This is a genomic window from Thalassococcus profundi (genome assembly GCF_003344785.1).
Taxonomy (GTDB): Bacteria; Pseudomonadota; Alphaproteobacteria; order Rhodobacterales; family Rhodobacteraceae; genus Puniceibacterium; species Puniceibacterium profundi.
Genome location: NZ_QPMK01000007.1, coordinates 115,344 through 170,833 on the forward strand (window position 1 = coordinate 115,344; position 55,490 = coordinate 170,833).

49 protein-coding genes (1 of these 49 only partly in view) are annotated in these 55,490 nt (G+C 66.7%); 30 read left to right on the forward strand and 19 right to left on the reverse strand.

Annotated elements, in window-relative coordinates:
* The 3 genes in view from DU478_RS11560 to DU478_RS11570 are tightly spaced (at most 29 nt apart) and all read left to right on the forward strand, a layout consistent with a single transcriptional unit that may run on beyond the window.
* Positions 1 to 10,891 carry the end of a tandem-95 repeat protein gene (locus DU478_RS11560; protein WP_114511123.1) on the forward strand. Its footprint begins 14,615 nt before the window's first position, so 10,891 of the gene's 25,506 nt are visible here — the last part of the coding sequence; its start codon lies off the left edge, out of view; it ends in the stop codon at positions 10,889 to 10,891.
* A 29-nt stretch (positions 10,892 to 10,920) separates the two neighbouring features.
* Positions 10,921 to 12,651 carry a type I secretion system permease/ATPase gene (locus DU478_RS11565; RefSeq protein ID WP_114511124.1) on the forward strand — a complete coding sequence of 577 codons (1,731 nt, stop codon included), beginning with the start codon at positions 10,921 to 10,923 and terminating at the stop codon, positions 12,649 to 12,651.
* A gap of 3 nt (positions 12,652 to 12,654) precedes the next feature.
* On the forward strand, positions 12,655 to 13,968 hold the full coding sequence (locus DU478_RS11570; protein ID WP_114511125.1) for an HlyD family type I secretion periplasmic adaptor subunit: 1,314 nt from the start codon (positions 12,655 to 12,657) through the stop codon (positions 13,966 to 13,968).
* 268 nt (positions 13,969 to 14,236) lie between these two features.
* Here the strand turns inward: DU478_RS11570 and DU478_RS11575 are convergent, their stop codons facing one another.
* The gene (locus DU478_RS11575) at positions 14,237 to 14,464 is read right to left on the reverse strand and encodes a DUF6356 family protein (protein ID WP_114511126.1); all 228 of its coding nucleotides are present in this window, start codon (positions 14,462 to 14,464) and stop codon (positions 14,237 to 14,239) included.
* A 100-nt stretch (positions 14,465 to 14,564) separates the two neighbouring features.
* On the opposite strand from DU478_RS11575, the gene DU478_RS11580 reads away from it, so the two are divergent.
* The 4 genes from DU478_RS11580 (at position 14,565) to DU478_RS11595 (ending at position 16,379) form a co-directional block, all read left to right on the forward strand.
* Positions 14,565 to 15,026, forward strand: coding sequence for an Lrp/AsnC family transcriptional regulator (locus tag DU478_RS11580; RefSeq protein WP_114511127.1), 462 nt, complete (start codon positions 14,565 to 14,567; stop codon positions 15,024 to 15,026).
* 10 nt (positions 15,027 to 15,036) lie between these two features.
* The gene (locus DU478_RS11585) at positions 15,037 to 15,492 is read left to right on the forward strand and encodes a DUF6173 family protein (RefSeq protein WP_114511128.1); all 456 of its coding nucleotides are present in this window, start codon (positions 15,037 to 15,039) and stop codon (positions 15,490 to 15,492) included.
* 99 nt (positions 15,493 to 15,591) lie between these two features.
* Positions 15,592 to 15,726 carry an aa3-type cytochrome c oxidase subunit IV gene (locus DU478_RS11590; RefSeq protein ID WP_114511129.1) on the forward strand — a complete coding sequence of 45 codons (135 nt, stop codon included), beginning with the start codon at positions 15,592 to 15,594 and terminating at the stop codon, positions 15,724 to 15,726.
* Between the two features lie 26 nt (positions 15,727 to 15,752).
* On the forward strand, positions 15,753 to 16,379 hold the full coding sequence (locus tag DU478_RS11595) for a hypothetical protein (protein ID WP_199488331.1): 627 nt from the start codon (positions 15,753 to 15,755) through the stop codon (positions 16,377 to 16,379).
* Positions 16,380 to 16,383: 4 nt separating this feature from the next.
* Here DU478_RS11595 and DU478_RS11600 read toward each other — a convergent pair whose 3' ends face one another.
* Together DU478_RS11600 and DU478_RS11605 are read right to left on the reverse strand one after the other, a co-directional pair.
* Positions 16,384 to 16,710: an AzlD domain-containing protein gene (locus tag DU478_RS11600; protein WP_114511130.1), complete on the reverse strand. Its 327-nt coding sequence runs from the start codon at positions 16,708 to 16,710 to the stop codon at positions 16,384 to 16,386.
* The gene (locus DU478_RS11605) at positions 16,707 to 17,402 is read right to left on the reverse strand and encodes an AzlC family ABC transporter permease (protein WP_233501207.1); all 696 of its coding nucleotides are present in this window, start codon (positions 17,400 to 17,402) and stop codon (positions 16,707 to 16,709) included. Before DU478_RS11605 ends, DU478_RS11600 begins: the two co-directional genes overlap by 4 nt.
* Before the next feature lie 66 nt (positions 17,403 to 17,468).
* On the opposite strand from DU478_RS11605, the gene DU478_RS11610 reads away from it, so the two are divergent.
* From DU478_RS11610 to DU478_RS11630, 5 genes are read left to right on the forward strand one after another with little or no spacing between them, the layout of a single operon-like run.
* A complete protein-coding gene (locus tag DU478_RS11610; protein ID WP_114511132.1) occupies positions 17,469 to 18,356 on the forward strand; it encodes a formate dehydrogenase accessory sulfurtransferase FdhD in 888 nt (295 codons plus the stop codon).
* Positions 18,353 to 18,769: a cytidine/deoxycytidylate deaminase family protein gene (locus DU478_RS11615; protein ID WP_114511133.1), complete on the forward strand. Its 417-nt coding sequence runs from the start codon at positions 18,353 to 18,355 to the stop codon at positions 18,767 to 18,769. Before DU478_RS11610 ends, DU478_RS11615 begins: the two co-directional genes overlap by 4 nt.
* A complete protein-coding gene (mobA, locus tag DU478_RS11620) occupies positions 18,766 to 19,398 on the forward strand; it encodes a molybdenum cofactor guanylyltransferase MobA (RefSeq protein ID WP_114511134.1) in 633 nt (210 codons plus the stop codon). Before DU478_RS11615 ends, mobA begins: the two co-directional genes overlap by 4 nt.
* On the forward strand, positions 19,395 to 19,886 hold the full coding sequence (mobB, locus tag DU478_RS11625) for a molybdopterin-guanine dinucleotide biosynthesis protein B (protein WP_114511135.1): 492 nt from the start codon (positions 19,395 to 19,397) through the stop codon (positions 19,884 to 19,886). The genes mobA and mobB overlap by 4 nt, the downstream gene beginning before the upstream one ends.
* Positions 19,883 to 22,042 (forward strand): molybdopterin-binding protein, encoded by a 2,160-nt coding sequence (locus DU478_RS11630; RefSeq protein WP_114511136.1) that lies wholly within the window; start codon positions 19,883 to 19,885, stop codon positions 22,040 to 22,042. The genes mobB and DU478_RS11630 overlap by 4 nt, the downstream gene beginning before the upstream one ends.
* A gap of 117 nt (positions 22,043 to 22,159) precedes the next feature.
* On the opposite strand, the gene DU478_RS11635 is transcribed toward DU478_RS11630, so the two are convergent.
* Together DU478_RS11635 and greA are read right to left on the reverse strand one after the other, a co-directional pair.
* Complete coding sequence (locus tag DU478_RS11635; protein ID WP_114511137.1) at positions 22,160 to 23,167, reverse strand: hypothetical protein; 1,008 nt, start codon at positions 23,165 to 23,167, stop codon at positions 22,160 to 22,162.
* A gap of 19 nt (positions 23,168 to 23,186) precedes the next feature.
* A complete protein-coding gene (gene greA / locus DU478_RS11640; protein WP_114511138.1) occupies positions 23,187 to 23,657 on the reverse strand; it encodes a transcription elongation factor GreA in 471 nt (156 codons plus the stop codon).
* 364 nt (positions 23,658 to 24,021) lie between these two features.
* Here greA and DU478_RS11645 point away from each other — a divergent pair, with 364 nt between their 5' ends.
* The 3 genes from DU478_RS11645 (at position 24,022) to DU478_RS11655 (ending at position 28,473) form a co-directional block, all read left to right on the forward strand.
* The gene (locus tag DU478_RS11645) at positions 24,022 to 25,671 is read left to right on the forward strand and encodes an electron transfer flavoprotein-ubiquinone oxidoreductase (protein ID WP_114511139.1); all 1,650 of its coding nucleotides are present in this window, start codon (positions 24,022 to 24,024) and stop codon (positions 25,669 to 25,671) included.
* A 266-nt stretch (positions 25,672 to 25,937) separates the two neighbouring features.
* Positions 25,938 to 27,659: a tetratricopeptide repeat protein gene (locus DU478_RS11650; protein ID WP_114511175.1), complete on the forward strand. Its 1,722-nt coding sequence runs from the start codon at positions 25,938 to 25,940 to the stop codon at positions 27,657 to 27,659.
* Positions 27,646 to 28,473 (forward strand): 4-(cytidine 5'-diphospho)-2-C-methyl-D-erythritol kinase, encoded by an 828-nt coding sequence (locus tag DU478_RS11655; RefSeq protein ID WP_114511140.1) that lies wholly within the window; start codon positions 27,646 to 27,648, stop codon positions 28,471 to 28,473. Before DU478_RS11650 ends, DU478_RS11655 begins: the two co-directional genes overlap by 14 nt.
* Here the strand turns inward: DU478_RS11655 and DU478_RS11660 are convergent.
* Entirely contained in the window at positions 28,466 to 29,467 is a 1,002-nt protein-coding gene (locus DU478_RS11660) for a polyprenyl synthetase family protein (protein WP_114511141.1), read from the reverse strand. The genes DU478_RS11655 and DU478_RS11660 overlap by 8 nt on opposite strands.
* A gap of 54 nt (positions 29,468 to 29,521) precedes the next feature.
* Between DU478_RS11660 and DU478_RS11665 the strand changes: the two genes are divergently transcribed.
* From DU478_RS11665 to DU478_RS11675, 3 genes are all read left to right on the forward strand, one after another.
* On the forward strand, positions 29,522 to 29,737 hold the full coding sequence (locus DU478_RS11665; RefSeq protein ID WP_114511142.1) for a putative signal transducing protein: 216 nt from the start codon (positions 29,522 to 29,524) through the stop codon (positions 29,735 to 29,737).
* The gene (locus DU478_RS11670) at positions 29,727 to 30,500 is read left to right on the forward strand and encodes a tRNA1(Val) (adenine(37)-N6)-methyltransferase (RefSeq protein ID WP_114511143.1); all 774 of its coding nucleotides are present in this window, start codon (positions 29,727 to 29,729) and stop codon (positions 30,498 to 30,500) included. Before DU478_RS11665 ends, DU478_RS11670 begins: the two co-directional genes overlap by 11 nt.
* Positions 30,501 to 30,616: 116 nt before the next feature.
* Complete coding sequence (locus tag DU478_RS11675) at positions 30,617 to 30,793, forward strand: YdcH family protein (protein WP_114511144.1); 177 nt, start codon at positions 30,617 to 30,619, stop codon at positions 30,791 to 30,793.
* Between the two features lie 48 nt (positions 30,794 to 30,841).
* On the opposite strand, the gene DU478_RS11680 is transcribed toward DU478_RS11675, so the two are convergent.
* The 6 genes from DU478_RS11680 to DU478_RS11705 all read right to left on the reverse strand — a co-directional run bounded on the left by DU478_RS11680 (position 30,842) and on the right by DU478_RS11705 (position 36,314).
* Positions 30,842 to 31,447: an alpha/beta hydrolase gene (locus tag DU478_RS11680; protein ID WP_114511145.1), complete on the reverse strand. Its 606-nt coding sequence runs from the start codon at positions 31,445 to 31,447 to the stop codon at positions 30,842 to 30,844.
* Entirely contained in the window at positions 31,440 to 32,372 is a 933-nt protein-coding gene (locus DU478_RS11685; protein ID WP_114511146.1) for a VOC family protein, read from the reverse strand. Before DU478_RS11685 ends, DU478_RS11680 begins: the two co-directional genes overlap by 8 nt.
* A 152-nt stretch (positions 32,373 to 32,524) precedes the next feature.
* Positions 32,525 to 33,247: an acetoacetyl-CoA reductase gene (gene phbB / locus DU478_RS11690; protein ID WP_114511147.1), complete on the reverse strand. Its 723-nt coding sequence runs from the start codon at positions 33,245 to 33,247 to the stop codon at positions 32,525 to 32,527.
* Positions 33,248 to 33,318: 71 nt separating this feature from the next.
* Positions 33,319 to 34,149, reverse strand: a complete 831-nt coding sequence (locus tag DU478_RS11695; RefSeq protein WP_114511148.1) for a patatin-like phospholipase family protein — start codon at positions 34,147 to 34,149, stop codon at positions 33,319 to 33,321.
* 43 nt (positions 34,150 to 34,192) lie between these two features.
* The gene (locus DU478_RS11700; protein WP_114511149.1) at positions 34,193 to 35,368 is read right to left on the reverse strand and encodes an acetyl-CoA C-acetyltransferase; all 1,176 of its coding nucleotides are present in this window, start codon (positions 35,366 to 35,368) and stop codon (positions 34,193 to 34,195) included.
* A 121-nt stretch (positions 35,369 to 35,489) separates the two neighbouring features.
* Positions 35,490 to 36,314 carry an EAL domain-containing protein gene (locus DU478_RS11705; protein ID WP_114511150.1) on the reverse strand — a complete coding sequence of 275 codons (825 nt, stop codon included), beginning with the start codon at positions 36,312 to 36,314 and terminating at the stop codon, positions 35,490 to 35,492.
* A 241-nt stretch (positions 36,315 to 36,555) separates the two neighbouring features.
* Between DU478_RS11705 and rpsD the strand changes: the two genes are divergently transcribed.
* Positions 36,556 to 37,176, forward strand: coding sequence for a 30S ribosomal protein S4 (gene rpsD, locus DU478_RS11710; RefSeq protein ID WP_114511151.1), 621 nt, complete (start codon positions 36,556 to 36,558; stop codon positions 37,174 to 37,176).
* Positions 37,177 to 37,367: 191 nt separating this feature from the next.
* On the opposite strand, the gene DU478_RS11715 is transcribed toward rpsD, so the two are convergent.
* Positions 37,368 to 37,619 (reverse strand): DUF1127 domain-containing protein, encoded by a 252-nt coding sequence (locus DU478_RS11715; RefSeq protein ID WP_233501208.1) that lies wholly within the window; start codon positions 37,617 to 37,619, stop codon positions 37,368 to 37,370.
* A gap of 211 nt (positions 37,620 to 37,830) precedes the next feature.
* Between DU478_RS11715 and DU478_RS11720 the strand changes: the two genes are divergently transcribed.
* From DU478_RS11720 to preA, 3 genes are read left to right on the forward strand one after another with little or no spacing between them, the layout of a single operon-like run.
* Positions 37,831 to 39,153, forward strand: coding sequence for an NAD(P)-dependent oxidoreductase (locus DU478_RS11720; protein WP_114511152.1), 1,323 nt, complete (start codon positions 37,831 to 37,833; stop codon positions 39,151 to 39,153).
* A complete protein-coding gene (locus DU478_RS11725; RefSeq protein WP_114511153.1) occupies positions 39,150 to 39,635 on the forward strand; it encodes a GFA family protein in 486 nt (161 codons plus the stop codon). Before DU478_RS11720 ends, DU478_RS11725 begins: the two co-directional genes overlap by 4 nt.
* A gap of 1 nt (position 39,636) precedes the next feature.
* Positions 39,637 to 40,944, forward strand: a complete 1,308-nt coding sequence (gene preA / locus DU478_RS11730) for an NAD-dependent dihydropyrimidine dehydrogenase subunit PreA (RefSeq protein WP_114511154.1) — start codon at positions 39,637 to 39,639, stop codon at positions 40,942 to 40,944.
* Positions 40,945 to 41,246: 302 nt separating this feature from the next.
* On the opposite strand, the gene DU478_RS11735 is transcribed toward preA, so the two are convergent.
* A complete protein-coding gene (locus tag DU478_RS11735) occupies positions 41,247 to 41,876 on the reverse strand; it encodes a TetR family transcriptional regulator C-terminal domain-containing protein (RefSeq protein WP_114511155.1) in 630 nt (209 codons plus the stop codon).
* Positions 41,877 to 42,076: 200 nt separating this feature from the next.
* Here DU478_RS11735 and DU478_RS11740 point away from each other — a divergent pair, with 200 nt between their 5' ends.
* The 8 genes from DU478_RS11740 (at position 42,077) to DU478_RS11770 (ending at position 49,276) form a co-directional block, all read left to right on the forward strand.
* Positions 42,077 to 43,327 (forward strand): Zn-dependent hydrolase, encoded by a 1,251-nt coding sequence (locus DU478_RS11740; protein ID WP_114511177.1) that lies wholly within the window; start codon positions 42,077 to 42,079, stop codon positions 43,325 to 43,327.
* On the forward strand, positions 43,324 to 43,560 hold the full coding sequence (locus DU478_RS11745) for a hypothetical protein (protein WP_147276337.1): 237 nt from the start codon (positions 43,324 to 43,326) through the stop codon (positions 43,558 to 43,560). Before DU478_RS11740 ends, DU478_RS11745 begins: the two co-directional genes overlap by 4 nt.
* 22 nt (positions 43,561 to 43,582) lie before the next feature.
* Complete coding sequence (gene hydA, locus DU478_RS11750) at positions 43,583 to 45,037, forward strand: dihydropyrimidinase (RefSeq protein ID WP_114511157.1); 1,455 nt, start codon at positions 43,583 to 43,585, stop codon at positions 45,035 to 45,037.
* On the forward strand, positions 45,037 to 45,723 hold the full coding sequence (locus tag DU478_RS22680; RefSeq protein ID WP_158545771.1) for a hypothetical protein: 687 nt from the start codon (positions 45,037 to 45,039) through the stop codon (positions 45,721 to 45,723). The genes hydA and DU478_RS22680 overlap by 1 nt, the downstream gene beginning before the upstream one ends.
* The gene (locus DU478_RS11755) at positions 45,719 to 46,495 is read left to right on the forward strand and encodes an ABC transporter ATP-binding protein (RefSeq protein WP_407703159.1); all 777 of its coding nucleotides are present in this window, start codon (positions 45,719 to 45,721) and stop codon (positions 46,493 to 46,495) included. The genes DU478_RS22680 and DU478_RS11755 overlap by 5 nt, the downstream gene beginning before the upstream one ends.
* A 66-nt stretch (positions 46,496 to 46,561) precedes the next feature.
* The gene (locus DU478_RS11760; RefSeq protein ID WP_114511159.1) at positions 46,562 to 47,425 is read left to right on the forward strand and encodes an ABC transporter permease; all 864 of its coding nucleotides are present in this window, start codon (positions 46,562 to 46,564) and stop codon (positions 47,423 to 47,425) included.
* Complete coding sequence (locus DU478_RS11765) at positions 47,422 to 48,258, forward strand: ABC transporter permease (RefSeq protein WP_114511160.1); 837 nt, start codon at positions 47,422 to 47,424, stop codon at positions 48,256 to 48,258. The genes DU478_RS11760 and DU478_RS11765 overlap by 4 nt, the downstream gene beginning before the upstream one ends.
* A gap of 37 nt (positions 48,259 to 48,295) precedes the next feature.
* The gene (locus DU478_RS11770) at positions 48,296 to 49,276 is read left to right on the forward strand and encodes an ABC transporter substrate-binding protein (protein ID WP_114511161.1); all 981 of its coding nucleotides are present in this window, start codon (positions 48,296 to 48,298) and stop codon (positions 49,274 to 49,276) included.
* Between the two features lie 176 nt (positions 49,277 to 49,452).
* On the opposite strand, the gene DU478_RS11775 is transcribed toward DU478_RS11770, so the two are convergent.
* The 5 genes from DU478_RS11775 to DU478_RS11795 all read right to left on the reverse strand — a co-directional run.
* A complete protein-coding gene (locus tag DU478_RS11775; protein ID WP_114511162.1) occupies positions 49,453 to 50,559 on the reverse strand; it encodes an amidohydrolase family protein in 1,107 nt (368 codons plus the stop codon).
* A gap of 84 nt (positions 50,560 to 50,643) precedes the next feature.
* Entirely contained in the window at positions 50,644 to 51,852 is a 1,209-nt protein-coding gene (locus tag DU478_RS11780) for a winged helix-turn-helix domain-containing protein (protein WP_114511163.1), read from the reverse strand.
* Positions 51,853 to 51,914: 62 nt separating this feature from the next.
* Positions 51,915 to 52,940 (reverse strand): LacI family DNA-binding transcriptional regulator, encoded by a 1,026-nt coding sequence (locus tag DU478_RS11785; RefSeq protein ID WP_233501209.1) that lies wholly within the window; start codon positions 52,938 to 52,940, stop codon positions 51,915 to 51,917.
* A gap of 91 nt (positions 52,941 to 53,031) precedes the next feature.
* Positions 53,032 to 53,556, reverse strand: coding sequence for a hypothetical protein (locus DU478_RS11790; protein WP_114511165.1), 525 nt, complete (start codon positions 53,554 to 53,556; stop codon positions 53,032 to 53,034).
* Positions 53,550 to 55,490: YadA-like family protein (locus tag DU478_RS11795; RefSeq protein ID WP_114511166.1), on the reverse strand; the 1,941-nt coding region annotated here is incomplete at its 5' end. The genes DU478_RS11795 and DU478_RS11790, both read right to left, overlap by 7 nt.

The following is a 55,490-nucleotide window of genomic DNA, read 5'->3' on the forward strand; positions in this document are numbered from 1 at the left end:
CGGCAGCGCCATCGGCACGGTCGACGTGGTCGTCAACCCGGTCAACGACCGGCCCGTGGCGCGCGACGACAGCTATCGCTCCGCGGCCTTCTCGACCGTGCTGCGCGGCACCGAGGACGTGGCGCTGGTGATCCCCATCGCCGAGCTGATGAAGAACGACAGCGACGTCGAAAGCCAGGCGCTGAGCTTCGAGAACGTGTCGAACCCCGGCGACGGGGTGATCGAGATCGTGGGCGGCAATGTCGTCTTCACCCCGGACCAGGATTTCTGGGGCGAGACGACCTTCAGCTACCTGGTGTCGGACCCGCAGGGGCTGGTCGACGATGCCACGGTCACGCTCTTCTTCGATAACGTGGGCGACGCGCCGCCGGTGGCCGTGCCCGACGAGATTCTGGTCTACGAGGACGTGCCGATCACCATTCCGGCCGCGCTTCTGCTGGCCAACGACACCGATATCGACCGCGATCCGCTGGAGATCTCGGGCTGGCGCCTGCCGGATTTCGCAGAGCAGTTCTTCGACCCCTTCACCGGCAGCCTCGAGCGCGACGAGAACGGCGATTTCGTCTATACTCCGGCGCTGAACGAGACGCGCGAGAACGGGTTCTATTACTACGTCACCGACAATGCCGACGGCACCACCGAAGGCTATGTCGACATCACCATCATCGCTGTGAACGACCAGCCGAGCGCGGTGCCGGATTCCGTCGCGAGCACGCCGCTCGACGTGCCGCTGGTGGTGCGCATCGCGGACATCCTCGCCAACGATTTCGACGTGGATGACGACCCGGACGGGCCGAAGTCCATTTCCTTTGTCGGTGTCGACTCCGCCTCCGTCGGCACCGCGACGGTGCGGGACGGGTTCATCGTTCTGGATGTGCCCGCGGGCTATTCCGGACCGGTGGAACTGGTCTACCGCATCACCGACACCGAAGGCGTCGAGGACACCACCACGATCACCGCCATCGTCGAGGGCAGCTATGCCCGGCTGCTGACCGGCACGCCGCAGGACGATCTGCTGATCGGCAACGCGCTCAATGAGACCGTCGAGGGCCTCGCGGGCGCCGACATCATCGAAAGCGGCGCCGGGTCCGACACGGTTCGGGGCGGCGCGGGCGAGGACACGATCCTTGCTGGCGACGGCGACGACCTGATCGACGGCGGTGACGACGCCGACAGCATCGAGGGCGGCGCCGGCTTCGACACCGTGACCTATGAAGGCTCGAACGTCGCGGTGCGCGTCGATCTGGCTGCGCGTATCGGGCAGGGCGGGTTCGCCCAGGGCGACCTCATCACCGGGGTCGAGGGTCTGATCGGCACCGACTGGAACGACACGCTGCAAGGCGGTCTGGCCGACAACCGGATCGTAGGTCGCGCCGGGCGCGACCTGATCGAAGGCCGCGATGGCGACGACACGCTGCTGGGCGAGACGGGCAACGACACGCTGGTGGGCGGCGCGGGTGCGGACAGCATCGACGGCGGCGACGGCGCGGATACCGCCGACTATCGCGGTTCGGCTGCGGGTGTGACCGTGTCGCTGGCCGACGGCACCGCGTCGGGCGGCGATGCAACGGGCGACGTGCTGAACGGCATCGAACACCTCTTCGGTTCGGACGAGGCCGACAGCTTGGCCGGCGACGCGGGCGACAACCGGCTCGACGGCGGGCGTGGCGACGACACGCTGACCGGCGGCGACGGCGACGACACGCTGTCGGGCGGACGCGGGGCCGACGCGATGATCGGCGGCGCGGGCATCGACGTGGCCGACTACACCCTGTCGGTCACCGGCGTGCGGATCGACATGGCCGACGGCAGCGCCGGCGGCGGCGATGCCACCGGCGACACCTTCGACGGCATCGAGATCATGCAGGGATCGTTCCACGACGACACCATCGCGGGCGACGCTGCCGACAACATCCTTCGCGGTGGTCGCGGCGCGGATGATATCGAAGGGCGCGGCGGTTACGACATCGTCGATTTCTCCATGGCCGACGAAGGCGTGGGCGTCGACCTCGCAACCGGCACCGGCACGGCAGGCGAAGCGCTGGGCGACAGCTATGCGGGGATCGAGGGCGTGCTGGGCTCGGTCTGGTCCGACACCATCACCGGCGGCGCGGGCGACGAGACCTTCGACGGCAACTGGGGCGACGACACGGTTTCCGGCGGCGCCGGGTCCGATGGCTATGTCTTCGGCTACGACAGCGGCACCGACCTGGTGATCGAGGCAGGCGCCGCCACCGACACCGACCGCGTGCTGCTCGAGGACGACATTGCACCCAAGGACCTGTCGGTCATCCGCGACGGCGACGACCTGCTGCTGGAACTCGAGCGCGACGAAGGTTTCCTTATCGACACGCTGCGCGTCACCGACCATTTCCTGTCGCCCGAGGCCGGGATCGAAGAGGTCGTCTTTGCCGACGGGACCGTCTGGGACCGCAGCCAGATCGAGGCGCTGCAACGGCTGGGCCGGTTCAACGCCGCCGACGACATCTACCGCCTCGCGATCGAGGACGAGGAAGCGCTGATCGACCCCGCGTTCCTGATCCAGAACGATGCCGACGAGGTGGACGGGATCCGCCTGATCGGAGTCGAGAATGCGGTGAACGGCACGGTGGCGATCACGCCCGAGGGGCTGATCTCCTTCACCGGAGACCAGGATTTCAACGGCGACGCCTTCTTCGATTACATCCTCGAAGACCGGTTCGGCCGCCAGAGCAGCGCCCGGGTCGAGGTCAACGTGGCCCCGGTCAACGACGCGCCGGTGGGCGCCGCGGATGGCGTCTATGCGGGCACCGAAGACACGGTGCTGCGGATTTCCTACGCGGACTTGCTGGGCAACGATTTCGACGTGGACGGCGATCCGCTCACCATCGTCGCGGTCACCCCGCTGCTGGCGGACGACGGGTCGGAACTCTATCCCGAAACGCCGAGCCTCAAAGACCTGCCCTATACCGAGGCCGCAACCCACGGCATCGTCTGGCTGGACGGGACGCATGTGAATTTCGACCCGCGCGCGGATCATTTCGGCTTTGCCGGGTTCCGCTACACGCTGGCCGATCCAGATGGCGCCACCGGGCAGGCGGATGTGGAGCTGTATCTGCTGCCGGTGAACGACGCCCCGCGCAGCGCCGACGACGAGTACACCATCCGGCTGGAACGGACGACCGACATCACCGTCGCGAGCCTCATGTCCAACGACTACGACGTCGAGGACGACGGGTTCACCTTCGAAGGCGTGCATTCCGAATTCGGCGGCGGCATGGTTTATGATGCCGAGAGCGGCGTCATTTCCTTCACCCCCGATGCGCTCGGGGCGGCCGGGTTCTCCTACGACCTCGTGGACGACCGCGGCGCCCGCAGCACCATCGACGTGCAGATCACCGTGATCCCGCTCAACGACCCGCCGGTCGCGCGGGACGACGGGCCGTTCGTCACCGACGAGGACACGGTGCTGGTGATCGACCCGGCTGACCTGCTGGCCAACGACACCGACGACACCGATCCGCTGGACGAGGTGCTGTTCATCTCGGGCCTCGACCGCTTTGCCGAGAACGGGCGCGTCGCCTGGACAGACGACGGCATGATCGCCTTCACCCCGCGCGCCGATTACAACGGGCAGGCCGGGTTCAAGTATGAAGTGGCCGATGGCAACGGCGGCTTCGACGTGGGCTACGTCAACGTCACAATCCTGCCCAGCAACGACGGCCCGGTGCCGCGCGACGACATTGCGCTGGCGCTGGAAGACGAGGTCAGCTGGATCATCCCCGGCGAGGTCTTCGGCAACGACCTTGACCCAGAAGGCGACGTGATCTTCTTCGAGAGCGTCAAGATCCTCGGCGTCATCGACGGCGATTACGAGACCCGCAGCCCCGTCGACGTGTCCTACGGTTTCGACCTCGCCCGGCTCGACCCCGGCGTGACCGCGACGGCGGCGCTGGCGGATGGCGGCGACCTGCCCGAGGGCCTGGTCTTCGACGCGGCGACGCTGACCTTCACCGGCGCGCTGCCGGACGGGCAAACCGATCCGCTGGACGTGACGGTGACCCTCACCAATCCGGCGGACGGCAGCACCCATGTGACGCCGGTCACCCTCGCCACCGATGCCGACCTGGCCGCGGGCGTGACGGTGCAGCCCCCGGTGGCGCTCTTCGACCTGGGGGCGGGCGACTGGAGCCTGCGGCCCGCGGGCAACCAGCCGCTGCCCGGCTGGCTGGAGTTCGACGCCGAGACGTTGCAACTGACCAAGGTCACAGACGCGCCGCTGGACGACACCGACCCGCTGCGCCTGCAACTGCGGTTCGAACCGGAGCCCGAGGTACTGCCCGACGGCACGCTGGCCTTCGGCCGCCGCGGCTTTGCCATCGAGGTGCTGATCGACCCGCAGGCCGAGATCCCGGCCGAGGTCAACGCGCTCTTCGCCAACGACCCGTTCTTTGCCGCGCAGGGGCTCTATGCCCTACCCATCCGAGCCGATGCGACGCTCGAGGCGCGCAACGAAAGCGGTGCGCCGCTGTCCGACTGGCTGAGCTTCGACGCCGCCGAGTTCAGCTTCGAGGGCACGCCGCCGCCGGTCTTCGTCGGCACCCCGCCGGTGCGGGTCGAGGTGGCGGACGCGGGCCTCAGCTACAGTGTGCTGACCGAATTGCCGGTCGATGCCACCTATGACCTGACGGTCGCGGACGGCTTCGGCACCAATCTGCAATCCGACCGGTTCCAGCTTCTGACGCCCGAGGATTTCTACGGCCAGGTGGTCGTGCAGTATCTTGCCGCCGACGAGAAGGGCGGCGTGTCCGAGGATCCGGCCGAGATCGTCGTCAACGTGCTCAACACGCCCGAGACGCCCGAAGCGGTGGACGATGCCTACGAGATCCTCGAAGACGGCTCCATCGCCATTCCCTTTGCCGAAATCCTCGCAAACGATTTCGACGAGGATGGCGACGCCATCCGCATCGTCGGGATGAACCCCGGCACCATGACGACGATCACCCGCGGGTCCCTGCGCCTGATCGACCCGTCCGAGATGGACGGCGGCAGCGGCGGTTCCGGCGGCACCAGTGGCGCCGATACGTCGGGCGCCATGGGGCTTGCCATGCTCGAGCTCGAGGCCAAGATCGCGGCCTTCGGCTTTGAAACCGACCAGGCTCCGCAGCCGCACGAGGCCGACATCCATTGCCCGTGCTGCGGCGCCACCTTCATTCTGGAGAACGGCGCGCCCACAGATGACGGGCTGGGCGGCGCGATTGCCCCGGCCACCGGCACCGATTTCGGCGATCTCGATGCGCTTACGGATTTCCTCACCGGCGGCTTCTGGACCGGCAGCGACCGCGCGCATAACCTGACCGATGCCGGCACCGATCCCAATGACGGCGTGATCCTTTACAACCTGACCGGCTACGACGAGGACGCCGACGGAATCACCGTCGAACGTGCGGAACTGGTGCGCGAGGCGTTCAAGCTGCTCGAGGCGACGCTGGGCATCGACTTCGAAGAGACCACCGAGACCGATCGCGCCGTCACCGACATCTTCTTCGGCGACAACCGCGACGGGGCCAACGCCCAGACGGTGCTGACCACCGGCGGGGTGGTGGATTACTCGCTCATCAACATCCAGCCGGACTGGTCCGGCGGCACCTCGACCTACAACGACTACACGCTGCAAACGATCTTCCACGAGATCGGCCATGCGCTGGGCCTGGGGCACCAGGGATTCTACAACCTGGTGGGCGACTTCGGCGCCGACCGCGAATTCGACAACGACAGCTGGCAGTCGTCGATGATGTCGTATTTCGCGCAGACCGAGAACTTCCACGTGGTGGCCGACCTCGCGCTGCTGCAATCGCCGATGGCGGTGGACTGGATGGCGCTGGACGACCTCTATGCGGGCCAGGGCTTCGGCGTCGCCAACGCCTTTACCGACGACACGGTCTGGGGCTTCAACACCACCGTCACCTCGGACGTCAGCGACATCTGGGCGACCTGGTCCGACTGGGCCAACGCCACCGCCTCGACGCTGGTGGACGGCGGCGGGATCGACACGCTGGACCTCTCGGGCTACGACGACAACACGCTGATCTCGCTGGTAGAAACCACGCGCGATGCATTGGTGCCGTCGTTCTCGAACATCGGCGGTCTGTTCGGCAACCTGACGCTGGCCGAAGGCACGGTGATCGAGAACGCCATCGGCGGCGCCGGGGCAGAGACCTTCTGGGGCAACGACGCCGACAACCGGCTGGTCGGCAACGGCGGGCAGGACACATTCCACGACAGCGACGGCGCCGACACCTATGTGGGCGGCAGCGGCACCGATCTGGTGCGCTTCGACGGCAACTTCGGCGACTACGCCTTCGACCTCTTCGAGGACACGATCGAGGTGATCGGCAACGCCGTCACCGACGTGGTCGACGCGACGGTGGATTTCCTGTCCTTCCTCGACCGCACGCTCAGCTGGCGCGCGCTGGCGGACGAGATCGCGCCGGGCGCCGCAGATGCCATTCCGGATGAAACGCCCGAGCCCGGCCCGGTCCGCCCCGGCATCACCGCCGATGGGCTGCCCACGCTCGCGGACGGGGTGTACCTGCTGTCGATGACCGACGGCAGCGACGTGCCCTTCTGGCTCTCCATCGACCGCGACACCGGCGTCATCAGCGGCGACGTGCCGTTCAACATCCGTGCCGACCTCATGCTCGACGTGACGCTGACCAACGGCACGGATACCTACGTGCAGACGATCACCGTTGCCGCCGATGGCAACGAGGGCGCATCGGTGGTCTTCACGCCGGACGAAGGCTGGAACGGCACCTACACGGTCGGCTACGTCATCACCGACGATGCCCAGGGCACCGGCGAGGGCCAGGTGGTGATCGAGGTGCTGCCGGTCAACGATCCGCCCGAGGCGGTCGCCGACCGGCTGACGGTCAACGAGGACACGGCGCTGGTCATCGACCCCGCGACGCTCACCGCGAACGACATCGACGTGGACGGAGATCCGCTCACCGTGCTGTCGGTCTCGAATCCGTCGAACGGAACCGTCACCTTCGAGAACGGTCAGATCACCTTCACGCCGACCGCGAATTACGACGGTCCCGCCGGGTTCGACTACGTGGTCAGCGACGGCGCGGATGGCGAGGATACCGGCCGGGTGGAGATCACCGTGGTGTCGACCAACCGCGCGCCCGATGCCGTCACCGACCGCTTCGCCGCGGTCGAGGACGAACCGCTCACCATTGCCATCGCCGACCTGCTGGCCAACGATATCGACCCCGACGGCGATCCCTTCACCTTCGTCGGCATCGACTCGACCGCACCGGGCGCCCGCAGTTTCCTGCTGCCCGGCGGCGAGATCCAGTTCGTGCCGGACGAGGATGTGAACGGAGAGATCGTCTTTACCTACCGCGTGACCGATGGCCGGGCCACCGGCACCGGGCAGGTCGTGCTTGACGTGGCGCCGGTCAACGACGGTCCGCGCCTGTCGGACGATCCGGTGATCGCGGGCACAGAAGACACGCTGATGACCGTGGACATGGCGCAGATCATCGCCAACGATACGGATATCGAGGGCGACACCTTCACCGTCACACGCGTGTACGACCCCGAGAACGGCAGCGTCACGCTCGACGGTACCATCGCCACCTTCACCCCGCGCGCCGACTACTTCGGCAATGCCGGGTTCCGCTACGTGGTCACAGACGCGCGGGGCGCGACGTCAGAGGGCTTCGTCAACATCACCCTCAGTCCGGAAAACGACCTGCCGCAGCCGGTGCTCGACCGCCTGGTCACTGACGAGGACCAGCCGCTCGAGATCAGCGCCGCCGACCTTCTGGCCAACGATGTCGACCCCGATGGTGACACGCTGACGCTGCTGTCGGTCAACGGCGCGACGCAGCTGGCGAACGGCAACTGGCTCTTCACGCCGCGGCCCGACAATTTCGAGGAGGAAACGCTCACCTACACCGTCACCGACGGTGGCGGGATGCCGGTGCTGGGGCAGATCATCATCGACCTGATCCCGGTCCCCGACGATCCGCGCGCATCCGACGACACGTTGTCGGGCACCGAGGACACGGTGCTGACCGTCTTCCCCGGCACACTGCTGGACAACGACGTGGAACCCGACCTGCAGGCGCTCACGATCACCGGCTTTGACAACATGCTGGGGCTCAGCGTCGAGATCGATGCGCTGGGGCAGGTGGTGATCACGCCCGATGCCAATCACAACGGCCTCGCGCGGTTCGACTATACGGTGGCGGACAGCACAGGCCGCAGCGACACGGCACGGGTGACGGTGACCTTCGCCGCGGTCAACGACGCGCCGGAGATCGCCGCCGTAACGCTCGCAGGCACCGAGGACACGGCCTTTGCCGCGACGCTCGACCCGGCGATCTTCTCGGACGTGGACGGCGATCCGCTGCAGGTCGGCCTGCGCGGCGCGGGTGCATCGGCACTGCCGGCCTGGCTGGCCTTCGATCTCTCGACCCTGACGCTCTCGGGCATGCCACCGAAGGATTTCAACGGGAATGTCGCGCTGGAGCTCTTCGCCTTCGACGGCATGGTCGAGACGGTGGAGTCCCTGACCCTGACCATCGCGCCGGTCAACGACGCGCCTGGGATCGCGCCGATCGCCCTGCAAGGCACGGAGGACGCGGCCCTGGCGATCACGCTCGACGCCGCGGCCTTCATCGATGTGGACGGCGACACCCTGACCATCGACCTGCGCGGCGCGGGCGGCGCGGCCTTGCCAGACTGGCTGGCCTTCGATCCCGCAACGCTGGCGCTCACCGGCACCCCGCCGGCAGATTTCAACGGCGACGTGGCGCTCGAAGTCGCGGCTTTCGACGGCACGGTCGAGACGGTGGCCCCGGTCACCCTTACCATCGCGCCTGCGCCGGATGCGCCGCGCGCGCAGAACGACTTCATCGATATCGGCACCGATCTTGTGGTGACGGTGAATGTCGCGGACCTTCTGGCCAACGACAGCGATCCGGATGGCGATGCTCTGGTGGTGACCTCGGTGACCGGTGGCGACGGGTTCGACGCGGTGCTGGAGGGCGAGACCGTCACCCTGACGCGCGATCCGCGGCTGGGCGGGCAGATCGCCATGGGCTACGAGGTCAGTGACGGCACGCTGACAGATCAGGCGGTGCTGCTGATCGACCTCGAGGTCGCCAACCGAGCGCCCGCCATCGCCGCCTTCGGTCCGCTGACCGGCGACGAGGACGCCGCCTTCGACCTTGCGATCCCGGTCGACGCAATCACCGATCCCGATGGCGATGCGCTGACCCTGACGGTGGCCCGGGCCGGCGGCACGGCATTGCCGGATTGGCTGAGCTTCGATGCCGACACGCTGCGCCTGACCGGCACGCCTCCGGCGCATTTCTTCGGCACCGTGGCTCTGCAGATCAGCGCCGGGGACGGCCAGCTGAGCGCGACGCGAAGCTTCGACCTGGTGATCGCGCCGGTCAACGACGCGCCCACGTTGTCGGCGCCGCTGTCCGACCGCTCCGCGACCGAGGACACGCCGTTCGCCGTCCAGCTTCAGCAGGGGCTTTATTCGGATATCGACGGCGACGCGCTGAGCTTTGCGTTGAAACAGGCGGATGGCCTGTCGTTGCCGGACTGGATTGCCTTCGACACGGAGACGCTGACGCTGACCGGCCAGGCACCGCAGGATTTCTTCGGCGATGTTGAGCTGCGGCTCGAAATCTCGGACGGGCAGGCGGTGATTTCCGACGATTTCACCCTCAGCGTCGCGGGCACCCCCGATGCGCCGGTCCTGGTCACGCCGCTGCCGGATATCGACACCGGCGACACTGGTCTGAAACTGAGCACCGGAACGCCATTCGTGGTCACGGCGCCGCTGGGCAACTTCGCCGATCCCGACGAAGAGCCGCTGCAATTCGCGGCGCGTCTTGCCGATGGCAGCGCGCTGCCGGGCTGGCTGAGCTTCGACGGCAGCAGCTTTGCCGGAACTGCGTCGCGCGACGGGGTCGGACCGGACGGGCGTATCGAGATCGAGCTGCTGGCCAGCGACGGGACCGATACGGTGTCGGACGTCTTTGCGCTGGATTTCGACCTGCGCAACAGCGCGCCGGTGGCCGCCGACGATGCCTTCGACATCACCGTTCCGAACATCCTGCAGATCGACCAGTCGGCACTGCTGGCCAATGACAGCGACGCGGATGCGGGCGACACGCTGCAGGTGATCGCGGTGGGAGAGGCCGATCACGGCACGGTCAGTTTCGAGGATGGCGTGGTGACCTATCTTGCCGATTTCGACCACAACGGCACCGACCGGTTCACCTACACGGTGAGCGACGGCGCCGACACCGCAGAGGCGACAGTCACGGTCACGGTCGACAACCCCTTCGACCGGGTCGAAACCGGCGGGGGCGGCAGCGATTTCCTGTTCGGGCGCGGCGGCGACGACCTGATCCTGGCGGGTGCCGGACGCGACTTCCTCTTTGCCTCGCGCGGCGACGATTACGTCGACGGCGGCCGGGGCAACGACCTTGTGTCGGGCGGGCAGGGCAACGACACGCTGCTGGGCGGCGCCGGGCGGGACACGATCTTTGCCGGATCGGGCGACGACGTGATCGCGGGCGGGCGCGGCAACGACCGGATCTTCGGCGGCTCGGGGCGCGACAGCTTCCGGTTCGAGACCGGGGACGGGTCGGACGTCATCTACGGCTTCGAGACGGCGCGCGCGCGGCGCAACTCGATCATCCCCGGCGACGAGCTGCGGCTGAGCGTCGAGGGCATCGACAGCTTCGCGGATCTGATGGCCAATGCCAGCCAGACCGGGGGCGGCGTGCTGCTCGACCTGGGCGGCGGCGACCAGATATTCCTCGCCGGCACCCGTCTTGCGGCACTGGATGAAGACCAGTTCACGTTCTACTAAGGACCGCACCAGTTCAGGAGCCGACCCGGATGGCCAGGAACACCGCATCCCGCGAGGGCGGAACGATCTACGCCCAGGCGCTGACGCGCCTGCGGCGCAGCTTTGTCGGCGTCGGGCTTTTCAGCGCGGCGGTCAACATCCTGATGCTGACCGGCCCGATCTTCATGCTGCAGGTCTACGACCGGGTGCTGTCCTCGGGGTCGGTTGCGACGCTGCAGGCGCTCTATGCCATCGTCGTCGTGCTGTTCGTCTTCCTCGGCATCTACGATTTCCTGCGCACGCGGCTGCTGTCGCGCGCGGCGTATCGGCTCGACCAGGACGTGGGCCCGGCCGCGCATGACCTCTGGGTGCGCTCGGCTCTGCAGGAGACGCCAACACTTGCCCGGCCCCTGAACGATCTGGCCGTGGTCCGCGGTTTCCTGCCCGGCCCGGCGATGCTGGGCCTGTTCGATCTGCCGTGGATCCCGCTCTACCTCGCCGTGGTCTTCGTGATCCATGTCTGGCTGGGCTGGCTGGCGCTGGCCGGTCTGGGCGTGGTCACCGTGCTGGCCCTGCTGAACCAGTGGATGACGCGCAAGCATCATGCCCAGTCGATGCGCATGGACGGCGCCGAAAGCTTTTTCGTCGACCAGAACCGCCGCAACGCCGAGGCCATCGTGCCGCTGGGCATGGCCGACCGCGTCACCGCGCGCTGGAGCGCCATGCACCGCGATGGGCTGGCCGTCGGCCAGCTGGGCGGCGACCGGTCCGAAGGCTTCGTCGCCACCTCCAAGTCGTTTCGCCTGCTGCTGCAATCCTCGCTGCTGGGGCTGGGCGGCTACCTTGCCCTGCAACAGGAGATCTCTCCGGGGATGATCGTCGCCGCGTCGATCATCGCGGGCCGGGCGCTGGCGCCGGTGGACGTGGTGCTGGGCCAATGGCGCAACGTCGTGCGCGTGCGCGAGGCACATGCCCGGCTGCACCAGGTCTTCGACGCGGCTCCCGAACCGCGGCCGGTGATCGACCTGCCCGCGCCGCAGGGGCACATGACCGTGGCCGCGATCACGAAGTTCGTCCCCGGCGCGCGCGCCGGGGAACGCCCGCCGATCCTCGACCAGGTGTCCTTCCGGCTCCAGCCCGGCGACGCGGTGGGCGTGATCGGCCCCTCGGCCTCCGGCAAGTCGACGCTGGCGCGCATCCTCGTGGGCGCGCTGCGGCCCGACCACGGAGAGGTGCGGCTCGACGGGGCCACCTTGTCGCAATGGTCCGACGCGGCGCTGGGACGGCACCTGGGCTACCTGCCGCAACGGCTGGAGCTCATCGCCGGCACGATCCGCGACAACATCGCCCGCTTCGATCCCGAAGCCGACGACGCCGCGGTGATCGACGCCGCCCGGATCGCCGGCGTGCACGAGATGATCCTGCAACTGCCCGACGGCTATGCCACGGCGCTGGGCCACGACAGCGCGCCGCTTTCGGGCGGGCAGTTGCAGCGTATCGGCCTGGCACGCGCGGTCTACGGCACGCCGCGATACGTGATCCTGGACGAGCCCAATTCCAACCTCGACGCCGCCGGGGACGACGCGCTGTCGCAGGCGATCCTGACCCTGCGCGAACAGGGCAGTACTGTCGTCGTCATGGCGCACCGGCCCTCGGCCATCGCCGCGGTCAACAAGGTGCTGGTACTGCACTCGGGTCGTGTCGCGGAATTCGGCCCGAAAGAGGACGTGTTGCAGAAATCCGTGCGCCCCCCGGCGGGCCGCCGAAAGGAAGAGGTCTGAGCCATGGGGACACAACCGAACCAGGGACCCGATCTGCGCACCGGCATGAAATGGCCCGGCATCCTCGGCATGCTCGCCACCGTGGCGCTCTTGGGCGGCGGCAGCTTCTGGGCCGCCACGACCGAGATCAGCGGCGCGGTGATCGCCATCGGCAGCGTCGAGGTCACGGGGCGTCCGAAGTCGGTGCAGCATCTCGATGGCGGTATTATCGACGATCTGCGCGTGAGCGACGGCGATTTCGTGGACCGCGGCGAAGTGCTCGTGCGGCTCGACGACACCACGCTGCTGGCGAACCTGTCGATCTACCGCACACGCCTGTCCGAAGCACTGGCGACCCGGGATCGGCTTGTCGCCGAGCAGCGCGAGGATGCCACCATCGCCTTTGCCGACCCGGACCCGCTGATCGGCGACGTCGATCACGCCCTGCACCAGTCCGGCCAGCGCGAGGTGTTCCTGGCGCGGCAGGAGCTCGAGGCGGGGCGCAAGGAGCAGCTGACCGAGAAGATCCGGCAGTTCGAGAACCAGACGACAGGCGTCAACGCGCTGATCGAGGCCAAGCGCCAGCAACTGACGCTCGTGGACGACGAACTGACGGCGCTGAAGACGCTCACCGAGAAAGGCCTGGCGCGAGCCAGCCAGCTTCTGGCGCTGCAACGGTCGCAGGCGGATCTGCTGGGCCAGATCGCCGAGCATCAGTCGGAACTGGCGCGCATCCAGAACTCGATCCGGGATACCGAGCTCGAGATGCTGCAGGGCCAGCGCCAGACCAAGGAAGAGGTCGTGACGCAGCTGCGCGAGATCACCACCACGATCCAGGAGTTGCGCCAGCAGATCCAGACCACGCAGAAACAGCTCGACCGCGTGGCGATCCGCGCGCCCAGCAGCGGGCGCATCCATGAATTGCAATACACCACCATCGGCGGTGTCATCCCGCCCGGCGGCACCATCCTCAGGGTCGTGCCGCTGGACGAAGGGTTCGGCCTGCGGACGCGCATCGACCCTGCCTCGATCGACCAGGTCTATCCCGGCCAGCCCGCCAAGGTTCGCTTTCCCGCCTTCAACCAGCGCAGCACGCCGGAACTCGCGGGCTCTGTGCGCGACGTGTCGGCGACGACCTCGGTGGACGAGGTGACGGGGCAGAGCTTCTACTGGGTGGACGTCGCCGTGTCCGAGATGGAACTGGCGCGGCTGGGCGATCTGGCGCTGGTGCCCGGCATGCCGGTGGAGGCCTACCTCACCACCACCGACCGCACCGTCCTGAGCTACCTCACCAAGCCGCTGACCGACCAGCTGAACCAGGCCTTCCGCGAAGATTGAGCTTAGGGTCAGGATCCATTGCTCCTGCACCGTCAGCGCCTCAAAATGCGCGATTTCAGATGTTTGGCACGCGCGGGGAGGGCTGGCTGCCTTGTCAAGCGGGCCGAGTGGCTGAAAGCGTGCATTTCGAGGCGTCCGAAGGATTTGGCGGTTTTTCCGTTCTGCTGCCTCTCAATGCATTAAAATAGAACCACTATTTCGGCAGCATTGCTCGTTGCAGGACAGAAAATCTGCCAAACTGACGGTGCAGGAATAATGGGTCCTGACCCTAATGCGCGTGGCGGCGGGCGATGCGGCCGTGCAGGCGGGACAGGATGCGGCTGGCCGTGGTCTGGCACAGGGCCGGGATCAGCGCGTGTACCAGCGCTGCACCCGCCGCCACCGTCAGCCAAAAGGCAAAGCCCAGGGCAAACTGCATGTGCTGTGCGTAGCTTTCATTTACCGAGGCGGGATGATCGTGGAACAGGCGTTTCAGCGGGGTCGACAGGGCGGTCATGGAATTCTCCTTTCGGGTTGGCGCCTTGTCGCAGGGATCACCCGGGCAGCGATCCCAAATCTCCCTACCCATTCGCAAAATATTGGGATAAAATCCCGACATGAACGAAAAGATGGATGAAATGGATCGCAAGATCCTCTCGCGCCTGCAAAAGGATGCCAGCCAGAGCGTCGACGAGGTTTCGACCGCCGTCGGTCTGTCTCGGAACGCCTGCTGGCGCCGCATCCGGATCATGGAAGAGGCGGGGATCATCACCCGCCGCGTTGCGCTGCTCGATGCGGCCAAGGTCGGCTGCCCGTTGCACGTCATCGTGCAGGTGCGCACCGGGTCCCATGACGCGGCGTGGATGGACCGGTTCCAGAAGGTCGTGCGCGCCATGCCCGAGGTCATGGCCGCCTATCGCATGACCGGCGACCTCGACTACCTGTTGCGCGTGCGGGTCGCGGACGTCCCCGCCTACGACGCGTTTTACAAGCGCGTGATCGCGCAGGTTCCGCTCTCGGACATCTCGGCCAGTTTCGTTATGGAAGAGATCAAGGACAGCACCGCGCTGCCACTCTGAAAGGACCGAAATGACCGACGAGATCGCCACCCTCGCCGAAGTGCATGAAGCCGACGCCCTGCCGCGCAAGATCGACGTGCATTGCGACAGCGACGCCGATTGCGCGCCCGAGACGCTGCCCGAGGCGGTGACCCGCAAGCCCGTCGCGTCGAAATCCGCCGCCGAATGGGCCTATGAACGCCTGGTGCTCTACATCCGCGATTTCGAATCGCAGCTCGATGCCGAACAGGAGATCGCCATGGGATTCACCGGCGGGCAGGCGGGCGTGCTGCGGATCGAGGGCATGGGCTATTTCGACCCGGATATCGTGACCTTCTACGGCGTCGACGAACAGGGGATCCGCACCCAGCTGATCCAGCACGTGACCCAGCTGGGCGTCACCTTGCGGGCGCTGCCGCGGATCGCCGACCGCGCCGAGCCGCGGCGCATCGGCTTTCGCCTCGCCGCCGGGCTGGGGAGCGCCTGACCCCGCGGGGCCGCGTCGAAATGCGGCTTTGTGACGTGGTGACAGGGCCGGAATTATACGCTATCCACCCCCGAAAAGCACATCCAAGGGAACCGGATCATGGCAGAACACAAGCACGGCGAGATGGATATCTCGGTCCAGGAAAAGACCTTCGCGGGCTTCATCAACTTCACCATCAAGACGGTGGCGGTCATCATCGTTGCGGTGCTGCTTCTGGCGATGTTCAACGCCTAAGACCGGTTGGGTCCGAAAGGAATTCCATGACGCGCCTGGCTTTCGGACTGGCGGCGGGCCTCGCGCTGAGCCTGCTTGCGGGCTGTGCTTCGGACACCAGCCCCAACGACGCGACGCCCGAGGAGGTGAGCCGCGCCGCCTATCGCCACGACGGCCCCCCGGCGCTGACGCTCTTCACGATGATCAACAATCGCTCCGGCGCGGGCGCGCACACCAGCCTGATGGTCAACGGCTCGCAGCGCGTGGTCTTCGACCCAGCGGGGTCGGTGCGCCATTCGGCGGTGCCCGAACGCGGCGACGTGCTTTACGGCATCACGCCGCGGATCGAGGACTTCTACGCCCGCGCCCACGCGCGCGAAACCTTCCACGTGGTGATCCAGCGTATCGAAGTGTCGCCCGAGGTGGCTGAAAAGGCCTTGCAACTCGTCACGACGAACGGTCCGGTGGCGCAATCGCGCTGCACCGCCAGTACCGCGGCGATCCTGCGCCAGCTGCCGGGGTTCGAGAGCATCTCGGGGACCTGGTTTCCGAAGAACCTGTCGGACCAGTTCGGACAGCTTCCGGGCGTGACGGAGACCAAGCTGTTCGAGACCGATTCCGACGACAAGCGGAAAGCGATCGAGGCGTTCGAGCCGGCAGCGTCGCGCGGCTGAGCGGTCAGGGCAGCGCGTAGCCCAGCCCGATCAGCGTCACCGCGCCGCAGACCATCGCCAGGATCACGTTCTTGCTGAAATACCCCACGCCGAAGGTCACCGCCGCCGCCGCCAGCCGCGTCGGATCCGGCTGCCCGTCCGTTGCGCCGGGCCATAGCACCAGCGGCGCCACCAGCGCCGGCAACACCGCGACGGCAGTATAGCGCAGGTGCCGCAGCAGCCAGTCGGGCAGAGGCTTGTTGCCGACCAGGCCGAGAAAGACGAAGCGCATCACGAAGCTGCCGACGCCGAGGCCGGCGATGACGATCCAGAGTGCCGTATCGTCGATCATGTCCGCGCCCTCCGCTCGAGCATCAACTCGGTCCGCGCGCCCGCCATCATGCCGCCGACCCCGCCGACGATCAGGCCCAGGTTGTAGGGCAGCCAGGCGAAAGCCAGCGCCAGCCCCACTGCCGTCGCCGCCGCCACCTTGTGCGCCGGGGTGCGCAGCATCGGCGCGATCATCGCGAGGAAGGCGATCGGCACGGCAAAGTCGAGCCCCAACTCGGTCGGTATGGCCGATCCCAGCACCGCGCCCAGCCAGGTGGCGAAATACCACGGCGGGCAGATCGGCGTGGCGAGGCCGAAGAAGTAGCCGACCTTTTCGGACAGGGTCATGCGCGGGCGGCGGTCGAATTCGAGGATCGACCCGGCATAGGTCTGGTCCACCAGGAAATACGAGATGAACACCCGCTGCCAGAGCGGCGCCGGCCCGAGGTGCGGCGTGAGCGACGCCGAATACATCGCCATCCGCATATTCACCGCCAGTGCCGAGGCCAGCGCCACCAGCGTCGGCGCGCCTTCGTTCAGGAGTTGCAGCGCCGTGAACTGCGCGGCCCCCGCGATGACCACCACGGAAAAGCTGACCGCTTCGCTGATGCTGAGACCCGATTCGGTTGCGACCACGCCGAAAAGCATGCCAAAGGGGAAGACCATGATCAGGAAGGGCAGCCCGTCGCGCAGACCCCGCCAGTAGCTTGACATTGCTTGGGTCCCCGCCATGACTGTCCCCTGTTCCGACCCGCACTGGCTACTCACTGGACGCAGAATATGCAATCGCCGCCGACCCCCGATCACGCCGGTTACCTCATCGCCCCGGACCCCGCCGCGCCGCGCTTGACGCGGGCCGTGACGGGCCGCGACCACACCGGCGCCGAGGTGTCGCTGTCGGTGGTCGAGGAACGGCCGCTGACGATCTTCCTCAACAGCCAGGAGGTCGTGACGGCCATGACCATCGGGGATTACCCCGAGTACCTGGCGCTCGGGTTCCTGCGCAACCAGGGCATGCTGCGCGACGGTGAAGAGATCACCGGCATCGACTATGACGAGGATCTCGAGGTGGTCGTGGTGCGCACCGCCAGCCAGACCACCTACGAAGAGAAGGTCCGCAAGAAGACCCGCACCAGCGGCTGCGCCGTGGGCACCGTCTTCGGTGACATGATGGAGGGGCTGGACAAGGTGCGCCTGCCGCAGACCGTGCTGCGCACCTCGTGGCTCTACGCGCTGGCCAGGACGATCAACACCACCCCGTCGCTCTATCTCGAGGCCGGGGCCATTCACGGCACGGTGCTCTGCCAGCAGGACCGCCCGCTCGTCTACATGGAGGACGTGGGCCGGCACAACGCCGTCGACAAGATCGCCGGATGGATGCTGCATCATGGCGTCGGGGCGGAGGACAAGATCCTTTACACTACCGGGCGGCTGACCTCCGAGATGGTCATCAAGACCGCGCTCATGGGCATCCCGGTTCTGGCCTCGCGCTCGGGTTTCACCGCCTGGGGGGTCGAGATCGCGCGCCAGGTGGGCCTGACCTGCATCGGCCGCATGCGCGGCAAGCGCTTCGTCTGCCTCTCGGGCGACGACCGGCTGGTGCGTGACATCGACCCCGACTCCGTCCCCGAAGAAGCGCGCAAGTCCGGCCGGAAAGGCGGCGCATGACCCTGCCGATGCGCCCCGACGCCCTGCAGGCCGAAGCCATCGCAGAGGCCCGCCGCTTCATCGCCGCGCGCATTCGCGGTGATTGGCATTCGGTCGCCTCCGTCGTGCTCACCGCAGCCGGGGCGCGCTACATCGGCATGAACCTCGACAGCACCCTGCCGCGCGCCAGCATCTGCGCCGAGCCGGTGGCCATCGGCATGGCCATGGCCGCCGATCCCGACGACCGCATCCTCTTCTGCGCCGCCGTCAACCGCCATGGCCGGGTGATCCCGCCCTGCGGGTCCTGCCGCGAGCTGATGCTGGACTATGCGCCGGACGCGCTGATCGCGATCCCGCACGGAGACGAGTTCCGCGCGGTGCCCATGCGCGAGCTGATGCCCGACGCATACAAGCACGACCGGAGGAAACCGTGACCCCGCTGCCGGGCGTCATCCTCGCCGGGGGGCTGGCCACCCGCATGGGCGGCGGCGACAAGGGTCTGATCGCCGTCGCTGGCAAACCGCTGCTGGCGCATGTGATCGACCGGCTGGCGCCGCAGGTGACCGCGATGGCGCTCAATGCCAACGGCGAGGCATCGCGGTTTGCGCCGCTGGACCTGCCGGTGCTGCCCGACAGTGTGGGCGGCTTCCCCGGTCCGCTGGCGGGGGTTCTGGCCGGGCTCGACTGGGCGGCGGGGCAGGGGGCGCGCTGCATCGTCACCGTCGCTGCCGACACGCCGTTCTTTCCCGCGGAGCTGGTGGCGCGGCTGCTGTCGGCCTCCGAGGGCCAGGCGCACCCGCTGGTGCTGGCCGCGACCGAAGGCGACGCGCAGACCAAGAGCAAATCGCGTTCGGGCCTCATCCGCCACCCGACCTTCGGCCTCTGGCCCGTGTGCCTGCGCGACGACCTGCGCGCGGCCCTGGGCGAGGGATTGAAAAAGGTCGTGCTCTGGACCGACCGCCACGGCGGACGCGAGGCGGTGTTTCCAAGCGACGGCTTTGATCCCTTCTTCAACGTCAACACGCCGGACGACCTGGCAGCAGCGGAGGCCCTGGCGCGATGAGGCTTTACGGCGTGACCGGCTGGAAGAACGCTGGCAAGACCGGCCTGATGGAGCGTCTGGTGACCGAGATCACCGGCCGCGGCCTGACCGTAAGCACCGTCAAGCACGCGCATCACAGCTTCGACGTCGATCACCCCGGCAAGGACAGCCACCGCCACCGCGTCGCGGGCGCGAGCCAGGTGCTGCTCAGCTCGCGCAACCGCACCGCGCTGATGACCGAGCTGCGCGGCGCCGAGGAACCGACGTTGGAGACGCTTCTGGCGCAGCTGGCACCCGTCGATCTGGTGCTGGTCGAAGGCTACAAGCGCGACCGTCACCCCAAGGTCGAAGCCTTCCGCGCCGAAACCGGCAACCCGCTGATCGCGCCCGGCGACCCGACCATCCGCGCCATCGCCGCCGACAGCCCCGTGGACAGCGACCGCCGCGTCTTCGACCTGAACGACACCGCAGCAATTGCCGATTTCATCCTGGAGGAGGTCGGGCTGTGACCGGCTTCGACACCTTCGTGATGGTCGATTGGTCGGCGGGCAAACGCGGCCCGGCGCGTCCCACGAAGGATTCGATCTGGATCGGCATCGCGCGCGGCGGCGTGTCCGACGATCCGCTCTACTGCCGGTCGCGGCAGGAGGCCGAGGCGCTTCTGGGTGACCTCATCGAGGCTGAGCGAACAGCGGGCCGCCGCACGCTGATCGGCTTCGACTTCCCCTTCGGCTACCCGAAAGGTTTCGCCCGCGCCGTGACCGGGCAGGACGACCCCTTTGCCCTCTGGGCCTGGCTCGCGGCGCGGATCGAGGATGCGCCTGACGGCGCCAACAACCGTTATGACGTGGCCGAGGCGATCAACGCCTGTTTCGACGGGCCGGGGCCGATGTGGGGCAAGCCGCACAGGGACCGCTGGCCGGGTGTGCCCTACCGCAAGGAAGGCATCCGCTACGAGACCGTGGCCGAACGCCGCCGCTGCGACCTCGTGGCCAAGGCGTCCTCCTCCTGCTTCCAACTGGCGTTTCCGCCGACGGTGGGCGGGCAGATCCTCATGGGCCTGCCCGTGTTGCACCGCCTGCGCCAGCGTTCGGGCGTCGCGGTCTGGCCCTTCGACGACTGGCAGGCGGCCCCCGTCGTCCTGGCCGAGATCTGGCCCGGTATCATCGAGGCCGCGGTGAAGCGGGCGCTCGCCGACGCGGAGGCCGGTACGATCCGCGACGCCATGCAGGTGCGCCTCCTGTCGCTGGCCCTCTCGCGCCTGCCCGTGGCAGAGCTCCAGGACATGATGACCGGCCTTCCCGCCGAGGCGTCGGAAGAGGCCTGGATTCTCGGCACGGGACAGGAGGCCCGGTTGAAGCAGCTTGCCGATCCCACGCGTGCCGCCGCGCAGACGCCGGATCCGGCGCCCCTCGCGCCACCGCCCCTGCGCAACGACTGTTTCGCCCTGCCCGCCGGGGTGGACTGGACCCCCGTCGACGCGGCGTTGGCGCTGCTGCGCGACCGGCTGTCGGTGGTCGTCGGCACCGAAACCGTGCCGCTGATGCAGGCGGGGGGACGCGTGCTGGCGGCGGATGTGGTGGCGCGCCGCGCCAACCCGCCGCACCCCAACACCGCAGTGGACGGCTACGGCTTCGCCCATGCCGCAATCGGCACAGGCGACGTGCGCCTGCCGCTCGCCGAGGGCCGTGCCGTCGCCGGGAAGCCCTACGGCGGCATCGTCCCCCTTGGCCATGCGCTGCGCGTCCTGACCGGGGCCGACCTGCCGGAAGGCGTGGACACGGTGGTGCTGGACGAGGATGTGACCCTCGGCACCGGTGAAATCGCCTTCCGCGGCGGGCTCAAACCCGGCGCCAACACCCGCAAGGCCGGGGAGGATGTGAAAACCGGCGACACCGCTCTGGCAGCAGGACGGATCCTGACCCCGGCGGACCTCGCGCTCGCCGCCGCCGTGGGGCATGGCGACCTGCCGGTCTACCGCCGCCTGCGCGTCGCGGTAATCTCCACCGGTGACGAGCTGGTCGAGCCGGGAGACACCGCGGGCGACGGCCGGATCTTCGACGCCAACCGCCCGATGCTGCTGCCGATGATCGCTCGCTGGGGCTACGCGCCCGTCGATCTGGGTCGCGTCCCCGACGATCGCGACCGGCTGCGCGCGGCTTTCGACGATGCGGCCGAAACAGCCGACGTGATCCTGACCTCGGGCGGCGCGTCGGCGGGAGACGAGGACCACGTCTCGGCCCTTCTACGGCAGGCTGGGGCCATGCAGGAATGGCGCATCGCCCTGAAACCGGGCCGTCCGCTAGCCCTCGGTCTCTGGCACGGCACCCCGGTCTTCGGCCTGCCGGGCAACCCGGTGGCGGCATTGGTCTGCACGCTGATCTTCGCGCGGCCCGCCATGGGCCTGCTGGCCGGCGCCGGCTGGACCGCGCCGCAGGGCTTCGACCTGCCCGCCGCCTTCGAGAAACGCAAGAAACCCGGCCGCCGCGAATACCTGCGCGCCCGCATCCGGCAGGGCCGCGCCGAGGTTTTCCGCTCCGAAGGGTCGGGGCGCATCTCCGGCCTCAGCTGGGCCGAGGGCCTCGTTGAGATCGGCGACGACGCCCGCCACATCCGCCCCGGCGATCCGGTCCGCTACATCCCCTTCGGCAGCTTCGGACTCTGATCCGCCTTCATCTTGCCGATAAACCTTCAGAGAGCACGAGAGCGCAGTCTTGACGCGCCATTGTGCAAGCCCAATGGACGGCGCCACTCGAATCCGCGCACCGCGCGGATGTCCGGTTCAGTCGAAGGTTCCGGCCACCCGCCCCAGCAGCATGAAGGCCCGCGATGTCCGCGTGTTGGCGAACTCCGACACCTCGGCATCGCTGGCCAGTGGCGCGAAGCGCGCGAAAGTCCGGTCGAAGAGCCGCAGGAAGTGATGCGCCGCGTCGCGGAAGATCGGATCCTGCTTCATCCGCGCCGCCGTCAGCGCCAGCGAGGACCTGTCGCGGATGCCGCCCAGCGGCGCGATGGCCCGGCCGCGGTCGCCCTCGGCGAAACGGCGCCAGACATCGGTGCGGGCGGCGTCGGGGCGCAAGTCGTCCATGTAGATGCCGTCCTGACTGAGCAGGGTCAGCACGTCCTGCGCCGCCTGAACCAGCTGCGCCGATGGGCGGTCGCGCAGTGCCCGGCGCAGTGCGGCGAACCCGGCCTCGTCCTGCGCGGTTTCAGGAAAGTTCAGCGCCCGGATCAGATCGGCGTTCGACAGCGGCGGATCGAGCGTGTCGGCGGGCGTTCCCAGCGCCAGCGCCGCCTGCCCCCCGGCGGCCCGGTCGCCGGGGCCTGCCGCGGCCACCGCGGGCGGCGTGTTGCGGGTCGAGACGAACATCGCCAGCGCGGTTTCGGTCTTCTTCTGCGCCGCCGCGATGTCGTCGAGCTTTTTCGAGATCGTCTGGTCCGGCCCAGCGGGTTTGCCCGACGCCGCCTGTGCCTGCGAGACGTAGGCGTGGCGGATGGCGTCGATGGCGGATTGCAGCCGCGCGCTTTCCTCGCGCATCACGCGGGTGGCGCGGGTCGCCGTCGCGGCGACCCAGATCATCGCCACCGGCAGGAACAGGGTCATCAGCGTCAGCAGGAAGCGAATGCCGTCGGTGCCTTCGCCGCCCGCGAACAGAAAGTACCCGCCCGCCAGCAGCAACCAGACGACGCTCAGCGCCGCGGCGGTGATCTCGATTCCGGACACCTGCGATCCGTCGCGGCGATCGTAAAGACCCAGCGGTGTTGAGCGCGATTCGGATTTTTCGGACATTGTCCCGTTCCCGTCTTACTCAGACATAGGCGATCTTGAGCACTTCGTAGGACTTGTCACCCCCGGGCGTGCGCACTTCGACGCTGTCGCCCTCTTCCTTGCCGATCAACGCCCGGGCGATCGGCGATTTTATGTTGAGCAGGCCCTTTTCGATGTTGGCCTCGTGCTCTCCGACGATCTGCCAGACCTTTTCCTCGTCGGTGTCCTCGTCGACCAACGTGACCGTGGCGCCGAACTTGATGGGGCCCTTCAGCGTCTTCGGGTCGATCACCTCGGCAAGGCCCAGCACGCCCTCGAGTTCCTTGATCCGGCCCTCGATGAATCCCTGCTTTTCGCGCGCCGAGTGGTACTCCGCGTTTTCCTTCAGATCGCCCAGTTCGCGCGCCTCCGCGATCGCCTGGATCACGGCCGGACGCTCGACGGATTTGAGCTGTTTCAACTCGGCCTGAAGCGCGTCGTTGCCCGCCCGGGTCATCAGGATCTTTTCCATGGGTCACCCAAAAAATTGAACCGCACATCCCTTTTCGGAATGGCGGTGTCGTTTGTCAGAACTCACGCTCAAGTGAGCATTGCCAGCGTCCGAATGCAAGCGGGAATCCGGGCGCGCGCGGCCCGCCGCCGCCTCCGTCGGCCGTCCATGACCGCCCGCCCGCGCGCCCCTGGGGCAAGGGTCCGCCGCGGTCCGCGCCGGACGCTTCGGACGCGGGCCGATCCGGCTGGCGACCCGGTGCAATCGTCGCGTTCGCGCGGTTTTACGTCGTGTTCCGATTGAATTGAGCGGGGGGCTGGTTTAGCTCCATTCGGTAAAGTTTTCGCCGGGGTCACGCCGGACAGCAACAGGGGAGCCGCCAGACATGGCCGATATCGAACGCGAAGCGATGGAATATGACGTGGTGATCGTCGGGGCGGGACCCGCGGGCCTGTCTGCCGCGATCCGCCTCAAGCAACTGGACGCCGATCTGAACGTGGTCGTGCTGGAAAAGGGCTCTGAGGTCGGCGCGCATATCCTGTCGGGCGCGGTTCTGGACCCGGTGGGCCTCGATGCGCTGATCCCCGACTGGAAGGAGAAAGGCGCGCCGCTGAACGTGCCGGTCCGCGAGGACAATTTCTACATGCTGGGCGAGGCGGGCAAGCTGCGCGTGCCGAACTTCCCGATGCCGCCGCTGATGTCGAACCACGGCAATTACATCGTGTCGATGGGCAATGTCTGCCGCTGGATGGCCGAGCAGGCTGAGGCACTGGGTGTCGAGATTTTTCCGGGCATGTCCTGTTCCGAACTGGTCTACGGCGACAATGGCGAGGTCAAGGGCGTCGTCGCAGGCGTCTTCGGGCTCGAACCCGATGGCAGCTACGGCCCCAACACCGAGCCGGGGATGGAGTTGCATGGCAAGTACGTCTTCCTGTCCGAAGGCGTGCGCGGCTCGCTTTCCAAGGAAGTCATCGCCAAGTACGACCTCGCCAAGGGCAAGGAGCCGCAGAAATACGGCCTTGGCATGAAGGAAATCTGGGAAATCGACCCCGAGAAGCACCGCGAAGGCACGGTCACCCACACCATGGGCTGGCCGCTGGGCAAGAACGCGGGCGGCGGGTCGTTCATCTATCACCTGGAGAACAACCAGGTCTACGTGGGCTTCGTGGTGCATCTCAACTACGAGAACCCGCACCTCTTTCCCTACATGGAATTCCAGCGGTTCAAGCATCACCCGATGGTCGCGGAGCTGCTGAAAGGCGGCAAGCGCGTCGCCTACGGCGCCCGTGCGATCTCCGAAGGCGGGTTCCAGTCGATGCCCAAGATGGTGGCCCCGGGCGTTGCGCTGCTGGGCTGTTCGGTGGGCATGGTCAACGTCCCGCGCATCAAGGGCAACCACAACGCCATGCTGTCGGGCAAGGCCGCCGCAGAGGCAGCGCATGCGGCGCTCAAGGCGGGTCGTGCGTCGGACGAGCTGTCGGATTACGAGACCGAAGTCCGCACCGGCGCCATCGGCAAGGATCTCTGGAAAGTGCGCAACGTAAAGCCGATGTGGTCCAAGCGCGGGCTTCTGGCATCGCTGACCCTGGGCGGCATGGACATGTGGGCGAACACCTTCGGCCTGTCGCCGCTTGGCACCATGGGTCACGGCAAGTCCGACGCCGAGGCGACGGGCGAGGCCAAGAAGTTCAAGGCCATCGACTACCCGAAACCCGACGGCAAGCTGAGCTTTGACCGGCTGACCAACGTGGCCTTCAGCTTTACCAACCACGAGGAAAGCCAGCCCGCGCATCTCAAGCTCAAGGACGACAGCGTCCCGGTGAGCGTGAACCTGCCGAAATACGCCGGCCCCTCGGCGCGCTACTGCCCGGCGGGGGTCTATGAATTCGTGCAGGAAGAGGGCAAGGATGCGAAGTTCGTGATCAACTTCCAGAACTGCGTGCATTGCAAGACCTGCGACATCAAGGACCCGAGCCAGAACATCAACTGGACGGTGCCGCAGGGCGGCGACGGGCCGAATTACCCCAACATGTAAGGCAAGCGGGGCGGGACCGGTCCGGCACGAAGAGGAGCCGATAGATCGGCCGACGGCTGGAACGGTCCGCCCGTCCGGCGCTCCGGGCCCGTTTTCGGACAGGGTACCCCGCGACTTTGACGTGATCACCCGCCCCGAACGCCCGCGCTTTCGGCGCTCACAGAATCGTTTCTACACCCGGCAAGCCTTCGCTTGCGCCATGGATTGCACCCTTACCGTGCAAAGGATACGCTCTGCCAATCGTGATCAGGCAGGAGGCACGGGAATTGGGCGATTGGGCAAAGACACTGTTGCGCGGTACCGCTTTGGCGCTGGTTCTGGGCGGTCCGGCCTTGGCACAGGCTCCGGGACTTGCGGGCGACTACCTGGCCGCGCGCCACGCCAGCATGACCGGCGATTTCAAGGCGGCGGCCGAGCATTACGGCCGCGCCATCATCTATGATCCGGAAAACGCCGAACTGCTCGAACTGGGCATCCTGTCCAACCTGGCGCTGGGCGACATGGAGCGCGCCATCGCCCTGGCCGAAAAGCTGGCCGAAAAGGGCCAGCGCAGCCAGGCCGGTCAGATGGTCCGCGTGGCCGAGTTGGGCGCCAAGGAAGACTATACCGGCATCCTGAGCCAGCTTTCCGAGGACCGCGGCGCGGGGCCGCTCGTGGACGGGCTGACCAAGGCCTGGGCCGAACTGGGCCGCGGTGATATGAGCGCCGCCATCGTGCAGTTCGACGAGATGGCGCAATCCGATGGGCTGGGGCCCTTCGCCAGCTATCACAAGGCTCTCGCGCTCGCTTCGGTCGGCGATTTCGAGGGTGCCGAGGCGCTCTTTGCCGCGCAGGTGGCGGGCGGTATGCAACTGACCCGCCGTGGTGTCATGGCGCGGGCCGAGATCCTCAGCCAGCTGGAGCGCAACGAGGAAGCCGTGGCCTTGATCGACGACGCCTTCGGCGCCGATACCGATCCGGGTCTTTCGCAGATGCGCGCCGATCTCGCAGCCGGGGAACGGCTGTCCTTCACCCATATCCGCAGCGCGCGCGACGGCCTGGCCGAGGTCTTCTATACCCTCGCCGGCGCGCTCAGCAACGAAGGCAACGACGACTTTACCCTGCTCTATGCCCGCGTCGCGCAATACCTGCGGCCTGATCATACCGACGCGATCCTGCTGACGGCGGAACTGCTGGAGCAGCTTGGTCAGCACGACCTGGCCGTGCAGACCTACAAGACCGTGAGCCGCGACGACCCGTCCTTTCACGCCGCCGAACTGGGGCGCGCCGGGGCCCTGCGGGCCGATGAGAAGACCGATGCCGCGATCGAGGTGCTGGAACAGCTGACCCGCACCCACGGCGACCTGCCTGTCGTGCAGTCGACGCTGGGCGACACCCTGCGCCAGCAGGATCGGTTCCAGGATGCGATCGAGGCCTATACCCGCGCGCTCGACACCTTTTCCGAGCCCGCGCCGTCGCAGTGGTTCCTCTACTATGCACGCGGCATCTGTCACGAACGGCTCGGCAACTGGGAAGAGTCCGAGGCGGATTTCCGCGCGGCGCTGGAGCTCAACCCGGATCAGCCGCAGGTGCTGAACTACCTTGGCTATTCGCTGGTCGAACGGCAGGAGCAGCTGGACGAGGCGCTGGAGATGATCGAACGCGCCGCCGCCGCGCGCCCCGACAGCGGCTATATCGTCGACAGCCTGGGCTGGGTGCTCTACCGTCTGGGCCGCTACGACGAGGCGGTCGGCCACATGGAACGGGCGGCCGAGCTGATGCCGGTGGACCCGGTGGTCAACGATCACCTCGGCGACGTCTACTGGGCCGTTGGACGCAAGCTCGAGGCGGAATTCCAGTGGCGCCGGGCGCTGTCCTTCGTCGATCTCGAGGACGTGTCGGAAGACGCCGACCCGGAGCGCATCCGGCGCAAGCTCGAGGTCGGGCTGGATACTGTGCTGAAAGACGAAGGCGCGCCGCCCCTCGCCGTGGCCAATGGCAGCAACTGAGGCCTTCGCCCCGGCCAAGCTGAACCTGACCCTGCACGTCACCGGCCAGCGTGCCGACGGCTATCATCTGCTCGATTCCCTCGTGGTCTTTGCCGATGTCGGCGACCGCCTGACCCTGACGCCAGGTCCTGCGATGCGGATCGACCTCTCTGGTCCGTTCGCCACCGGCGTTCCCACCGATGCGCGCAACCTGGTCTGGCGCGCGGCAGAGGCGGCGGCGTGGTGCGGGCATATCGCTTTGGAGAAAAACCTGCCGCATGGCGCGGGGATCGGCGGCGGATCGTCTGACGCGGCGGCGGTCCTGCGCGCGATTGCGGGCAGGGGGGCAGGGGCCGATGTCGCGCTGTCGCTTGGCGCCGACGTGCCCGTCTGCCTGTCGGGCGCGCCGCAACGGATGCAAGGGGTCGGAGAGCGCCTGTCCCCCGTCCCGGACGTTCCGGCGCTGGACCTCGTGCTCGTCAATCCCGGTGCGCATGTGGCGACGCCGGACGTCTTCCGCGCCATGGACCGCCGCGACAATCCGGCGATGGACGTCTGCGGCGCATGGCCCGACCGCGGCGCTTTCCTGCGCTGGCTTCTGGATCAGCGCAACGATCTGCAAGAGCCCGCCTGCGGCATCGCGCCCGCGATCCGCGACGCGTTGGCGGCACTGAAAGATGCAGAGCTGTCGCGTATGAGCGGTTCTGGCGCCACATGTTTCGGCATCTATCCGGACGAAGTGGCGGCGAAAACCGCGGCGCAGGAAATCGCCGCCCGGCATCCCGGCTGGTGGGTTGTCGCCACCCGCACCAGCGCCAGCCCCAAGGTCAGTTGATTCGCGCCACCACGTAATCCGACAGGTCCGCCAGCATGTCGCGCAGGTCGCTTTCGGGTAGGGTCAGGATCGCGGCCTTGGCCTTTTCGGCCCAGGTCAGCGCCTCTGTCCGCGTGGCGTCGAGCGTTCCGTGCCGGTGCAAGAGGTCCAGCGCATGGTCGAGGTCGCCATCGCGCTGGTCGCCCTTTTCGATGGTCCGCGACCAGAAGGCGCGTTCCTCGGCATCGGCCATCGCCACCGCCTTGATCACCGGCAGGGTCAGCTTTCGCTCGCGGAAATCGTCGCCGACGTTCTTGCCCGTGGCCTTGGCGTCGCCCTGGTAGTCCAGCAGGTCGTCGACGATCTGGAAAGCAATCCCCAGCGCGTCGCCATAATCGAAAAGCGCCTGCACCTGCGCATCGTCCGCGCCCGCGATGACGCCGCCCACCTCGGTCGCCGCCGAAAACAGCGCCGCCGTCTTGCCCCGCACCACCTGCAGGTAGATCGCCTCGGTCGTGGCCAGGTTCTGCGCGGCTGTCAGTTGCAGCACCTCGCCCTCTGCAATCGTGGCGGCGGCGTCGGAGAGGATGTTCAGCACCCGCAAATTGCCGGTCTCGGTCATCAGCTGGAACGCGCGGGCAAAGAGGTAGTCGCCCACCAGCACGCTCGACTTGTTGTCCCACAGAAGGTTCGCCGTGGGCCGCCCGCGCCGCTGCGCGCTTTCGTCGACCACGTCGTCGTGCAGCAGCGTCGCGGTGTGGATGAATTCCACCGTCGCGGCCAGGTGCACATGGTACGGCCCGCCATAGCCGCACATCCGGGCGGCGGCCAGCGTCAGCATCGGGCGCAGGCGCTTGCCGCCCGCATCGACCAGATGCGCCGTGACCTCGGGGATGCGCGGCGCGTGTTTCGAAGCCATGCGCGCGCGGATCAGCGCGTTCACCTCTGCAAGGTCCGCGTCCAGCGTGGCGGCGAGCCGGTCATGCGGCTTTGCGACGGGGGTGTCCAAGCTCATCATTCTCCCTCGGCGCGGCTCGACAGCGGCGCGCGGCGTCCTTATCTATCCGTCATGGAAGAGCTTTTGCGCACCAATGACATCACACTGATCCCGCTCGCCCGCACCATTCTTGAGGACGAGGGTATACCCACCTTTGAATTGGACGTAAACATGAGCGTCCTCGAAGGCAGCATCGGCATTTTGCCGCGGCGGCTGATGGTGCGCAGCGCCGATCTGGACGACGCCAAACGCATCCTGCGCATGAACGGGGTGCGGTTTGAGGACTGAGCCCTTTTCCGGGGATGCGCTCAGTTGCGACGATTTCCTCGGCGGTCGTCTCAAGCTCTGGCAGCCCCGCGACGGCTACCGCGCCGGGGTCGATCCGATCCTTCTGGCCGCCGCCGTTCCCGCCAGCACGGGCGACAGCGTGCTCGAATTGGGCTGCGGCGCGGGACCGGCGATGCTGGCGCTGGCGGTGCGAGTGCCGGGCGTGCAGGTCTGCGGTGTCGAGGTTCAGCCGGGCTATGCCGATCTTGCCCGACGCAACGCGGCGCTGAACGACATCGCGGCAGACGTCACCTGCGCCGACCTGAGCGATCTGCCCTCCGACCTGCGGCAACGGCAGTTTATGCACGTGCTGGCAAATCCGCCCTATTTCAGCGCCGGGTCGCGGGTGGCCGCCGGGGATGCGGGCCGCGAGACCGGGCTTGCCACCGACCGCCCCATGGCCGACTGGGTGGCGGTCGCCGCGCGCCGCACTGATCCGCGCGGCACCGTGACGATGATCCAGCGCGCCGAGCGTCTGCCGGAGCTTCTGACCGCATTCCAGGCGCACCTGCACTCGGTCCGCGTTCTGCCTTTGGCGCCACGCGCGGATCGCGACCCGAAACTGGTCATTGTGCAGGCGCGCCGCCAGGGAAACGCTGCGTTTCGGCTCCATGCCCCCTTGGTCCTGCACGAAGGCGCCGCACATAAGGGGGATTTCGAAGCTTACAACCCTGATATTAAGGTAATTCTGCGCGATGGCGCAGCATTGGCGATGCCTCGCTGACCCTGCCCGTTCAACAGGCAAGGTAACGCTTTGGTAACGGTATGATGCGACTGCAGCGTGACAGAATGAGAATTCTATGCTGCACTGAAATCCCAACCCATCCATAGGAGGTCCACATGAGCTTGAGTTCGCACCTGCAGGAACTGAAGAGAAAGCATCAATCCCTTTCGACCGAGGTCGAACAGGCGCAGCGCGCGCCGGGAGTGGACGATCTGCACGTCGCCGAACTGAAGAAGCAAAAGCTGCGCATCAAGGAAGAGATCACGCGCCTGTCGGCGCAGACGATGCACTGATGCGACCCGGCCCGGCGCCTTTCCGGCCCGGGCCAAACAGGCGCAGTTTCAGGACATTTCCGACAGGAAATCCCTGAGGGCGTCGATCTCTGCGGGCGCGATATCGTGCCCGCCCGGATGCCAGACATCCTGCACATCCGCCCCCTGCGCTTTCAGATAGTCCACGAAATCCTGCGTCAGCTGCGGCGGGCAGATCGGATCGCGCCGGCCTGCGGTGATCAGCACACGGGCCGACGACAAGCCCGGCTGCGGTTCGGGCCGCCAGGGAATCAGCGGATGCAGCAGGGCGAGATCGGTGAAAAGCTCCGGGCGCACCAGCGCCACCGAGGCGGAGATATTGGCGCCGTTGGAATAGCCGAGCGCAATCACCCGCGCCGCCCCCGTCCGCGCCTTCGCCTCGGCGACGAACGCCGCCATGGCCGCCGTGCGGCGGGCAAGGTCCTCCATGTCGTAGACGCCCTCGCCGGTGCGGCGGAAATACCGGTTCATGCCGTTCTCGGACACGTCCCCGCGCGGAGAGATCACATGCGCGCCTGGCACCAGGCTCGACGCCGCGTCATGGAACTGCCGCTCGTCGCCGCCGGTGCCGTGGAAGGTCAGCACCAGGGGCGCGCCCTCGGCGCCCCTGGTCTCGGCCGTGACGTAGTCAGTCATGGATCGGCTCCAGCCCGCCGTTTTCCAGACGCGGTCGCAGGTGTTCGTGCTGGCTCGGCAGTTTCAGCGCCTCGCCCAGATGCGCGGTGTCCTCGTCCCGGTCGAAGCCGGGCTCGTTGGTCGCGACCTCGAAGAGCACGCCGCCGGGGCTGCGGAAATAGATCGCCCAGAAATAGTCCCGGTCGATCACGGGCGTGACTTGGTAGCCCGTGTCGGTCAGCGCCTTCCGCACCGCCAGCTGCTTTTCCCGGTTGTCGACGGAAAAGGCGATGTGGTGCACCGACCCCGCGCCCTGGTCAGACCGGGGTGCCTCGACCTGCACGAGGTCGATTACGTTAGCCTCGTTGCCGTCCGGCACATGAAACCGGGTCACACCCTCTGCGCGGTCCAGTTCCTCGTAGCCCATGAAGCGCAGCAGCTCGGCGCTACCGCCGGTGTCGCGCAGCCGCATGTCGGCGGAGTGGAAGCCGCGGATCGCCTGGTCCGCGCCGACACCGTTGCCGGTCCAGGGGGCGCGGCCGTCGTCCCCGGTCTCAACCAGGGCAAAGCCGTCGCCGTCCGGCCCGGCAAAGCGCAGGCGTTTCTCGCCGAACCGCGTCTCGGTCTCGAGCCCGGTGACGCCGTGCTTGCCCAAGCGCTCCTGCCAGAAGGTCAGGCTGCCCTTCGGCACCGAAAAGGCGGTGGTGCCGACTTCTCCGGTGCCCTTGCGGCCCGGCGCGGCATTGGGAAAGGGAAAGTAGGTCATGACGGTGCCGGGGGTGCCGACCTCGTCGCCGTAATAGAGGTGATACACATCCGGCGCGTCGAAATTTACGGTCTTCTTGACCCGGCGCAAACCCAGCGTCTTGGTGAAGAAATCGTTGTTGCTTTGCGCACCGCTCGCCAGAGACGTGACATGGTGCAGCCCGTTGATGTCCTTGATCATGGTGTCCTCCTGTTCATTGCACCGAATATAGTCGCGCGGATTTGCAAGGAAACTGTCAGCGCCGCGCCGATATTGTGCAGCCGCGCACGAAAACGCCCCGGGTGGACCGGGGCGTTTGTAAGCGAGGACGCCCGCAAGGGCGGAAGAGCCGGTCAGACGAAGAACTGCGCGCCGTTGGCCGAGATGGTCGAGCCGTTGATGAACCCGGCGTCGTCCGAGGCCAGGAACGCCACGCAGCGCGCGATCTCATCCGGTTCGCCCAGGCGGCCTGCGGGGATCTGGCCGATGATCGACTCGCGCACCTTTTCCGGCACGGCCATCACCATCTCGGTGGCGATGTAGCCCGGGCAGACCGCGTTGGCGGTGATCCCGGCGCGCGCGCCTTCCTGGGCCAGCGATTTCACGATGCCGAGGTCGCCCGCCTTCGTCGCCGCGTAATTGACCTGCGCGAACTGCCCCTTCTGACCGTTGATCGAGCTGATCACGATGATCCGACCGAACTTGCGTTCGCGCATGCCGGGCCAGACCGGGTGCACGGTGTTGAAGACGCCGGTCAGGTTGGTGTCGATCACCTCTTTCCACTGCTCGGGCGTCATTTTATGGAACGGCGCGTCGCGGGTAATGCCGGCATTGGCCACCACCACGTCGATGGGGCCTAGATCCGCCTCGACCTTGGCGATGCCCTCCTTGCTCGACTCGTAGTCGGCGACGTTCCACTTGTAGGTCTTGATGCCCGTGGCCTCGGTGAACTTGGCCGCGGCCTCGTCGTTGCCGGCGTAGGTGGCGGCGACCTCGTAACCCTCCGCTTTCAGCGCTTTCGAAATGGCTTCGCCGATTCCGCGGCTCCCCCCGGTGACGAGTGCAACTCTTGCCATGATATCCTCCGTTTTCAGGCGTCTTGGGTAAATTCGTTATCTTTTCGAGAGTTGATGCGCAACAATATTACTCAACCATTGCGCAAATATCTTTCCGCATCGCGGGCCCCCAGGTCCCAGGTGTCGCGCAGTTTCTGCGGATCGGTAAAGTCGATCTTGTCCGCAGGCGTTTCCTTGCCGGGCGAGACGTAGATGCGGCCCGGTGTGTCCGGGATCCGCTTGTACTCCCGCGTGAGCAGGATCACCGTCTGGCCCTCGTCGGGGTCGGGCATCGGCGCCTGGTCGGCCATGCCGCCGTCCACCACGCGGCGCCCGTTCCAGAGCGGCGGTTCGAACACCGGCGGTATGACGGCGGCCGCGTTGATGAGATCCACCAGCTGCCCCTCGCGCGCCGCCTGGTTGGCGTCTACCAGATGCGCGGTCAGACCCATCTTTTCGGCCCATCCGAAATGCGGCGCGTTCATCACATTGAGCTCTGCCTCGTAGGCCGCGGCCAGCGCGGTGCCGGTCAGGGTCGGCGCACCGGTGTCGGGCGGATGCGCGATCAGGATCTGGAACTGCGGGCCGTCGGCGACCCTCGCCGTCGCGGCCTCGTCCATCACCGTCGCCACCACGTCGCAATAGATGCGCTGATGCGGCGTGATACCATCCTCGTCGGCGTCGAAGAGGTCCATATTGGTGTCGCGTTTCTCGAACCGGCTGCACATCTCGTCCAGCAGCGCCTGTCCCTTGCCGGCCAGCCACGCGGCCCCGGCCAGCGCACCGCCGCTGACGCCGGTGACGCGCTTCGGGCGCCAGGTCCGGTCCTGGCCCAGCCGGGTCAGGAAGCCGCCCTGCCAGAAGCAGCGCAGGCCGCCGCCGGAAAAGACGATCTGGTCGGGATTCTGAGGAAGTCGGGTCATGGGATGGGGAAACGGGCCCCGAAGGGCCCGTTCCGATCCGCTTTTACGTGCGTTCGACGCACATGGCGACGCCCATGCCGCCGCCGATGCAAAGGGTTGCGAGGCCCTTCTTGGCGTCGCGGCGCTTCATCTCGAAGAGCAGCGTGTTCAGAACCCGCGCGCCCGATGCGCCGATCGGGTGGCCGATGGCGATGGCGCCGCCGTTGACGTTCACGATGGCCGGATCCCAGCCCATGTCCTGGTTCACGGCGCAGGCCTGCGCGGCAAAGGCTTCGTTGGCTTCGACAAGGTCAAGGTCCTCGGGCTTCCACCCGGCCTTTTCCAGCGCCTTGCGGCTCGCGTGGATCGGGCCGACGCCCATGATGGCCGGATCGAGGCCCGCGGTGGCGTAGGAGACGATGCGCGCCAGCGGCTCGATGCCGCGCTTCTCGGCATTCTCGGCGCTCATCAGCAGGACGCCCGCGGCGCCGTCGTTGAGCCCGCTCGCGTTGGCGGCGGTCACCGATCCGTCCTTGGTGAAGGCGGGGCGCAGCTTCTGCATGCCTTCGAGCGTCGCGCCGTGGCGGATGTATTCGTCCTTGTCGACGACGATGTCGCCCTTGCGGGTCTTGACGGTGAAGGGGATGACCTCGTCATCGAACTTGCCGGCCTTCTGCGCGGCCTCGGCCTTGTTCTGGCTGGCGACGGCGAACTCGTCCTGCATCTCGCGGCTGATCTGCCACTTTTCGGCGACGTTCTCGGCGGTCTGGCCCATGTGATAGCCGTTGAAGGCGTCCCAGAGACCGTCGCGGATCATCGTGTCGATATACTTCATGTCGCCCATCTTGTGCCCGGCGCGCAGGTGCGCGGCATGGGGCGACAGCGTCATGTTCTCCTGACCGCCGGCGCAGATGATGTCGGCATCGCCCAGCTGGATGTGCTGCGCGCCAAGCGCCACGGCGCGCAGGCCCGAGCCGCAGACCTGGTTGATGCCCCAGGCGGCGGATTCCTGCGGCAGACCAGCGTTGATATGCGCCTGCCGCGCCGGGTTCTGGCCCTGGGCGGCGGTCAGGACCTGACCCAGGATCGTCTCGTTCACCTCGGATTTCTCGATCCCGGCGCGGGCCACGAGCGCTTCGAGCACGGCGGCGCCGAGGTCATGCGCGGGGGTGTTGGCGAATGAGCCGCTAAAGCTGCCAACGGCCGTGCGGGCGGCGGATGCGATTACAACATTGGTCATTATGGTCCTCCAGACTATGCCTTTATCCCGAGCATGATCGCCGCTGACGCGACTCACAACCCCCGGGGGTTGCCTGGCAGTGATAAAGGATGAAACGGCCCGCGGCTACCGGGCGCGCGGGTCAGGCGCTGCGCGCGTCGCCGGCGCTGTCCTGCCAGGGCGGCTGTACTGTCGGCGCGCCGAAATAGTAGCCCTGCATGCAGTCCACCCCAAGGCCGGCCAGGTAGGCGGCATCGGAGGCGTTTTCGACGAATTCCGCGACGGTGAACATGTCGAACTGTTGTGCGATGGACAGCAGCGCGGCGGTGATCACCTGGTTGTCGGGATCGCATGCGATGCCGCGGATGAACTGACCGTCGATCTTGAGGATGTCGAAGTGAAAGTCCTTGAAATGGCGGAAGGCCGTGTAGCCGGCGCCGAAGTCGTCCAGCGCGAAGGACACGCCGCGCGCCTGCACATCCTGCATGAAGCTTGCCACGAGGTCCGGCACCAGCATGGCGGAGCTTTCGGTGATTTCCAGGATCAGCCGTTCCGCCACGGTCGGATCGCGGTCGAGCCCGCGTGACAGGATGCGCCGCCACTTGCGGTATCCGATTGAGCGCGCCGACATGTTGACCGAAAGCCGCAGCCAGGGCACGCGGGCAAGGGCGCCCAGCCCCTTGTCGAGCGCGATGCAGTCCAGCAGGCGGCCGGTTTCGGTCTCTTCGACCGTGGCGATGAATTCCTTGGCGGGGATGATCCGCCCGGTGTCGTCCATGACGCGAATCAGCGCCTCGTGAAAGGCGACCCGGTCCGGCCGCGCCGACTGGACCACGGGCTGGTAGGCCATCAACACCTGCCGATGGCGGATCGCCTCCGTGACCATGGCGATCGTGTTGCGGTCGCGCGTGTCCACCGCTGCGGACAGTGCATCGGCCGGCCCGATCTGGACTCTGCGGTCTGTCATGAGTCTGTGTCCTTCGCCATCCCGGCGCCACAATCGCCCACAGGGCTTAAGGGCGGGTTTACGCGGGCCCGTCTGCAGCGTCGCGCGCGCAGGCGAACAGAGGCCGTTGACACCGGCGCCGACCTGCCGTATCCGGCGCGCTCATTGGTGTTGGTGGCCCCCGCAAGGGGATGCCTGTCGACCTGGCGACATCCAGGGAGAGGACAACGCCCTTCGAAACCTGAACGAAGGAGATCAGACGGTGACCAAACGCACCTCTGCCAAGTACAAACTCGACCGCCGGATGGGCGAAAACATCTGGGGTCGTCCGAAATCCCCGGTCAACCGCCGCGAATACGGCCCCGGCCAGCACGGCCAGCGCCGGAAGGGCAAGCTGTCGGACTTCGGTCTGCAGCTGCGTGCCAAGCAGAAGCTCAAGGGCCATTACGGCGACCTGACCGAAAAGCAGTTTCGCCGCATCTTTGCCGAGGCCGAGCGTCTGCGCGGCGACACCGGCGAGCTTCTCATCGGCCTGCTCGAGCGCCGCCTCGACGCCGTGGTCTACCGCGCGAAATTCGTGCCGACCGTCTTTGCCGCGCGCCAGTTCGTCAACCACGGCCACGTCCTGGTCAACGGCAAGCGCGTCAACATCCCGTCCTACCGTGTGAAGGAAGGCGACGTGATCGAGGTCCGCGAGAAGTCCAAGCAACTGGTGTCGGTGCTCGAAGCCGTGCAACTGCCCGAGCGCGACGTGCCCGATTACCTCGAGGTCGACCACTCCAAGATGACCGCGACCTTCGTGCGCATGCCGGGTCTGTCGGACGTGCCCTTCGCGGTGCAGATGGAACCGAACCTCGTCATCGAATTCTACGCCCAGAACTAAGGTTCGGGCAGCCCACCAAGAACGACAAAGGCCGCGTCTCGAGGGACGCGGCCTTTTTTGTCAGTGCCAGCCCGGACCATTCTTCCCGCACTCTCTTCGGAGCGGACCCTGGGGCCGGACAGCTAACCGCCCTCGTCGCACGGAGGCGAGAGGGCGGTCTGATTTCTGTGTGTATGGCGACCGGCGTGGTCTCAGACGTAGAACAGGTCTCGGAAGACGTGACGCGCGATGTCTTCGCGCTTTTTGATGCCGCGCTCGGCGAGTTGCGCGTCGCTCAAGGTGTTCAGGTGTTCGATCGCTTTCACCCGGCTGTTGGTCTCGGCCAGCAGGACGAAGAAGCGGCCGACAGAGCGCAGCGCCGCCATCGGAGCGGAGATGATCGTCTGGGTCCAGCCGCGTGCCGGAGCATCGGAATATGCCGTGTGTGTGCTGATATCTGCCATCGTTTCAATCCTTTGATCTTCGGGGCTCATGTCTGCCCTCCCTTGCCGATCAAGGTATGCTGCACCTGCAGCATAGACCGCCGACAGCTCGGAATAGCCGGGCTTCGCCACATGCATGGCTGACCGTTTGCAAACCACCTAAATTTTACCAGTTGATAAAAAAATTATCCTGTGACAGCTTTTCCGTGACAACAGAGACGGGAGTTGCCGGATGGATGCAAAAGCCTTGGCCGAGGGCGTGATCGCGGGACGGCTCAATGCCGACGAGCTGGCGGCCGGATTCACCGACCTGCACGCGCCCCTGACGGACCACGAGGCGGTGGTGGCGGCGGATCGCTGCTATTTCTGCCATGACGCGCCCTGCATCACCGCCTGTCCAACTGACATCGACATTCCGCTCTTCATCCGGCAGATCGCCACCGGCACGCCGGATGCTGCGGCCAAGACGATCCTGAGCCAGAACATCCTGGGCGGGATGTGCGCGCGGGTCTGCCCGACGGAGACGCTCTGCGAAGAGTCCTGCGTGCGCGAGATGGCCGAGGGCAAGCCGGTCGAGATCGGGCGCCTGCAGCGCTATGCCACCGACGGGCTGATGGCCAAGGGCGTGCATCCGTTCCGCCGCGCAGATCCGACGGGCCGCAAGATCGCCGTGGTGGGGGCGGGGCCAGCGGGCCTGGCCTGTGCGCACCGGCTGGCGATGAAGGGTCACGACGTGGTGGTCTTCGATGCCCGCGAAAAACCTGGCGGCCTCAACGAATACGGCATCGCCGCCTACAAATCGACCGAGGATTTCGCGGCGCGCGAGGTCGACTGGCTGATGCAGATCGGTGGCATCCAGATGCAGACCGGCAAGGCCGTGGGTCGCGACATCACGCTGGAGGAGTTGCGCGCCGACCATGACGCGGTGTTCCTCGGCATCGGCCTGGGCGGCGTGAACGCGCTTTCGGCGCCGGGGGCGGAGAAGGACGGCGTGCTGGACGCGGTGGGCTTCATCGCCGACCTGCGCCAGACGCCGGACCTGAGTGCCCTGCCGGTGGGCCGTGACGTGGTGGTGATCGGCGGCGGCATGACGGCGGTGGACGCGGCGGTGCAGTCGAAGCTGCTGGGTGCGCTCAACGTCACCATCGTCTACCGCCGCGGCCGCGCCCGGATGAACGCCAGCCGCTACGAACAGGAGCTGGCCGCGTCGAAGGGCGTGCGGATCATCTGCAACGCCTCGCCGGTGGCGGTGCATGGCAACGGATCGGTGCGCGAGATCGAGTTCGAATACACCGACGACGCGCTTCAACCCACCGGCCAGACCTTTCGGCTGGCCGCCGACCAGGTCTTCAAGGCCATCGGTCAGAGCCTGACCGGCGCCGACCTGCCTGACCTTGCCGGCGGCAAGATCGCGGTGACGGGGGCCGGGCGCACCTCGCTCGACGGGGTCTGGGCCGGGGGCGACTGTGCGGCGGGCGGCGAAGACCTGACCGTGACCGCCGTGGCCCAAGGGCGCGACGCGGCGGAGGACATACACGCAGCGCTGGCCACATGAGCGAGGCCGTGTACCCGCGCCATGCTCTGTCCGCAGAGGGCGGCTGCCGCTGCGGCGGGTTGCGGTTCCGCATCACGGGCCAGCCGATGATGACCTCGGCCTGCCATTGCGCGGGCTGCAAGCGGATGACCGGTGCGCCCTTTTCCACAACGCTGATCGTGCCCGCCGACGGCTTCGAGGTGACGAAAGGACAGACGCAGCTGGGCGGCTTGCGCGGGCCGGACCTGCATCACCATCACTGCCCGGACTGCCTGAGCTGGGTTTTCACCCGTGTCGCGGGCGTCGACGCCATCGTGAATGTCCGCGCGGTTCTGCTGGACGACGCCCGCGGCTTCGTGCCCTTCATCGAAACCTGCACATCCGAGAAACTGCCCTGGGTCGCGACCCCGGCAGAGCACAGCTTTGAGACCATGCCGCCGGTCGAGGTTTACCAGGACCTGCTGGCGGACTATGCGGCACATCTGTCGCCCGAGGAGGATTGAAATGGCCGATCTGACCACCGACTTTGTGGGCATCAAGAGCCCCAACCCGTTCTGGCTGGCCTCGGCGCCGCCCACGGACAAGGAATACAACGTCCGCCGCGCCTTTGAGGCAGGGTGGGGCGGCGTGGTCTGGAAGACCCTCGGCGAGGCCGGCCCGCCCATCGTCAACGTCAACGGCCCGCGCTACGGCGCGATCTGGGGCGCCGACCGCCGCCTGCTGGGGCTCAACAACATCGAACTGATCACCGACCGCCCGCTCGAGGTGAACCTGCGCGAGATCAAGGCGGTCAAGCGCGACTATCCCGACCGTGCCATGGTGGTGTCGCTGATGGTGCCCTGCGAGGAAGAGGCGTGGAAGGCGATCCTGCCGCTGGTCGAGGAAACCGGCGCCGACGGGGTCGAGCTCAACTTCGGCTGCCCGCACGGAATGTCCGAACGCGGCATGGGGTCGGCGGTGGGGCAAGTGCCCGAGTACATCGAGATGGTGACGCGCTGGGTGAAGCAAAACACCCGGATGCCCTGCATCGTGAAGCTTACGCCCAACATCACCGACATCAAGAAACCCGCCGCGGCGGCGTTGGCCGGTGGTGCCGATGCGGTGTCGCTGATCAACACGATCAACTCGATCACGAGCGTGGATCTGGACCTCTTCGCACCCGAGCCGACCATCGACGGCAAGGGTGCGCATGGCGGCTATTGCGGCCCGGCGGTGAAGCCCATCGCGCTCAACATGGTGGCCGAGATCGCCCGAACGCCCGAATTGGCGCATCTGCCGATCAGCGGCATCGGCGGCGTCACCACCTGGCGCGACGCGGCGGAGTTCATGGCGCTGGGCGCGGGCAACGTGCAGGTCTGCACCGCGGCGATGACCTACGGCTTCAAGATCGTGCAGGAGATGATTTCGGGCCTGTCGGACTACATGGACAAGAAGGGCATGGCCGCGACATCCGAACTGGTGGGCCGCGCCGTGCCGAATCTGAGCGACTGGCAGCATCTGAACCTCAACTACGTGGCCAAGGCGCGGATCAACCAGGACCTCTGCATTTCCTGCGGCCGCTGTTTCGCCGCCTGCGAGGACACCTCGCACCAGGCGATCTCGATGTCGCCGGAGCGGGTGTTCGAGGTCAAGGACGACGAATGTGTGGCCTGCAACCTGTGCGTCAACGTCTGCCCGGTCGAGGACTGCATCACCATGGAGCAGATGCCCGCCGGGGCGGTGGACCCGCGCACCGGGCGCAAGGTCGCGGCGGAGTATGCCAACTGGACGACGCATCCGAACAATCCCGGTGCGGTGAAGGCGGCGGAGTAGGGGGGACCCGGCCCGCTTGCTGCCGGGCGATGTCAGGTCTGTTTCACCGCCCGGAGTCAAGGCCGCTCGCGGCCGCCGGGCAGCGGCAGCCAGCCCGTCGCATCGAAGGTGCGCCACCCAACAACTGCTCGCCTCTGGCAAGACGGGCTGCCGCTTTGGCTGGGTCTGGTGTTGAGCATCGTGGTCGTCCGGATGGTGCAAGTAAAAAGCGCAGAGCGGAGAGGTCGGAGCGGCATCCCGCTGGCTGCCGGGCGACCTCGGGCCAGGTGCCTGGTTCCGAGATACGGCCGCTCGTTTGAGGCTCAGGGCGTGAGAACCTTTCGGAACATCTGTTCCACATGCCGCGTCGCGCCGTCCCTGGCGCGGGCCTCGTCCGGCATCAGCACGCAGACCTGCGCGTCGAAATCGGCGTAGTGCTGGGTCATCGCCCAGATCGAGAATATCAGGTGCCCGGGGTCCATCGGCGCCAGCCGGCCCGCGTCCATCCAGCCCTGGATCAGCGCGCATTTCTCGTCGAACAGGGGTTTCAGCCCGGCACTCAGGTGTGGCCCCATGCGCGGCGCGCCCTGGATGATCTCTCCGGCAAACAAACGGCTTTCGCGCGGATAGGCCTGGCTCATCTCCATCTTGCGGCGGATGTAGCCCAGCAACTCCTCCAGCGGATCGCCGTCCGGGTCGAGATCGGTCAGCGGCGCCAGCCATTCGGCCATCAGCGCGTTCAGAAGCTCCACATGGATCGCTTCCTTGCCGTCGAAGTAATAAAGGATGTTGGGCTTGGACAGGCCCGACGCCTCGGCGATCTGGTCCAGCGTGGCACCGCGGAATCCGTGCTGCGAAAAGACGTCCAGCGCCGCGTCGAGGATGATGCGGCGATTGCGCAGTTGTATGCGGCTGGGCTTTTTCGGTATCGTTTCGGAAGCGGGTTGCGGCATCGGCCTCTCCGGTCTTGATGCCGCGGCGGGCAGGAAATGAGCGGCACCTTGCGATTGCATACTTGGCCCAATGTCAAACCTTGACAGTCTCGGGAGGCGTTGCAATCGTGCCTTGACCAAATGGTAAAAAACAAGCGCCGCGGGCGCAACAGATAACACCGCGACCGCGACTTCTGCAGGGGGATGGCATGGCAGCACGGGTGGCAGCACAGGGCGAAAACCTGCGCATCGACGGCGACCGGCTGTGGGACAGCCTGATGGAGATGGCCAGGATCGGCCCAGGCGTCGCGGGCGGCAACAACCGCCAGACCCTGACCGATGCCGATGCCGAGGGCCGCGCACTGTTCCAGGGCTGGTGCGAGGCGGCGGGCTGCACCATGGGGCTCGACACCATGGGCAACATGTTCGCGACCCGTCCCGGCACCGACCCCGAGGCGCACCCGGTCTACGTGGGCAGCCATCTCGACACCCAGCCAACGGGCGGCAAGTACGACGGCGTGCTGGGCGTGCTGGGCGGGCTCGAGATCATCCGCACTCTCAATGACCTGGGGATCGAGACCAAACACCCGATCGTGGTCACCAACTGGACCAACGAGGAGGGCACGCGGTTCGCCCCCGCGATGCTGTCGTCGGGGGTTTTTGCTGGTGTTCACCAGCAGGACTGGGCCGAGGACCGCACCGATGCCAAGGGCCTGCGCTTCGGTGACGAGCTGGACCGCATCGGCTGGCGCGGCGAGGAACCGGTGGGCGCGCGGAAGATGCACGCGTTTTTCGAACTGCACATCGAACAGGGCCCGATCCTAGAAGCCGAAGGCAAGCAGATCGGCGTCGTCACCCACGGCCAAGGTCTGAGCTGGACGCAGGTGACGATCATCGGCAAGGACAGTCACACCGGGTCCACTCCGATGCCGATGCGCCGCAATGCGGGTCTGGGCATGGCACGGGTGCTGGAAAAGGTCGACGAGATCGCCTGGTCGCACAAACCCCACGCGGTGGGCGCGGCGGGTCATATCGACGTCTACCCGAATTCGCGCAACGTGATCCCGGGAAAGGTCGTCTTCACCGTCGATTTCCGTTCGCCCGATCTGAGCGTGATCCAGGATATGGAGGCGCGTCTGCGCAGCGACGGCCAGAAGATCGCCGACGACATGGGGCTCGAGATCGCCTTTGAAAAGGTCGGCGGTTTCGATCCCGTGGCCTTCGACGAAGGCTGCGTCGCCGCCGTGCGCGCGGCGGCAGAACGGCTGGGCTACAGCCACATGGACATCATCTCGGGCGCCGGGCACGATGCCTGCTGGATCAACCAGGTGGCGCCCACGGCCATGGTCATGTGCCCCTGCGTCGACGGTCTCAGCCACAACGAGGCCGAGGAGATTTCACGGGAATGGGCCACGGCAGGGGCGGATGTGCTGCTGCATGCGGTGGTCGAGACGGCGGAGATCGCCTCGTGAGGATCGCTTTGGCGCTGGTCCTGCTGCTGGCGGGGTGCGGCGGGTTCAATCTCGGGCGCGGCGGCGGCAATTCCGACGGTTTGCAGCCCGACGGGTCGATGGTGGTGACCGATGCCGTGGGTGCCAAGCTGGTGGTCGATGCCAACGGCTGCCAGTCCGTGGTGCCCGCCAGCGGCGGCCCGGCGGAACCGGTGCTGAGCGCCGATGGCGCGCCGGTTTGCCTGGCGCAATAAAACGAACGACAGGGAGACAGCCATGACCAAAGTCATCAAGAACGGCACCATCGTCACCGCCGACCTGACCTACAAAGCCGACGTGCTGATCGACGGCGGCAAGATCGTCGAGATCGGGCCGGACCTCACGGGCGACGAGGTGCTGGACGCCACCGGCTGCTACGTCATGCCGGGCGGGATCGACCCGCATGTGCATCTCGAGATGCCGTTCATGGGCACCTATTCCAGCGATGATTTCGAAAGCGGCACGCGCGCCGCACTGGCTGGCGGGACCACGATGGTGGTGGACTTCTGCCTGCCCAGCCCCGGTCAGGGTCTGCTCGACGGACTGCAGATGTGGGACAACAAATCGACCCGCGCCGCCTGCGACTATTCCTTTCACATGGCGATCACCTGGTGGAGCGAGCAGGTCTTCAACGAGATGGAACAGGTCGTCAAGGAACGCGGCATCAACACCTTCAAGCATTTCCTCGCCTACAAGGGCGCGCTGATGGTGAACGACGACGAGCTCTTCGCCTCGTTCAACCGCTGCGCCGAACTGGGCGCGATCCCGCTGGTTCATGCCGAAAACGGCGACGTGGTGGCGGAGCTTTCGACCAAGCTGCTGGCGCAGGGCAACACCGGCCCCGAGGCGCATGCCTATTCCCGGCCTACACAAGTGGAGGGCGAGGCTACGAACCGCGCGATCATGCTCGCCGACATGGCCGGCGTGCCATTGTATGTCGTCCACACCTCCTGCGAAGAGGCGCACGAAGCCATTCGCCGCGCCCGCCAGCAGGGCAAGCGGGTCTGGGGCGAGCCGCTGATCCAGCACCTGACGCTGGACGAGAGCGAGTATTTCAACGCCGATTGGGACCACGCCGCGCGCCGGGTGATGTCGCCGCCCTTCCGCAACAAGCAGCACCAGGACAGCCTTTGGGCCGGCCTGCAGTCGGGATCGCTGTCCGTGGTGGCCACGGATCACTGCGCCTTCACCACCGACCAGAAACGCTTTGGCGTGGGCGATTTCACCAAGATCCCCAACGGCACCGGCGGGCTCGAGGACCGCATCCCGATGCTCTGGACCTATGGTGTGGGGACCGGCCGGCTGACGCCGCAGGAATTCGTCGCCGTGACCTCGACCAACATCGCCAAGATCCTCAACGTCTATCCGAAGAAGGGCGCGATCCTGGTGGGGGCGGATGCGGATATCGTCGTGCTGGACCCGGAGAAGGAAAAGACCATCACCGCCAGCAAGCAGCAGTCGGCCATCGACTACAACGTCTTCGAGGGCAAGCATGTCAAGGGCCTGCCGCGCTTCACCCTGACCCGTGGTCAGGTGGCGGTGCGCGACGGCGAGATGCACCACGAGGTCGGCCACGGCCAGTTCGTCAAGCGCGAGCCCTCAGGTCCGGTCAGCAAGGCGTTGTCGTCCTGGAAGGAACTCACCGCGCCGCGCCCCGTGGAGCGGACGGGCATCCCGGCGACGGGGGTGTGATGCTCACGTTTGGTCCTGCCGAGACTTTTCAAGAGAAAGCAGAGAGCTATGCTTCGATCGGTTTGTACTTGGCTGAAGTCTCGAATTTAGATTTTGAAATCGACCAGTTCATTGCAGAAGTTGCAAGAAAGCACCCAGAGCTTTCCAGATCGCGAAGTAAGCGATTTCCAAAGAAATGGCGTCATAAGATTGCGTTCTGCGTGGAAATTATTGAGGTTATTCCAGATCTGCGTAGAATTCCAATCTACTCGGATGGTTATCTTTCCATGGATTATTTAAGTTACGCCGTTGATGAAATTTTTTATGTAAGAAACTTGGTTGCACATGGCTCCATTGATGTAGTGCGTAATCACCTTGGAGTTAAAAGTTGGACTGCATCAAAGGCTACATTCGTTCGAGATGCAGATAATGCAGAATGTTATAGTGTTTCAAGATATAGGTTCTCAGAACACTATCTTGAGGAGCTTTTCCATAGATCGGTAGCATTGAGAAAGTACTTCTTTGCTTTACGCCGATTTCTCGAGGCAGGTGAAAATTGGGAGTCTCGATACCAGGAAGATAAGCAAATTCGCGAAAATAGAAAATTTATAATCGAGATATTGGGAGGCAACGCACCGGATTGGTTGTTTGTTGAGGGCGACCTAACTGCTCGGATGACTTTTCAAGAGAAGGTGTCTGGCAATTAATGTGATATATGCAAAAAGTCTCGATCTCACCTTCGAGACCAACGACGGCCCGGTGCACGCGCTGCGGGACGTGAACCTCGAGGTCGGCAAGGGCGATTTCGTCAGTTTCATCGGCCCCTCGGGCTGCGGCAAGACCACCTTCCTGCGGGTCATGGCGGACCTGGAACAGCCGACCGCCGGGACGGTGACGGTCAACGGGGTCAGCCCGGAAGAGGCGCGCAGGGCGCGGGCCTATGGTTATGTTTTCCAGGCGGCGGGGCTTTATCCGTGGCGCACCATCGGCGGCAATATCCGCCTTCCACTCGAGATCATGGGCTATTCCAAGGCCGATCAAGACACGCGGGTGAAGCGTGTTCTCGACCTGGTGGAGCTCTCCGGCTTCGAGAAGAAATTTCCCTGGCAGCTCTCGGGTGGGATGCAGCAGCGGGCGAGCATCGCGCGGGCGCTGGCCTTCGACGCGGACATCCTGCTGATGGACGAACCCTTTGGCGCGCTGGACGAGATCGTGCGCGATCACCTCAACGAGCAGCTTCTGGCGTTGTGGAGACGAACGGAAAAGACAATCTGTTTCGTCACCCATTCGATCCCCGAGGCGGTTTATCTGTCGACTCGGATCGTGGTGATGTCGCCGCGTCCGGGGCGGATCACCGACGTGATCGAAAGCCCGCTGCCCAGGGAGCGGCCCCTCGACATCCGCGACACGCCGGAATTCCTCGAGGTCGCGCATCGGGTGCGCGAGGGTTTGCGCGCGGGGCATGCCTATGAGGAATGATCGGGCGGCGGCGCGTGGGGCGGCGTCGGAGATGAGTTTATTCGGCAAGATGAAGGGGGTGGGCCGGTGCGCCAGAGCCTGATCCCCGTCCTTACCATCGTCGCCGCGATCTTTGCGATCTGGTACGCGGCGGCAATCTGGCTCAATGCGCCCTGGGCACGGGACGTGGCGGCGCGCGGGGATCAGGAATTGAGCGTCACCGAACTGGTGGCCGCGACGTGGAGCCAGGAGAAACCGAAGCTGCCCGCGCCGCACCAGGTGGCGGTCGAGCTCTACGACACGGTGATCGACAAGAAGGTCACGTCGAAACGCAGCCTCGTCTACCACAGCTGGATCACGCTGAGCGCTACCCTGCTGGGCTTTGCCCTGGGCACGGCGCTGGGCTTCGCGCTGGCCATCGGGATCGTCTACAACCGGGTGATGGACAAGAGCGTCATGCCCTGGGTCATCGCCAGCCAGACCGTGCCGATCCTGGCCATCGCGCCGATGATCATCGTGGTGCTCAATGCCATGGGCCTGTCGGGACTGCTGCCCAAGGCGATGATCTCCATGTACCTGTCGTTCTTTCCGGTGGTGGTGGGCATGGTCAAGGGTCTGCGGTCGCCCGACGCGATGCAGCTGGACCAGATGCGCACCTGGAATGCCGGCGCCGCGCAGGAATTCCTCAAGCTGCGGCTGCCCTCGTCGATGCCCTATCTCTTCACCTCGATGAAGATCGCCATGGCGGCATCGCTTGTCGGCGCCATCGTCGGCGAATTGCCCACTGGCGCCGTCGCGGGGCTGGGCGCGCGGCTGCTGGCGGGAAGTTATTACGGACAGACCATCCAGATCTGGTCGGCGTTGATCATGGCGGCGGTGCTGGCGGCGGTGATGGTGGGCACCATCGGCGCAGTGCAGCGGCTTGTGCTGAAGCGGATGGGCATGGCATGAGCTGGATCCTGGCAGGGCTGCTGATCTGGGCCGCGGGCTGGGCGCTCAACATCTGGCTTGCCCGGCAGGGGCGGGGCGGGCTGCTGATCCCGGTGACCTTCGGTCTCACGCTTCTGGCGCTTTGGGAATGCGCGGTGCGCGGCTTCGACATCAGCCCGGTACTGCTGCCGGCGCCCAGCGACATCGCCGCGCGCTTTGCCGCCTCGACCGGCCTCCTGTGGGAGGATTTCGTCCAGACCGCGATCAAGGGCGCGCTGACCGGCTACGTCCTCGGCGGCCTCGCCGCCTTCGCCGTGGCGCTGGCCGCGGACCGGTTCGATTTCCTCCGCCGTGGCCTTTTGCCGGTGGGCAACTTCGTTGCCGCCCTGCCGATCATCGGGCTCGCCCCGATCATGGTCATGTGGTTCGGCTTCGACTGGCAGTCCAAGGCCGCCATCGTCGTGGTCATGGTGTTCTTTCCGATCCTCGTGAACACGGTCGAGGGCCTGCAGGCCGCAAGTGCAATGCAGCGCGACCTGATGCGCACCTATGCGGCGAGCTACTGGACGACGCTGCTGAAATTGCGGCTGCCGGCGGCGATGCCCTTCATCTTCAACGGGCTGAAGATCGCCACGACGCTGGCGCTGATCGGGGCCATCGTTGCCGAATTTTTCGGCTCTCCGATCCGCGGCATGGGGTTTCGCATCTCGACCTCGGTGGGTCAGCTTGCGCTCGATCTCGTCTGGGCTGAAATCGTCGTTGCCGCGATCGCCGGATCGGCCTTCTATGGGGGTGTTGCACTGCTCGAGAAGGCGGTGACGTTCTGGCACCCGTCGCAACGGGGGCGGGGCTGACAGATAACCAAAAAGACAACCAACAAGGGAGACTACAATGACACTGAAGACATTGGCCGCCGTGGGGACGGCACTGGGCCTGACGGCAGGGATGGCGCAGGCCGCCGACGACCTGACGCTGCAGCTCAAATGGGTGACGCAGGCGCAGTTCGCGGGATACTACGTGGCCGCCGACAAGGGGTTCTATGAAGAAGAGGACCTCAACGTCACGATCAAGCCGGGTGGCCCCGACATCGCGCCCGTGCAGGTGCTGCTGGGCGGCGGTGCCGACGTGATGGTCGACTGGCTGCCCTCGGCGCTGGCCGCGCGCGAAAAGGGCGCGCCCATCGTCAACATCGCGCAGCCCTTCGCCAGCTCGGGCCTGATGCTGACCTGCCTCAAGGAGCACGGCATCGAATCGCCAGAGGATTTCCCGGGCCATACCCTCGGCACATGGTTCTTCGGCAACGAGATCCCGCTGTTTTCATGGATGGGCAAGCTGGGGATCCCGACCGACGGATCCGAGGGCGGCGTGACGATCCAGAAGATCAACTTCAACGTCGATCCGCTGCTGCAAAAGCAGGTCGAGTGCGCGACCACCATGACCTACAACGAATACTGGCAGGTGATTGACGCGGGCCTGACGCCCGAGGACCTGGTGGTATTCAAATACGAGGACGAGGGCATCTCCACTCTCGAGGACGGGCTCTACACCACCGAAGAGAACCTCGCGGACCCCGAGATGGTCGACAAGCTCGTGCGCTTTGTCCGCGCCTCGATGAAAGGCTGGAAATATGCCGAGGAAAACCCCGACGAGGCGGCGGAAATCGTGCTCGAGAACGATTCGACCGGGGCGCAGACGGAAAAGCACCAGAAGCGGATGATGGGCGAGATCGCCAAGCTCACCGCGGGGTCCGACGGCACGCTCGACGAAGCGGCGTTTCAGCGGTCGGCCGAGATCACCATGGAAGGCGGCATGATCACCGAGATGCCCGAAGGTGCCTATACGCATGAAATCACCGACCAGGCACTGAACTGATCGTCCGAGACGGAACGAATAAAGGGGGCGGCCCGGGCCGCCCCCTTTCGCTATGGAAATGAATTTCGGTCTGCGGGGACAGGAATACCGAAAGGCCGAAATCAGCCGACCCTGCTGCGCTCACTCGCAGGGGCTGGTTACCGTTCGGGTATGACAGGATGGTGACGGCGCGGATTTTATTCCGCGGCGATGGCGATATCTCGGTGCAGGCCCAGAAATCGCTGCGCCGCTTCGCCCGCAAGGTAGGTGATGCGCCCGCCGCAGATCGTCGCCTCGACCGTCCGGGTCTCAGCGTTGATCACCGTCAGGTCGGCGCGGCGCCCGTAGTCGATGACACCGCGATCCGCGAGGCGCAGAATCTCGGCCGGGCGTTGCGAAATCAGCGCCCAGGCGCGCGGCAGGTCGAGCACACCGCTGTCGGAGAGGCGGAACGCGGCGGCGGCCAGCCCGTGCAGCGTGCCGTCCGACACCAGCGCGTCGCACAGACCGGCGCGCACCAGGTCGGCGGCCAAGCCGGTGTCCATCAAACCGGGCGGCTGCAGCAGGGCAGAGGCGGGCAGGGCCACGGGGTCGCCCACGGCGCGCGCAAGGGCCGCCGCGCTGCGCTTGCGCGGCGCAACGCAGAGCTTGGCGCCGATCATCGAAAAGGTCTCGCGGGTTTCGCCGTCTGGGTCGCCGTGACTGCCATAGACCGTGCCCAGCGTGTCGAAGGCTTCGGCCAGGCGGCACAGGTAGCGCGGCACCGAGCGGGCCTGCTGCGCCGCCGTATTGGCGCGCTGGTGCGGTTCGGGGCCGCGCGTTTCGAGCGTGTTCTGGAACAGCACGCTGGCCAGCGCATGCCGCCGCGCCAGTGCAAGCAGCCGGTCGGCGGTATCGACCGTGTGGGTTTCGCACCGCAGTTGCACCTGCAGGCTGGTGAGCGCCCTTGGGCGGTAGGCCTCCAGCGCCGCCAGCATCGCCTCGGCAAAGGTCGGGCTGTGCAGCTCTCCGGCCCAGCTCCAGCCCTGGCTCAGGCAGGCGGTGGTGATGCCGTGGGCGGCGATCTCGCGGTCGGTGGCGGCCAGCGCGGTCTGCAGGTCGGGTCCGCCGGCGGCGCGCGGGCCGACCGGGGCGCCCATCAGGTCGATGATGCCGGGCAGGATCAGGTAACCGCTCAGGTCGACCTCGGGCAGCGGACCCTTGGAGATCAGCCCACGCCGTATCGCCACGGACCGCTGTTGCAGTGCGCCGTCGCGTAGAACCAGCGCGCCGGTGAGGCGCAGGGCGGCGTGGTGAAGGGACATGGACCTGCCTGTGGATAACCTCGCGGCACCCTAGGGGAAGAATGTATCATGCCAATGACATTGGAGAAATCCGCCCGGCCGCGGCTAGGGCAGGGCGTCCAGGCGCAGCCATCCCGGTGCCCAGGTAACGCTCTCAAGCCCGGCAAAGCGGCAGAGCCGCGCCAGTTCCGCCTCGAGACGCGCCTGCCGGGCGTCGGTCCAGCGCACGCGCGGTTCCGGCCAGAGCGCCGTCACGTTCAGCACACCGGCGCGGCGGTCGGCCTTCATGTCCACGCGGCCCACCAGCCGGTCGCCTTCGAGCAGCGGAAACACGTAATAGCCATAGCGGCGCTTCGGCGCGGGCACGAAGACCTCGATCCGGTAGTGGAACCCGAACAGCCGCTCGGCGCGCTTGCGGTCCCGCAGCGCCGGATCGAAGGGGCTGAGCACGCGCATCCGCTTGGGCGGTTCCGGTGCAGCCTCGGCGGCGGCGAGCACATCGGGGCGGGCCACCTGCCGCCGTGTGCCGTCGACACCGGCGACCTCCACCTCGATCAGCGCGCCCGAGGCGAGGCCGCGCCGCGTCCAGTCCTTCGCCTCGGCCGGCGTGGCGATGTCCCAGAACGCCGCCAGTTCGCCCGAGGTGGCAAAGCCCAGCCGGTCTAGCGCCGCGCCGCAGAGCCAGTCGAGCGTCGCCTGCGTGTCGGGCACGGGGGCCTCGGCGAAATCGGGAAAAACCCGTTCCGACAGGTCGTAGTACTTGCGGAAATTCTCTCGGTGGCAGATCGACAGGGTGCCCGCGCGCCAGAGGTATTCGAGCGCGGTCTTGGACGGATGCCAGTCCCACCAGCCGCCCGAGCCCTTGCGCTCGTCCGTGCCGACCTCGGCGGAACACACCGGGCCGTGGTCGCGGATGCGGTCCAGCACCGTCTCCATCCGGGCCTCGAACCCGTCACGGCTCCAGTTGCGGTAGGTCGCCCGCAGCTTTTCCGCATCCCGCGCGAATTTCACCTGCCAATGGGGGCGCAGAGACGTCGGGATGATCGCGGCGTCGTGGGTCCAGTGTTCGAACAGGCTGCGCTCCCGTTCCAGCGGCCGATCCAGGTAGGCGGGCCGGTAGCTTTGGCGCCGCGCGAACAGGATCATGTGATGCGCGCGTTCCAGCGTGTTGATGCTGTCCAGCTGCACGAACCCCAGCCGTTCGATCAGCCCGGTCAGCGCCGCCCCCTTCGCGGCGCCTGTCGGCGGTTCGCCAAGGGCGTGTCGGTCGAGAAACAGCCGCCGGGCGGCGCGATTGTCGAGACGGGGGATCATGCGGCGCAGCCTAGACCCTGCGACGCCCGGCGCAAGCGGTTGATGCAGGCCAGAGACCCGCCTTACCGCCGCTTCAGCGTGTCGCCGTAGCTGATGGTCGGCGTCATCTCGACCACCCGCTCGTATTCGGCCGCGGGGTCAAAGACACGCTGCGCGATGATCTGCGCGGCCTTTGTGCCGATCTCGTCGCGGCAGGCATCCATGGTGCAGAGCTGTCGGGGCAGGCCCTGCAACAGTTCGACCCCGTTGAACCCGGCGAGACCTACGCGCCCGGGCACGTCGATCCCGGCCTCGAGCAGGTATAGAAGCCCACCCGCGCCGATCATGTCGTTGGAGTAGTAGAGGAAATCCAGATCCTCGGTGCGCTCGAGCATCTCGCGGGTCATGTCGCGGCCCTTTTTGAGCGCCGAGCCGCCGGAATAGAATTCCTGATCCGCCATCTCGACACCGGACTTGGCCAGCAGTTCGGTGAACCCTTCGAAGCGTTTGCGCGCGCGGTGGTCGAGCGGCATCTTGGTGCCCATGAAGCCGATGCGCTGATATCCGGCCTTGAGGATCGCCTTGGCCATCTCGCGGCCCGCGCGGCGGTGCGAGATGCCGACCGCGGTGTCGATCGGCGTGCCGTCCACGTCCATGATCTCTACCACCGGGATGCCGCTGGCCTTGAGCATGGCGCGCGAAGCGTCGGTGTGCTCCAGCCCCGCGATGATCACGCCAGAGGGCCGCCAGGACAGCATCTCGTAAAGAACCCGCTCTTCCTTTTCGGGCAGGTAGTCGGTGACGCCGACCACCGGCTGCAACTCGGTTTCCTCGAGCACCCGGCTGATGCCGGTCATCACCTCGGGAAACACCATGTTGCGCAGGGACGGGATGATCACCGCCACGAGGTTCACCCGCTGGCTGGCCAGGGCGCCGGCGATCTTGTTGGGGACGTAGCCAAGCGCCTTGGCCGCTTCGAGCACCTTTTCACGGGTCCCGGCTGAAACGTCGCCGCGGTTGCGCAAGACGCGGCTGACGGTCATTTCGGACACGCCCGAGGCTTCGGAGACATCGCGCAGGGTGAGCGGGCGGGGGTCGTCTTGGGCCAATGGCGGCGTCCTCATGGGTGCAATACCAAGAGGTTATCGTAAAGCGTGGCCAGGGCACAAGGCACTGTGAAGGCCGCGCGCGGGAATGGCGTCAGTCGCCGGAACCGGAGGCCGGCGCCTCAGCGGGGGCAGGGGCGGGGCGCTCGATCGGGTCGAACTGGCCGACGGAGATATCGAGCAGCAGCCAGCGCCGGTTCTCGCGCACGAAGACCATGTCGAAACTGATGTGCTGCGGCGTCGTCGGGAAATATCCCGTGAGCCGCATCTGCGTATCGCCCGCCGTGGTCTGGGCGCTGAGGATTTCCGGTTCGGTCACCAGGATCGGCAGCATGTCGATCCCGGCTTCGCGCACCGGGGTGAAGAGCCCCGCAAGGCGCGTCGGATCGTTGGCCGCGGCGAAATCCGACGCGGAATAGTCGCGAAGAACGGTGTAATTGCCGGTCCAGTTGCCATGGTTCACCGCCGTCAGGACATCGCGGATCAGCGCTGTGGCAAAGCTGCGCTCGACCGTTGCGGCCTGCTGGGCCTGCGCCGGGACAAGCCCGGCGAAGGTGAGGAAAAGCGCCGCAATCAGGGATTGCGGCGCCTTCGAATTTACAAGATTTTTTATTACCATGCGTAGGTGACACCGATCCGACCGCCAACTTGCTGGCGATCAAACCCGTATGTGACACCGGCGTCAAGCTGCGTGTTCCCGTTGATCCGGTACCCCATGCTGACGGCCATGGCGCTGGAGCCTTCGAAGGCGCCCAGGCTGGACGACACGGCAAAGGTCTTGTCGGCCGGAACGTAGGGCGTCGACAGGGCCATCGCCATGGCGATACCTTCCTTGTTGGACTGGATGCGGTCGCGGTTCTCGCTGATCGCGTCCTCGTTCCGGCTGATCGCGGCCTGGTTCGCGGCGACGCCCCGGTCCAGAGCGCCCAGCGTGCCGGATGCACCGTAGTTCACCGCCAGGTTGCCGTCCGCGTCGGAGGTCACGAAGCCCACACCGCCGGTCTGGGCCGCTTCGCTTTCCGCCGATCCGATCCCCGCGAAGGTATAGGTGTTCTGGGCGTTGCCGACCGAGACCTGGTTCGCGCGGGTGGCCGTGGCGCCGTTGCCGATGGCCACGGAGTTGGCCGCGGTGGCCGAGGCGAGGTTGCCGAAGGACAGCGACCGGTTGCCCGATGCCGTTGCCCCCTCACCGACCGCCGTGGAGCGGATGCCCGTGGCGCTGGCAAGATGGCCAAAGGCCTGTGCCCGTTCCGCCGTGGCCATCGACTGCCAGCCGACCGCCGTGGCGCCCGGACCCATGGCCACCGACTCGCCGCCCAGGGCGGTGGTCGACGGACCTTCGGCGACGGAGGTGTCACCGAGGGCGATGGCGTCGATACCGTTGGCAATGGCTTCGTTGCCGATGGCGGTCGCGTTGTCCGACTGCGCATCGGCATTTTCACCCACGGCAAGGCTGCGGACCCCCTGCGCCGTGGCAAGGTGACCGAAAGCCTGTGCGCGCTCTGCGGTGGCAGCGGACTGCCAGCCGATGGCCGTGCTGCCCGGACCGTTGGTCACCGACTCGCCGCCGACGGAAGTGGTCGAGGGCCCGGTGGCCGAGGCGGTGTCGCCGATGGCGAGCGCGTCGGTGCCGTTGGCGATGGCCTCGTTGCCGATGGCGGTGGAGAGATCGCTTTGCGCGTCCGCGTTCTCACCGATGGCCATCGAGCGGACCCCCTGTGCCGTTGCGAGGTGCCCGAAGGCCTGCGCGCGCTCTGCTGTGGCAGCGGACTGCCAGCCGATGGCCGTGCTGCCCGGACCGTTGGTCACCGACTCGCCGCCCACGGAAGTGGTCGAGGGGCCGGTGGCCGAAGCGGTGTCGCCGATGGCCAGAGCATCGGTGCCGTTGGCGATGGCCTCGTTGCCGATGGCGGTCGACAGGTCGCTTTGSGCGTCCGCGTTCTCACCGATGGCGAGCGAGCGGACCCCCTGCGCGGTTGCGAGGTGACCGAAGGCCTGCGCGCGTTCGGCGGTGGCTGCGGACTGCCAGCCGATGGCCGTGCTGCCGGGGCCGTTCGTGACCGCTTCGCCGCCGATGGAGGTCGTCGACGGGCCGGTGGCCGAGGCGCCGGCGCCCATGGCGATGGCATCCGCCCCRTCGGTCGTGGCRCCCTGACCCTGGTCCGGCACGCCGTCGCCGTCRGYGTCGTTGTTGCCGCCGATGGCRATCGAGCCGATCCCGTTGGCCGTGCTGTCCTCGCCGATGGCGATGGCCTGCTCGCCGTTCGCAGTGGACTGGTGCCCAAGCGCGTTGGAGAACGGCGCTGCYGCATTGGCCTGCCAGCCAAGCGCGGTGGTGCCGGGSCCGTTCGCGACGGATTCGCCGCCAACCGCGGTTGTCGACGGCCCGGTGGCCACGGAGGTGTCGCCGATGGCCAGTGCATCGGTGCCGTTGGCGATGGCCTCGTTGCCGATGGCGGTGGAGAGGTCGCTCTGCGCGTCGGCGTTCTCACCCACGGCAAGGCTGCGTTCGCCCTGCGCCGTGGCGAGGTGGCCGAAGGCTTGCGCGCGCTC

Coding starts and splice junctions, on each gene's coding strand:
- DU478_RS11575 (WP_114511126.1), bottom strand. CDS start 14,464: ATGACCGCCCTGTCGACCCCGCTGAAACGCCTGTTCCACGATCATCCC.
- DU478_RS11790 (WP_114511165.1), bottom strand. CDS start 53,556: ATGGTAATAAAAAATCTTGTAAATTCGAAGGCGCCGCAATCCCTGATT.
- DU478_RS11675 (WP_114511144.1), top strand. CDS start 30,617: ATGAGCTTGAGTTCGCACCTGCAGGAACTGAAGAGAAAGCATCAATCC.
- DU478_RS11725 (WP_114511153.1), top strand. CDS start 39,150: ATGAGCGAGGCCGTGTACCCGCGCCATGCTCTGTCCGCAGAGGGCGGC.
- DU478_RS11780 (WP_114511163.1), bottom strand. CDS start 51,852: ATGATCCCCCGTCTCGACAATCGCGCCGCCCGGCGGCTGTTTCTCGAC.
- DU478_RS11705 (WP_114511150.1), bottom strand. CDS start 36,314: ATGACAGACCGCAGAGTCCAGATCGGGCCGGCCGATGCACTGTCCGCA.
- DU478_RS11735 (WP_114511155.1), bottom strand. CDS start 41,876: ATGCCGCAACCCGCTTCCGAAACGATACCGAAAAAGCCCAGCCGCATA.
- DU478_RS11570 (WP_114511125.1), top strand. CDS start 12,655: ATGGGGACACAACCGAACCAGGGACCCGATCTGCGCACCGGCATGAAA.
- phbB (WP_114511147.1), bottom strand. CDS start 33,247: ATGGCAAGAGTTGCACTCGTCACCGGGGGGAGCCGCGGAATCGGCGAA.
- DU478_RS11775 (WP_114511162.1), bottom strand. CDS start 50,559: ATGTCCCTTCACCACGCCGCCCTGCGCCTCACCGGCGCGCTGGTTCTA.
- DU478_RS11695 (WP_114511148.1), bottom strand. CDS start 34,149: ATGACCCGACTTCCTCAGAATCCCGACCAGATCGTCTTTTCCGGCGGC.
- DU478_RS11615 (WP_114511133.1), top strand. CDS start 18,353: ATGACCCTGCCGATGCGCCCCGACGCCCTGCAGGCCGAAGCCATCGCA.
- DU478_RS11680 (WP_114511145.1), bottom strand. CDS start 31,447: ATGACTGACTACGTCACGGCCGAGACCAGGGGCGCCGAGGGCGCGCCC.
- DU478_RS11715 (WP_233501208.1), bottom strand. CDS start 37,619: ATGGCAGATATCAGCACACACACGGCATATTCCGATGCTCCGGCACGC.
- DU478_RS11645 (WP_114511139.1), top strand. CDS start 24,022: ATGGCCGATATCGAACGCGAAGCGATGGAATATGACGTGGTGATCGTC.
- mobB (WP_114511135.1), top strand. CDS start 19,395: ATGAGGCTTTACGGCGTGACCGGCTGGAAGAACGCTGGCAAGACCGGC.
- DU478_RS11770 (WP_114511161.1), top strand. CDS start 48,296: ATGACACTGAAGACATTGGCCGCCGTGGGGACGGCACTGGGCCTGACG.
- DU478_RS11660 (WP_114511141.1), bottom strand. CDS start 29,467: ATGAGCTTGGACACCCCCGTCGCAAAGCCGCATGACCGGCTCGCCGCC.
- DU478_RS11610 (WP_114511132.1), top strand. CDS start 17,469: ATGCAATCGCCGCCGACCCCCGATCACGCCGGTTACCTCATCGCCCCG.
- DU478_RS11595 (WP_199488331.1), top strand. CDS start 15,753: ATGACGCGCCTGGCTTTCGGACTGGCGGCGGGCCTCGCGCTGAGCCTG.
- DU478_RS11720 (WP_114511152.1), top strand. CDS start 37,831: ATGGATGCAAAAGCCTTGGCCGAGGGCGTGATCGCGGGACGGCTCAAT.
- DU478_RS11700 (WP_114511149.1), bottom strand. CDS start 35,368: ATGACCAATGTTGTAATCGCATCCGCCGCCCGCACGGCCGTTGGCAGC.
- DU478_RS11585 (WP_114511128.1), top strand. CDS start 15,037: ATGACCGACGAGATCGCCACCCTCGCCGAAGTGCATGAAGCCGACGCC.
- DU478_RS11565 (WP_114511124.1), top strand. CDS start 10,921: ATGGCCAGGAACACCGCATCCCGCGAGGGCGGAACGATCTACGCCCAG.
- DU478_RS11765 (WP_114511160.1), top strand. CDS start 47,422: ATGAGCTGGATCCTGGCAGGGCTGCTGATCTGGGCCGCGGGCTGGGCG.
- DU478_RS11655 (WP_114511140.1), top strand. CDS start 27,646: ATGGCAGCAACTGAGGCCTTCGCCCCGGCCAAGCTGAACCTGACCCTG.
- DU478_RS22680 (WP_158545771.1), top strand. CDS start 45,037: ATGCTCACGTTTGGTCCTGCCGAGACTTTTCAAGAGAAAGCAGAGAGC.
- DU478_RS11600 (WP_114511130.1), bottom strand. CDS start 16,710: ATGATCGACGATACGGCACTCTGGATCGTCATCGCCGGCCTCGGCGTC.
- DU478_RS11590 (WP_114511129.1), top strand. CDS start 15,592: ATGGCAGAACACAAGCACGGCGAGATGGATATCTCGGTCCAGGAAAAG.
- DU478_RS11665 (WP_114511142.1), top strand. CDS start 29,522: ATGGAAGAGCTTTTGCGCACCAATGACATCACACTGATCCCGCTCGCC.
- hydA (WP_114511157.1), top strand. CDS start 43,583: ATGACCAAAGTCATCAAGAACGGCACCATCGTCACCGCCGACCTGACC.
- preA (WP_114511154.1), top strand. CDS start 39,637: ATGGCCGATCTGACCACCGACTTTGTGGGCATCAAGAGCCCCAACCCG.
- DU478_RS11635 (WP_114511137.1), bottom strand. CDS start 23,167: ATGTCCGAAAAATCCGAATCGCGCTCAACACCGCTGGGTCTTTACGAT.
- DU478_RS11605 (WP_233501207.1), bottom strand. CDS start 17,402: ATGTCAAGCTACTGGCGGGGTCTGCGCGACGGGCTGCCCTTCCTGATC.
- DU478_RS11685 (WP_114511146.1), bottom strand. CDS start 32,372: ATGATCAAGGACATCAACGGGCTGCACCATGTCACGTCTCTGGCGAGC.
- DU478_RS11580 (WP_114511127.1), top strand. CDS start 14,565: ATGAACGAAAAGATGGATGAAATGGATCGCAAGATCCTCTCGCGCCTG.
- greA (WP_114511138.1), bottom strand. CDS start 23,657: ATGGAAAAGATCCTGATGACCCGGGCGGGCAACGACGCGCTTCAGGCC.